This window comes from Sphingomonas sp. P3_C5 (genome assembly GCF_056402635.1).
Genome location: NZ_JBFUHA010000005.1, coordinates 227,423 through 283,143, shown reverse-complemented (window position 1 = coordinate 283,143; position 55,721 = coordinate 227,423). Strand labels below are relative to the sequence as shown.

At 64.5% G+C, this 55,721-nt stretch carries 53 protein-coding genes, 3 tRNA genes and 2 pseudogenes (2 of these 58 running past the window's edge); 38 read left to right on the top strand and 20 right to left on the bottom strand.

The features are described 5' to 3' along the window. Together AC1DVS_RS14790 and AC1DVS_RS14785 are read left to right on the top strand one after the other, a co-directional pair. Positions 1 to 68 carry the 3' end of a hypothetical protein gene (locus tag AC1DVS_RS14790; RefSeq protein ID WP_478024226.1) on the top strand. It extends 154 nt beyond the left edge of the window, so the window shows 68 of its 222 coding nt (coding positions 155-222); its start codon lies beyond the left edge, outside the window; the stop codon is at positions 66 to 68. Continuing rightward, positions 65 to 763, top strand: coding sequence for an ATP12 family chaperone protein (locus tag AC1DVS_RS14785; RefSeq protein WP_478024224.1), 699 nt, complete (start codon positions 65 to 67; stop codon positions 761 to 763). Before AC1DVS_RS14790 ends, AC1DVS_RS14785 begins: the two co-directional genes overlap by 4 nt. A gap of 147 nt (positions 764 to 910) precedes the next feature. On the opposite strand, the gene gmk is transcribed toward AC1DVS_RS14785, so the two are convergent. The 4 genes from gmk to AC1DVS_RS14765 form a co-directional block, all read right to left on the bottom strand. After that, the gene (gene gmk, locus AC1DVS_RS14780; protein ID WP_478024222.1) at positions 911 to 1,576 is read right to left on the bottom strand and encodes a guanylate kinase; all 666 of its coding nucleotides are present in this window, start codon (positions 1,574 to 1,576) and stop codon (positions 911 to 913) included. A gap of 51 nt (positions 1,577 to 1,627) precedes the next feature. Then, positions 1,628 to 1,849, bottom strand: a complete 222-nt coding sequence (locus tag AC1DVS_RS14775; protein WP_478024221.1) for a hypothetical protein — start codon at positions 1,847 to 1,849, stop codon at positions 1,628 to 1,630. Positions 1,850 to 2,055: 206 nt separating this feature from the next. Then, complete coding sequence (gene fumC, locus AC1DVS_RS14770) at positions 2,056 to 3,441, bottom strand: class II fumarate hydratase (RefSeq protein ID WP_478024219.1); 1,386 nt, start codon at positions 3,439 to 3,441, stop codon at positions 2,056 to 2,058. A gap of 151 nt (positions 3,442 to 3,592) precedes the next feature. After that, the gene (locus tag AC1DVS_RS14765; protein WP_478024218.1) at positions 3,593 to 4,075 is read right to left on the bottom strand and encodes an SspB family protein; all 483 of its coding nucleotides are present in this window, start codon (positions 4,073 to 4,075) and stop codon (positions 3,593 to 3,595) included. A gap of 70 nt (positions 4,076 to 4,145) precedes the next feature. On the opposite strand from AC1DVS_RS14765, the gene hisB reads away from it, so the two are divergent. From hisB to AC1DVS_RS14725, 8 genes are all read left to right on the top strand, one after another. Beyond that, a complete protein-coding gene (gene hisB / locus AC1DVS_RS14760) occupies positions 4,146 to 4,733 on the top strand; it encodes an imidazoleglycerol-phosphate dehydratase HisB (protein WP_478024216.1) in 588 nt (195 codons plus the stop codon). 28 nt (positions 4,734 to 4,761) lie between these two features. Beyond that, positions 4,762 to 5,367 carry an imidazole glycerol phosphate synthase subunit HisH gene (gene hisH, locus AC1DVS_RS14755; RefSeq protein ID WP_478024214.1) on the top strand — a complete coding sequence of 202 codons (606 nt, stop codon included), beginning with the start codon at positions 4,762 to 4,764 and terminating at the stop codon, positions 5,365 to 5,367. A 19-nt stretch (positions 5,368 to 5,386) separates the two neighbouring features. Beyond that, on the top strand, positions 5,387 to 6,121 hold the full coding sequence (gene hisA / locus AC1DVS_RS14750) for a 1-(5-phosphoribosyl)-5-[(5-phosphoribosylamino)methylideneamino]imidazole-4-carboxamide isomerase (protein ID WP_478024212.1): 735 nt from the start codon (positions 5,387 to 5,389) through the stop codon (positions 6,119 to 6,121). Positions 6,122 to 6,293: 172 nt separating this feature from the next. Continuing rightward, positions 6,294 to 7,061 carry an imidazole glycerol phosphate synthase subunit HisF gene (hisF, locus tag AC1DVS_RS14745; RefSeq protein ID WP_478024210.1) on the top strand — a complete coding sequence of 256 codons (768 nt, stop codon included), beginning with the start codon at positions 6,294 to 6,296 and terminating at the stop codon, positions 7,059 to 7,061. Positions 7,062 to 7,149: 88 nt separating this feature from the next. After that, a complete protein-coding gene (locus AC1DVS_RS14740; RefSeq protein WP_478024209.1) occupies positions 7,150 to 7,341 on the top strand; it encodes a hypothetical protein in 192 nt (63 codons plus the stop codon). A gap of 31 nt (positions 7,342 to 7,372) precedes the next feature. Further along, positions 7,373 to 7,687, top strand: a complete 315-nt coding sequence (locus AC1DVS_RS14735; protein ID WP_478024207.1) for a phosphoribosyl-ATP diphosphatase — start codon at positions 7,373 to 7,375, stop codon at positions 7,685 to 7,687. Positions 7,688 to 7,808: 121 nt separating this feature from the next. After that, positions 7,809 to 8,186 carry a histidine triad nucleotide-binding protein gene (locus AC1DVS_RS14730; RefSeq protein ID WP_343891040.1) on the top strand — a complete coding sequence of 126 codons (378 nt, stop codon included), beginning with the start codon at positions 7,809 to 7,811 and terminating at the stop codon, positions 8,184 to 8,186. A 107-nt stretch (positions 8,187 to 8,293) separates the two neighbouring features. Next, the gene (locus AC1DVS_RS14725) at positions 8,294 to 9,916 is read left to right on the top strand and encodes an amino acid permease (RefSeq protein ID WP_478024206.1); all 1,623 of its coding nucleotides are present in this window, start codon (positions 8,294 to 8,296) and stop codon (positions 9,914 to 9,916) included. Between the two features lie 70 nt (positions 9,917 to 9,986). On the opposite strand, the gene AC1DVS_RS14720 is transcribed toward AC1DVS_RS14725, so the two are convergent. Further along, entirely contained in the window at positions 9,987 to 10,985 is a 999-nt protein-coding gene (locus AC1DVS_RS14720; RefSeq protein WP_478024204.1) for an adenosine kinase, read from the bottom strand. A gap of 110 nt (positions 10,986 to 11,095) precedes the next feature. Between AC1DVS_RS14720 and AC1DVS_RS14715 the strand changes: the two genes are divergently transcribed. Continuing rightward, complete coding sequence (locus AC1DVS_RS14715; RefSeq protein WP_478024203.1) at positions 11,096 to 11,776, top strand: EI24 domain-containing protein; 681 nt, start codon at positions 11,096 to 11,098, stop codon at positions 11,774 to 11,776. Beyond that, a complete protein-coding gene (locus tag AC1DVS_RS14710; RefSeq protein WP_478024201.1) occupies positions 11,773 to 12,168 on the top strand; it encodes a hypothetical protein in 396 nt (131 codons plus the stop codon). Before AC1DVS_RS14715 ends, AC1DVS_RS14710 begins: the two co-directional genes overlap by 4 nt. Before the next feature lie 180 nt (positions 12,169 to 12,348). Here AC1DVS_RS14710 and queG read toward each other — a convergent pair whose 3' ends face one another. Then, positions 12,349 to 13,470: a tRNA epoxyqueuosine(34) reductase QueG gene (gene queG / locus AC1DVS_RS14705; RefSeq protein ID WP_478024199.1), complete on the bottom strand. Its 1,122-nt coding sequence runs from the start codon at positions 13,468 to 13,470 to the stop codon at positions 12,349 to 12,351. A gap of 41 nt (positions 13,471 to 13,511) precedes the next feature. Between queG and AC1DVS_RS14700 the strand changes: the two genes are divergently transcribed. From AC1DVS_RS14700 to msrB, 4 genes are all read left to right on the top strand, one after another. Then, the gene (locus tag AC1DVS_RS14700; protein ID WP_478024197.1) at positions 13,512 to 14,429 is read left to right on the top strand and encodes an ABC transporter ATP-binding protein; all 918 of its coding nucleotides are present in this window, start codon (positions 13,512 to 13,514) and stop codon (positions 14,427 to 14,429) included. Next, complete coding sequence (locus AC1DVS_RS14695; protein ID WP_478024195.1) at positions 14,426 to 15,670, top strand: ABC transporter permease; 1,245 nt, start codon at positions 14,426 to 14,428, stop codon at positions 15,668 to 15,670. Before AC1DVS_RS14700 ends, AC1DVS_RS14695 begins: the two co-directional genes overlap by 4 nt. A gap of 113 nt (positions 15,671 to 15,783) precedes the next feature. Beyond that, entirely contained in the window at positions 15,784 to 17,022 is a 1,239-nt protein-coding gene (locus AC1DVS_RS14690) for a cytochrome P450 (protein WP_478024193.1), read from the top strand. A 134-nt stretch (positions 17,023 to 17,156) separates the two neighbouring features. Next, on the top strand, positions 17,157 to 17,648 hold the full coding sequence (gene msrB / locus AC1DVS_RS14685) for a peptide-methionine (R)-S-oxide reductase MsrB (protein ID WP_478024192.1): 492 nt from the start codon (positions 17,157 to 17,159) through the stop codon (positions 17,646 to 17,648). Between the two features lie 125 nt (positions 17,649 to 17,773). On the opposite strand, the gene AC1DVS_RS14680 is transcribed toward msrB, so the two are convergent. The 3 genes and pseudogenes from AC1DVS_RS14680 to AC1DVS_RS14670 form a co-directional block, all read right to left on the bottom strand. Beyond that, positions 17,774 to 18,325, bottom strand: a complete 552-nt coding sequence (locus tag AC1DVS_RS14680) for a CHAP domain-containing protein (protein WP_478024190.1) — start codon at positions 18,323 to 18,325, stop codon at positions 17,774 to 17,776. A gap of 195 nt (positions 18,326 to 18,520) precedes the next feature. Further along, a pseudogene (locus AC1DVS_RS14675) lies at positions 18,521 to 19,930 on the bottom strand (MFS transporter). Positions 19,931 to 19,974: 44 nt separating this feature from the next. Further along, positions 19,975 to 20,805, bottom strand: a complete 831-nt coding sequence (locus AC1DVS_RS14670) for an SDR family NAD(P)-dependent oxidoreductase (RefSeq protein WP_478024457.1) — start codon at positions 20,803 to 20,805, stop codon at positions 19,975 to 19,977. 224 nt (positions 20,806 to 21,029) lie between these two features. Here AC1DVS_RS14670 and AC1DVS_RS14665 point away from each other — a divergent pair, with 224 nt between their 5' ends. Both AC1DVS_RS14665 and AC1DVS_RS14660 read left to right on the top strand, forming a co-directional pair. Then, positions 21,030 to 22,172 carry an acyl-CoA dehydrogenase family protein gene (locus tag AC1DVS_RS14665; RefSeq protein ID WP_478024188.1) on the top strand — a complete coding sequence of 381 codons (1,143 nt, stop codon included), beginning with the start codon at positions 21,030 to 21,032 and terminating at the stop codon, positions 22,170 to 22,172. A 124-nt stretch (positions 22,173 to 22,296) separates the two neighbouring features. Further along, positions 22,297 to 23,085 carry an SDR family oxidoreductase gene (locus tag AC1DVS_RS14660; RefSeq protein ID WP_478024186.1) on the top strand — a complete coding sequence of 263 codons (789 nt, stop codon included), beginning with the start codon at positions 22,297 to 22,299 and terminating at the stop codon, positions 23,083 to 23,085. 156 nt (positions 23,086 to 23,241) lie between these two features. On the opposite strand, the gene AC1DVS_RS14655 is transcribed toward AC1DVS_RS14660, so the two are convergent. Then, complete coding sequence (locus AC1DVS_RS14655; protein WP_478024185.1) at positions 23,242 to 25,503, bottom strand: NADP-dependent malic enzyme; 2,262 nt, start codon at positions 25,501 to 25,503, stop codon at positions 23,242 to 23,244. Between the two features lie 359 nt (positions 25,504 to 25,862). On the opposite strand from AC1DVS_RS14655, the gene AC1DVS_RS14650 reads away from it, so the two are divergent. Further along, a complete protein-coding gene (locus tag AC1DVS_RS14650) occupies positions 25,863 to 27,797 on the top strand; it encodes a TonB-dependent siderophore receptor (protein ID WP_478024183.1) in 1,935 nt (644 codons plus the stop codon). A gap of 60 nt (positions 27,798 to 27,857) precedes the next feature. Here AC1DVS_RS14650 and AC1DVS_RS14645 read toward each other — a convergent pair whose 3' ends face one another. Next, positions 27,858 to 28,550, bottom strand: coding sequence for a glycine zipper 2TM domain-containing protein (locus AC1DVS_RS14645; protein WP_478024181.1), 693 nt, complete (start codon positions 28,548 to 28,550; stop codon positions 27,858 to 27,860). A gap of 676 nt (positions 28,551 to 29,226) precedes the next feature. Here AC1DVS_RS14645 and AC1DVS_RS14640 point away from each other — a divergent pair. Beyond that, positions 29,227 to 29,382 carry a DUF3309 family protein gene (locus tag AC1DVS_RS14640; RefSeq protein WP_478024179.1) on the top strand — a complete coding sequence of 52 codons (156 nt, stop codon included), beginning with the start codon at positions 29,227 to 29,229 and terminating at the stop codon, positions 29,380 to 29,382. Positions 29,383 to 29,442: 60 nt separating this feature from the next. On the opposite strand, the gene AC1DVS_RS14635 is transcribed toward AC1DVS_RS14640, so the two are convergent. Then, positions 29,443 to 30,069 carry a glutathione S-transferase family protein gene (locus AC1DVS_RS14635; RefSeq protein WP_478024177.1) on the bottom strand — a complete coding sequence of 209 codons (627 nt, stop codon included), beginning with the start codon at positions 30,067 to 30,069 and terminating at the stop codon, positions 29,443 to 29,445. 142 nt (positions 30,070 to 30,211) lie between these two features. Between AC1DVS_RS14635 and AC1DVS_RS14630 the strand changes: the two genes are divergently transcribed. Beyond that, on the top strand, positions 30,212 to 31,087 hold the full coding sequence (locus AC1DVS_RS14630; protein WP_478024175.1) for a sigma-70 family RNA polymerase sigma factor: 876 nt from the start codon (positions 30,212 to 30,214) through the stop codon (positions 31,085 to 31,087). Here the strand turns inward: AC1DVS_RS14630 and AC1DVS_RS14625 are convergent. Both AC1DVS_RS14625 and AC1DVS_RS14620 read right to left on the bottom strand, forming a co-directional pair. Continuing rightward, positions 31,084 to 31,896, bottom strand: a complete 813-nt coding sequence (locus AC1DVS_RS14625; RefSeq protein ID WP_478024173.1) for a sugar phosphate isomerase/epimerase family protein — start codon at positions 31,894 to 31,896, stop codon at positions 31,084 to 31,086. The genes AC1DVS_RS14630 and AC1DVS_RS14625 overlap by 4 nt on opposite strands. 34 nt (positions 31,897 to 31,930) lie before the next feature. Next, complete coding sequence (locus AC1DVS_RS14620; protein ID WP_478024171.1) at positions 31,931 to 32,461, bottom strand: VOC family protein; 531 nt, start codon at positions 32,459 to 32,461, stop codon at positions 31,931 to 31,933. A 469-nt stretch (positions 32,462 to 32,930) separates the two neighbouring features. On the opposite strand from AC1DVS_RS14620, the gene AC1DVS_RS14615 reads away from it, so the two are divergent. Further along, positions 32,931 to 36,533 carry a PAS domain S-box protein gene (locus tag AC1DVS_RS14615; RefSeq protein ID WP_478024169.1) on the top strand — a complete coding sequence of 1,201 codons (3,603 nt, stop codon included), beginning with the start codon at positions 32,931 to 32,933 and terminating at the stop codon, positions 36,531 to 36,533. A gap of 71 nt (positions 36,534 to 36,604) precedes the next feature. On the opposite strand, the gene AC1DVS_RS14610 is transcribed toward AC1DVS_RS14615, so the two are convergent. Next, on the bottom strand, positions 36,605 to 37,012 hold the full coding sequence (locus AC1DVS_RS14610) for a glycine zipper 2TM domain-containing protein (RefSeq protein ID WP_478024167.1): 408 nt from the start codon (positions 37,010 to 37,012) through the stop codon (positions 36,605 to 36,607). Positions 37,013 to 37,200: 188 nt separating this feature from the next. On the opposite strand from AC1DVS_RS14610, the gene AC1DVS_RS14605 reads away from it, so the two are divergent. The 3 genes from AC1DVS_RS14605 (at position 37,201) to AC1DVS_RS14595 (ending at position 39,345) form a co-directional block, all read left to right on the top strand. Next, positions 37,201 to 38,286: an alpha/beta hydrolase family protein gene (locus AC1DVS_RS14605; RefSeq protein ID WP_478024166.1), complete on the top strand. Its 1,086-nt coding sequence runs from the start codon at positions 37,201 to 37,203 to the stop codon at positions 38,284 to 38,286. Positions 38,287 to 38,531: 245 nt separating this feature from the next. After that, positions 38,532 to 38,735, top strand: a complete 204-nt coding sequence (locus AC1DVS_RS14600; protein ID WP_478024164.1) for a hypothetical protein — start codon at positions 38,532 to 38,534, stop codon at positions 38,733 to 38,735. A gap of 61 nt (positions 38,736 to 38,796) precedes the next feature. Beyond that, entirely contained in the window at positions 38,797 to 39,345 is a 549-nt protein-coding gene (locus tag AC1DVS_RS14595; RefSeq protein ID WP_478024162.1) for a DUF5681 domain-containing protein, read from the top strand. 19 nt (positions 39,346 to 39,364) lie between these two features. Here the strand turns inward: AC1DVS_RS14595 and AC1DVS_RS14590 are convergent, their stop codons facing one another. Next, positions 39,365 to 40,717: a S41 family peptidase gene (locus AC1DVS_RS14590; protein ID WP_478024161.1), complete on the bottom strand. Its 1,353-nt coding sequence runs from the start codon at positions 40,715 to 40,717 to the stop codon at positions 39,365 to 39,367. A gap of 331 nt (positions 40,718 to 41,048) precedes the next feature. On the opposite strand from AC1DVS_RS14590, the pseudogene AC1DVS_RS14585 reads away from it, so the two are divergent. From AC1DVS_RS14585 to AC1DVS_RS14565, 5 genes and pseudogenes are all read left to right on the top strand, one after another. Continuing rightward, positions 41,049 to 41,285 (top strand): annotated as a pseudogene (locus AC1DVS_RS14585) (PCRF domain-containing protein); the annotation flags it as partial. Positions 41,286 to 41,300: 15 nt separating this feature from the next. After that, positions 41,301 to 41,732: a peptide chain release factor-like protein gene (locus AC1DVS_RS14580; RefSeq protein ID WP_478024455.1), complete on the top strand. Its 432-nt coding sequence runs from the start codon at positions 41,301 to 41,303 to the stop codon at positions 41,730 to 41,732. A gap of 491 nt (positions 41,733 to 42,223) precedes the next feature. Next, complete coding sequence (locus AC1DVS_RS14575; protein WP_478024159.1) at positions 42,224 to 42,730, top strand: helix-turn-helix domain-containing protein; 507 nt, start codon at positions 42,224 to 42,226, stop codon at positions 42,728 to 42,730. A gap of 388 nt (positions 42,731 to 43,118) precedes the next feature. Further along, positions 43,119 to 44,186 carry a hypothetical protein gene (locus AC1DVS_RS14570; protein ID WP_478024158.1) on the top strand — a complete coding sequence of 356 codons (1,068 nt, stop codon included), beginning with the start codon at positions 43,119 to 43,121 and terminating at the stop codon, positions 44,184 to 44,186. Between the two features lie 113 nt (positions 44,187 to 44,299). Further along, on the top strand, positions 44,300 to 44,908 hold the full coding sequence (locus tag AC1DVS_RS14565; RefSeq protein ID WP_478024157.1) for a methyltransferase domain-containing protein: 609 nt from the start codon (positions 44,300 to 44,302) through the stop codon (positions 44,906 to 44,908). On the opposite strand, the gene AC1DVS_RS14560 is transcribed toward AC1DVS_RS14565, so the two are convergent. Together AC1DVS_RS14560 and AC1DVS_RS14555 are read right to left on the bottom strand one after the other, a co-directional pair. Further along, positions 44,892 to 45,575 carry a deoxynucleoside kinase gene (locus AC1DVS_RS14560; protein WP_478024453.1) on the bottom strand — a complete coding sequence of 228 codons (684 nt, stop codon included), beginning with the start codon at positions 45,573 to 45,575 and terminating at the stop codon, positions 44,892 to 44,894. The genes AC1DVS_RS14565 and AC1DVS_RS14560 overlap by 17 nt on opposite strands. A 167-nt stretch (positions 45,576 to 45,742) precedes the next feature. Continuing rightward, the gene (locus tag AC1DVS_RS14555; RefSeq protein ID WP_478024155.1) at positions 45,743 to 46,006 is read right to left on the bottom strand and encodes a hypothetical protein; all 264 of its coding nucleotides are present in this window, start codon (positions 46,004 to 46,006) and stop codon (positions 45,743 to 45,745) included. A gap of 239 nt (positions 46,007 to 46,245) precedes the next feature. Between AC1DVS_RS14555 and AC1DVS_RS14550 the strand changes: the two genes are divergently transcribed. From AC1DVS_RS14550 to AC1DVS_RS14535, 4 genes are all read left to right on the top strand, one after another. Beyond that, on the top strand, positions 46,246 to 48,150 hold the full coding sequence (locus AC1DVS_RS14550; protein ID WP_478024154.1) for a PEP/pyruvate-binding domain-containing protein: 1,905 nt from the start codon (positions 46,246 to 46,248) through the stop codon (positions 48,148 to 48,150). 136 nt (positions 48,151 to 48,286) lie between these two features. Then, a complete protein-coding gene (locus AC1DVS_RS14545; RefSeq protein ID WP_478024152.1) occupies positions 48,287 to 48,949 on the top strand; it encodes a hypothetical protein in 663 nt (220 codons plus the stop codon). A gap of 53 nt (positions 48,950 to 49,002) precedes the next feature. Continuing rightward, positions 49,003 to 49,779 (top strand): hypothetical protein, encoded by a 777-nt coding sequence (locus tag AC1DVS_RS14540; protein ID WP_478024150.1) that lies wholly within the window; start codon positions 49,003 to 49,005, stop codon positions 49,777 to 49,779. Positions 49,780 to 50,303: 524 nt separating this feature from the next. Further along, the gene (locus tag AC1DVS_RS14535) at positions 50,304 to 50,603 is read left to right on the top strand and encodes a hypothetical protein (protein ID WP_478024149.1); all 300 of its coding nucleotides are present in this window, start codon (positions 50,304 to 50,306) and stop codon (positions 50,601 to 50,603) included. Between the two features lie 45 nt (positions 50,604 to 50,648). Here the strand turns inward: AC1DVS_RS14535 and AC1DVS_RS14530 are convergent, their stop codons facing one another. Continuing rightward, on the bottom strand, positions 50,649 to 51,821 hold the full coding sequence (locus tag AC1DVS_RS14530) for a serine hydrolase domain-containing protein (protein ID WP_478024147.1): 1,173 nt from the start codon (positions 51,819 to 51,821) through the stop codon (positions 50,649 to 50,651). A 220-nt stretch (positions 51,822 to 52,041) separates the two neighbouring features. Between AC1DVS_RS14530 and mutS the strand changes: the two genes are divergently transcribed. The 4 genes from mutS to AC1DVS_RS14510 all read left to right on the top strand — a co-directional run bounded on the left by mutS (position 52,042) and on the right by AC1DVS_RS14510 (position 55,292). Continuing rightward, entirely contained in the window at positions 52,042 to 54,621 is a 2,580-nt protein-coding gene (mutS, locus tag AC1DVS_RS14525; RefSeq protein WP_478024451.1) for a DNA mismatch repair protein MutS, read from the top strand. 427 nt (positions 54,622 to 55,048) lie between these two features. After that, positions 55,049 to 55,126, top strand: a tRNA-Leu gene (locus AC1DVS_RS14520). 1 nt (position 55,127) lies between these two features. Beyond that, positions 55,128 to 55,211 (top strand) — tRNA-Tyr (locus AC1DVS_RS14515). 3 nt (positions 55,212 to 55,214) lie between these two features. Beyond that, positions 55,215 to 55,292: transfer RNA gene (locus AC1DVS_RS14510), tRNA-Leu, on the top strand. A 383-nt stretch (positions 55,293 to 55,675) separates the two neighbouring features. On the opposite strand, the gene AC1DVS_RS14505 is transcribed toward AC1DVS_RS14510, so the two are convergent. After that, positions 55,676 to 55,721, bottom strand: partial view of a hypothetical protein gene (locus AC1DVS_RS14505; RefSeq protein WP_478024145.1) — the 3' portion only. The gene runs 521 nt beyond the window's last position; only the last 46 of its 567 coding nucleotides appear in the window; its start codon lies off the right edge, out of view; the stop codon is at positions 55,676 to 55,678.

Sequence of the window (55,721 nt, the reverse complement as noted above, 5' to 3'; positions counted from 1 at the left end):
CGCTGGCGATGATGGCGATCGTACCACGCTCGCTCGCCGAGCGGTGGCGGACGCCGCCCGGCAAGTGAAACGCTTCTGGAAAAGCGTCGCGATCGATGACGATCGCGGCATAAGGCTCGACGACAGGCCAGTGCGGACGCCGGGACGGCTACCGCTGCTTCTCCCCGATTCCAGCCTTGCCGAAGCTGTGGCCGACGAGTGGCGTGCGGTGCCCGAAGGCGCGGAGATCGATCCGCGGGCAATGCCGATGACTGGCCTCGCCAACGCCGCGATTGACCGCATCGCGCCTGACCCCGCCAGTTTCGCCGCCGGCCTTGCCGTGTTCGGTGAGAGCGACCTGCTCTGCTACCGTGCCGATACCCCGCCTGATCTGGTGGCGCGGCAGGCGGCAACCTGGGATCCCCTGCTCGACTGGGCACGGACGCGCTATGATGTGCATATCGAAGTGACGACGGGAATCCTCCACCGCTCTCAGCCGCCGCTCAGCCTGGCCCGGCTCGGCGACGCAGTCCTGGCAAGGAACGCGTGGGAGCTGGCCGGCCTGTCGCCGATCGTCACCATCGGCGGGTCGCTGATCGCCGCACTGGCGCTGGCTGAAGGTGCGGCGACGGCTGAGGAAATATGGCGCGCGGTCGAGCTCGACGAGGACTGGCAGGTCGAGCAATGGGGCCGGGACGATTTGTCGCTTGGAGCGCTCGAAGCACGGCGGCGCGATTTCGATGCAGGCGTGCGGTTTCTGGGACTGATAAGCCCCTCCCCTTGAGGGGAGGGGTAAGGGGTGGGGCAGCGTCGAACGGGGCTCGATGCCCCGCTCGACGCTTCGAGCTTGGCGAGACGAGTCTTTTTGAGCGTGCAGACGCACGCCCCCACCCCCTACCCCTCCCCTGAAGGGGAGGGGCTTTAAGAGGTCTCACTCCCCCGTGGGAGACGTCCGAATCAGTTTGCGGATGAACCCGATGATCCCGGTCTGGCGCGAGCGCTTCAGCCGTTCCGCCGCGAGAATCGTCTTCACGCAGTCGAAGCATTTCGCGACATCGTCATTGACCAGGACATAATCATAGCCGTCCCAGTGGCTGACCTCGTTGGCGGCGCGGTCCATCCGGGCGTCGATCACTTCGGGCGAATCGGTCGCACGGCGTTCAAGCCGGGTGCGCAGCTCGGTCATCGAGGGCGGCAGGATGAAGACGCGGACGATGTCGCCGCCGGCGAGCTGGTGGAGCTGCTGCGCGCCCTGCCAATCGATATCGAACAATATGTCGCGGCCCTGTTCGAGCACGTTCCACACCTGCGCCTTGGGCGTGCCGTAGCGATGGCCGAAGACATGCGCCCATTCGAGGAACTCATGGTTCGCGACCATCGCGCGGAAGCGTTCGAGATCGACGAAATGATAATCGACGCCGTCGACTTCGCCGGGGCGGATCGGGCGAGTAGTGTAGGAAACCGAGACGACCAGCTCAGGCTGATCCTCGCGCAGCATGCGCGCGATCGTCGACTTGCCCGCGCCGGATGGCGAGGAGAGCACGAACAAGACGCCACGGCGCTTGAAGCCATGCGGATCGGAATCGGGGGCGTCCATGCGCGCTAGTGGCGCGGGCGCCCGCCCCGCGTCAACCCGCCTTGAGTGAGATCAATCGTCCGAAGCGCGTTCGCCGAGCACTGCGTCCGTCACTTTGCCGAGGCCCCGCAGCACCAGCCAGCCCACGGCAAAGGTGATCGCGATCGGCACAACGATGCGCGCCGCCGTGACCACGCCAGCGCCGATCAGGGCGCCGTCGGCGGTGCTGTCGTCGCCGTCCCTGCCGTCGATCATGCTGCCGATCGCTGCGCCGAGGATTGTGCTGGCCTTCATGGATGTCCTCCGGTTTTCGTGAGGCAGAGCGTTTGAGGGGGCTTGGGGTTCCAAGTTCCTCCCCGGAACGGGGAGGGGGACCGCCCCGCTTCTTCAGCGGGGTGGTGGAGGGGCTTGGAGCGCGGCACGGTCGCCTCGCTCCAAGCCCCTCCACCATTCGCCGAAAGTGGCGAATGGTCCCCCTCCCCGTTCCGGGGAGGAATGAGTCACACCATTGCCTCCGGGCGCACCAGGCGGTCGAACGTTTCGGCATCGACCAGGCCAAGCGCCAGCCCCGCCTCCTTGAGCGTCAACCCCCCGGCATGCGCATGCTTGGCGATCTTTGCCGCATTGTCATAGCCGATCTCGGGGGCGAGCGCGGTGACCAGCATCAGCGAGCGGTCGACCAGTTCGGCGATGCGCGCGCGGTTGGGTTCGATCCCCTCGACGCAGCGCTCCGCGAAGCTCGCCATCCCCACGCTCAGCAACTCGATCGAGCGGAGCAGCGCCGCGCCGATCATCGGTTTGAACACGTTGAGCTCGAGATGGCCCTGCAGCCCACCGATCGTGATCGCCTGATGGTTGCCGATCACCTGGGCCGCGACCATCGTCAGCATCTCGCACTGAGTCGGGTTGACCTTGCCAGGCATGATCGAGCTGCCGGGCTCGTTCGCGGGCAGATCGATCTCGCCGAGCCCCGAGCGCGGGCCCGAGCCGAGCAGGCGGATGTCGTTGGCGATCTTGGTCAGCGCCACCGCCAATGTGTTCAGCGTTCCCGAGAGGTGAACGATCGGATCGTTCGACGCGAGCGCCTCGAACTTGTTGTCAGCCGTCCGGAACGGCAGGCCAGTGATGGCGGCGATCTCGCGGGCAATTGCTTCGCCGAAGCCTCCAGGCGCGTTGAGTCCGGTGCCGACCGCGGTGCCGCCCTGCGCCAGTGCCATCATGCCGTGATTCACCGCCGGGTCGATCCGGTGGCGGCAGCGATAGAGCTGATGCGCGTAGCCGGAAAATTCCTGGCCGAGCGTCAGCGGTGTCGCATCCTGCAAATGGGTGCGGCCGATCTTGACGATATCGGCCCAGTCCTTCGCTTTGGCGTCCAGCGCAGCGTGCAACCTGTCGAGCGCCGGAAAGAGCCGGTCATGCGCGGCACGGGCGGCGGCGACATGGAGCGCGGTGGGGAAGCTGTCGTTCGACGACTGGCTCATATTGACGTGATCGTTCGGGTGGACCGGCGCCTTGCCGCCGCGCTTTCCCGCCAGCATCTCGTTGGCGCGGCCGGCGATCACCTCGTTGACGTTCATGTTGCTCTGGGTGCCCGAGCCGGTCTGCCAGATGACCAGCGGGAACTGGTCGTCGAGCTTGCCGCTCACCACTTCAGCCGCAGCGGCCTCGATCGCATCGGCGATTTCGGGCGCGAGGCCATGCGCGCGATTCACTCGCGCAGCCGCCTGCTTCACGATCGCCAGCGCGTGGATGATGCCGATCGGCATGCGCTCTTCGGGCCCGAACGGAAAATTCTCGATCGATCGCTGAGTCTGCGCGCCCCAATAGGCGCTGGCGGGGACTGAGATGGGGCCGAGCGAATCGGTTTCGGTGCGGGTTTCGGTCATCTCAACCTTCCGTCAAAGTCCCTCTCCCAGCGGGAGAGGGAGGGGCCCGCTGCGAAGCAGTGGGAGGGTGAGGGTGACGTATCGTCGCCCAGTCGCCCTCACCCTTCCGGCGCTTTCAGCGCCTCCCTCCCTCTCCCGCTGGGAGAGGGATTTATTTCTTCCGCTTGAAATCCACTGAGACGACGTTCGATCCATCCTCGGCCGGGGTTACCGTCGGGCCGTCATTTTCGGCTTCATCGTGGGGATCGGGGCCTTCAGGGCCTTCCTGGGCCTGGAAGCGCAGTTCGAAATTGACGGAGGGATCGTGGAATCCCGTCACTGCGGCATAGGGGATCACCAGCTTCGACGGCACCTGGTTGAAGCTGAGGCCGATCGAGAAGCCGGTATCGTCGACCAGCAGATCCCAATAGCGGTTCTGCATGACGATCGTCATCTCGTCGGGGAAACGCTCAATCAGCCGCTGCGGGATGTTCACCCCGGGCGCCTGCGTCTTGAAAGTGATGTAGAAATGATGGTCGCCAGGCAGGCCGCCATTCTCGGCCACCGAGCCGAGCACCCGGCCGACGACTGCGCGCAGTGCCTCCTGCACGATCTCGTCATAGGGAATCAGGCTATCGGGCAGTCCATCGCTCATGCGCATGACCTAGCGGGCTTTGAAGCACCGTCAAGATTGCATGCGCGCTCTTCGGCGCTATGTGGAGCCCATGCGCACCGGAACCATCTCCCGCTCCACCAAGGAGACGTCGATCGACGTGACCGTCAATCTCGACGGCACCGGCCTTTACACAGTCGAAACCGGCATCGGTTTCCTCGATCATATGCTCGAGCAGCTTTCACGCCATTCGCTGATCGATCTTAACGTGAAGGCGGTCGGCGACCTGCATATCGACCAGCATCACACGGTCGAGGATGTCGGCATTGCGATCGGCGAGGCGTTCGCGCAGGCGCTCGCGGACAAGAAGGGCATTCGCCGTTATGGCGATGCCCTGTCGCCGATGGACGAGACGCTGACCCGGGTTGCGCTCGATATTTCGGGGCGGCCCTATCTCGTGTGGAAATGCGAGTTCAGCCAGAAGCGGCTGGGCGAGATGGACACGGAGTTGTTCGAGCACTGGTTCCACAGTTTTTCGGGCTCGGCCGGCATCACGCTTCACGTCGAGACGCTGTACGGCAAGAACAACCATCATATCATCGAGAGCGCGTTCAAGGGGCTTGCCCGAGCGCTGCGCATCGCGGTCGAGATCGATCCGCGCAAGGCGGATGCCATCCCCTCCACCAAGGGGATGCTGTGATGGCGGGCGGATTCGCCGCGCTCCTGGCATGAGTATCGCGCTGATCGATTATGGCGCGGGCAATCTCCACTCGGTCGCCAATGCGCTGAAGGCAGCGGGCGCCGAGGGCGTCGCGATCACCGCCGATGCCGATATGGTGGCGCGTGCCGACCGGATCGTGCTGCCCGGCGTCGGGGCGTTCGGTGCCTGCGCCTCTGCATTGCGCGCGGTGCCGGGCATGGTCGATGCGCTTGACCGGCGCGTGCGTGGCGATGGCGTGCCGTTTCTCGGCATCTGTGTCGGCATGCAATTGATGGCGGATGCGGGCGAGGAGAAGGGCACCCATCCGGGCCTCGGCTGGATCAGCGGCACTGTCCGGCATCTCACATCTGGCGACCCGAGCGTGAAAGTGCCCCATATGGGCTGGAACGATGTCGTGCCGAAGCGCGCGCATCCGCTGATCGAGCCGGGCGAGGCCTATTTCCTGCACAGCTACGGCTTTGACGGAGAGGATGTGATCGCCGCGACCGACCATGGCGGCGCGGTCACCGCCGCGATCGGCCGGGACAATATGCTTGGGGTGCAGTTCCACCCCGAAAAGAGCCAGCGTTACGGGCTGGAGTTATTGCGGAGGTTCCTGTCGTGGCAGCCATGAAATCCATCCGGGTGACGTCATGACGCTCATCGTCTTCCCAGCGATCGACCTCAAGGCCGGCCAGGTCGTGCGCCTCGCCGAGGGCGATATGGACCGCGCCACCGTCTATGGCGACGATCCCGCCGCCCAGGCGATGATCTTTGCGGAGCAGGGCGCAAACTATCTCCATGTCGTCGATCTCGACGGGGCCTTTGCCGGTGCCTCGGTCAATGGCGAAGCGGTCGCGGCGATCGTCGAGCGTTTCCCGGGGCACGTGCAGCTGGGTGGCGGCATCCGTACGCGCGAATCGATCGAGCGCTGGTTCGATCTCGGCGTGTCGCGTGTGGTGATCGGCACGGCGGCGCTGGAGAATCCCGAGCTGGTCCGGGAGGCCGCGCGCGATTTTCCCGGCGGTATCGTGGTTGCGGTCGATGCGAAGGACGGCATGGTGGCGACGCGCGGCTGGGCCGATATCTCCACCGTTGAGGTGATCGACCTCGCGCGCCGCTTCGAGGATGCGGGCGTCGCCGCGCTGCTGTTCACCGATGTCGGGCGGGACGGGATGCTGAAGGGCTGCAATGTCGAGGCGACGGTCGATCTCGCGCGCGCGGTCGATATTCCGGTGATCGCCAGCGGTGGCGTGAAGGGGATTGCCGAGATCCATGTGCTTGCGCTCCATGCGCGGGATGGGGTCGAAGGGGTGATTACGGGGCGGGCGCTTTATGATGGGCGGCTCGACCTGGCTGCCGCGCTGAACGTGGCGGCGGCGGCGTGAGGAACGAGCTTTATTCAACCCCTCCCCTTCAGGGGAGGGGCAAGGGGTGGGGCAGCGCTGAGCGGGGCTCGATGCCCCGGTCGGCGCTTTGGGCCGGACGCAACGAATCTTTTGGCGTGCAGACGCACGCCCCCACCCCCMACCCCTCCCCTGAAGGGGAGGGGCTTTTCCGATGACCGTCCGCGCCCGCGTGATCCCCTGTCTCGACGTCGCCAACGGCCGTGTCGTGAAGGGCGTGAACTTCGTCGATCTGCGCGATGCCGGCGACCCGGTCGAACAGGCGCGCGCTTATGACGCGGCCGGCGCTGACGAGCTCTGCTTCCTCGACATCACCGCAAGCCATGAGGCGCGCGGCACGATCCTCGATGTCGTCCGGCGCACCGCTGAAGTCTGTTTCATGCCGCTGACGGTCGGCGGCGGCGTGCGCAGCGCCGAGGATGCGCGCGCGCTGCTACTCGCGGGCGCTGACAAGGTGGCAGTCAATTCGGCCGCCGTATCACGGCCCGAAGTGATCGCCGACATCGCCGATCGCTTCGGCAGCCAGTGCTGCGTCGCCTCAATCGATGCGCGGCGGGTCGGCCAGGGCTGGGAGGTCTTTACCCATGGCGGCCGGCGCGAAACCGGCATCGACGCAGTCGAGCATGCGCTGCGGCTCGTCGGACTTGGCGCGGGCGAGTTGCTCGTCACGTCGATGGACCGCGATGGCACCCGCGATGGCTATGATCTCGAGCTGATCCGCACCATCGCCGACCAGGTCGCGGTGCCGGTGGTTGCGTCGGGCGGCGTCGGCGGGCTCAATGACCTGGTCGCGGGCGTGCTCGAAGGCCATGCGAGCGCTGTGCTCGCGGCCTCGATCTTCCATTTCGGCGAGGCGAGCATCGCTGATGCGCATGCGGCGTTGGCTGCGGCGGGCGTGCCAGTGCGCAAACCGCTCGCATAAGCTTGTGTCCCCGCGAAGGCGGGGACCCAGTCTGGGCTCCCGCCTTCGCGGGAGCACAAATTTAACGCTGCTTGCGTATCCCAACCCCATGCGTTTTCTCCTGCCCTTCTTCCTTTTTGCCGCCCCGGCATTCGCCGTCACACCGGCGCATACCGGCGTGCCGAAGGTCCGCACCGGGCCTGAGCTTTCGGACATTGCGCTGTTCGTAATGGCGGCGATCGGCGTCTGGCTGGTGCGCCGGGCGATGCGGGCGCGGTTTGCCAAACGCCCCAAGGATTGACGTGAACGCCCGTCTGGGCCAGCCGATAATCATGGCCGAAGACTTTCTCGACACGCTCGAAGCCGTGATCCGTGCCCGCAAGGGCGCTGATCCGACCACCTCCTATGTCGCCAAGCTCTTCACCCGGGGCCGCGCCAAGATCGCGCAGAAGCTTGGGGAGGAAGCGACCGAAACGGTGATCGCCGCAATGGGCGACGACAAGGCCGCCCTGACCGGCGAAGCGGCTGACCTGATCTTCCACCTGCTCGTGCTGCTGGCCGATGCTGATGTGCCGCTTGATGACGTGCGCGCGGAGTTGAAGCGCCGCGAGGGCGTTTCGGGGATAGAGGAAAAAGCTTCCCGATAAGCTTTCGTCATGCCGGACTTGTTCCGGCATCCACTGTTCCGCATACGCATCACCTGCCCAATTTGCGGGCCGGTGGGCCCCGGAACAAGTCCGGGGTGACGGCTTGCCCGAAGGAGCCGCCATGCCGATCGACGCCACCCTGCCCTATGACGACCAGAACATCTTCGCGAAGATCCTGCGCGGCGAGATCCCTTCGAAGAAGGTGTTCGAGGACGATTATGCCCTCGCCTTCCACGACATCAACCCGCAGGCGCCGACTCATATCCTGGTGATTCCCAAGGGGCCGTATGTCTCGTGGGACGATTTCAGCGCGAAGGGATCGGATGCCGAAATCGCCGGCTTCGTCCGTGCGGTGGGCGAGGTCGCGCGCGCTGCGGGGCTGGTCGCGCCGGGATACCGGCTGCTCGCCAATACCGGCCTGGATTCGCACCAGGAGGTGCCGCACCTCCATGTCCATATCTTCGCCGGGCGCAAGCTCGGGCCAATGCTCGCACGCTGAGAGTCGTCACGCATCGATAAGGGATTGCGCAGGCCTGATTTACCATTAGGCTCCTGCGCTTCACAAACCGGCCGCAGAGCCGGTCTTCACAATCCGGGGAATTGTTGATGATATTCGGGCGTGTAAAATCACTCGACGCCATCCTGGCGACGGCCGAGAAAAAAGGCCTGCACCGATCGCTCGGTGCCTTCCAGCTCACCCTGCTCGGCATCGGCGCCGTCATCGGCACGGGTATTTTCGTGCTTACGTCCGAAGCGGCGCAAAAGGCCGGACCCGGCATGCTGCTCAGCTTCGTCGTCGCCGGCTTTGTCTGCGCGGTCGCAGCGCTCTGCTATTCCGAGCTGGCCTCGATGGTTCCGGTTTCCGGGTCTGCATACACCTATACCTATGCCGTCACCGGCGAGCTGCTCGCCTGGATGGTCGGCTGGGCACTGATCCTCGAATATGCGGTCGGCGCCAGCGCGGTTGCCGTCGGCTGGTCCAACCATCTGGCCGGATTGCTCGACAGTATCGGGTTCCATATTCCCCATCTCCTGCGAAACGCCGATGCGCTGATGGCGCATGCGCTGGTCGCGTTCGGCGCCCCTCTCAACCCCGATCTGACGAAGGCGATGGAGGTTGGCGGCTATATCAACGTGCCAGCCGTTATCGTGATCGGCTTCGTGACATGGCTGCTGGTCATCGGCACGACCGAAAGCGCGCGCGTCAACGCCGTGCTGGTGCTGATCAAGATCGCCGCGCTCACTGCGTTCATTGCGCTGACCATCCCGGTTCTGAAGACAGACAATTTCCATCCGTTCATGCCCTATGGATTTGGCAACCCGCTCAGTTCGTCGGGTGTGGGCGTGCTGGGCGCCGCAGCGTCCATCTTCTTTGCCTATGTCGGCTTCGACGCGGTTTCGACCGCTGCCGAGGAGACCAAGAACCCGCAGCGCAACGTGCCGATCGGCCTGATCGCCAGCCTCGGCATCTGCACCCTCTTCTACCTGCTCGTCGCTTCGGGCGCGATCGGCGCAATCGGCGCAACCCCGGTGACGAGTTCGAGCGGCGGCATTCTTTCGCCGGGCTCGGCCGAACTCGCCGGACGTTGCGCAGCGATCGTTGCATCCGGCGCGATGGAGCCGCTCGTATGTTCCAAGGAAGCCCTGGTCCATGTGCTGCAGGTCATCAACTGGCCGATGATGGGCCGGCTCGTCGGTCTCGCCGCCGTGCTGGCGCTGCCGTCGGTCGTCCTGATGATGATGTTCGGCCAGACCCGGGTGTTCTTCGTCATGGCCCGTGACGGCCTGCTGCCGGCGAAGCTCGCCTCGATCCATCCGAAGTTCCGCACGCCGCATGTCGTCACGGTCGTGACCGGCATCGCGGCAGCGTTCGCGGCGGCGATCCTGCCGGTCGGCAAGCTCGCCGATTATTCGAATGCGGGGACGTTGTTCGCCTTCATGATGGTGGCGATTTCAGTGATGGTGCTGCGCAAGACCGATCCGGGCCGCAAGCGCCCGTTCCGCACGCCTATTGTGTACATCATTGCGCCGCTCGCGATCATCGGCTGCATCGGGCTGTATCTTTCACTGCCGCTGACCGCGAAGCTGGTCCTGCCGGGCTGGGGCGCGATCGGCCTGGTGATCTACTTCCTGTACAGCCGCTCGCGCAGCCATGTCGGCCTTGGTATCACCGAGGTCAATGAAGGCGATCTCGACACGATCGCGCCGCTGCCGCCCGGCTCGGTCTAATCTGTCACACACAAAAAAGGGGCCGCGGATATGATCCGCGGTCCCTTTTTTCTTGTCCGTGGAACTGGGTTCAGCCCAGCTTCTCTGCCACCAGCGCCTTCATGTCGCACATCGGCCGTGCGCCATAATGCGAGATGATCTCCGCCGCGCAGATCGCGCCGAGGCGGAGCGACTCTTCGAGGCTCTTGCCCTGTGCCTGGCCGGTCAGGAAGCCGGCCGCGAACAGATCGCCAGCGCCGGTGGTGTCGACGACTTTCTCGATCGGCTCAGCACCGCACGACACCCGCTTGCCATTGGCGATGGCGATCGCGCCCTTCTCGCTGCGCGTCACCACCAGCACCGGCACCTGCGCCGCTGCCGCCGCAACCGCCGCTTCGAAATCCTCGACTTCCATCAGGGCCAGGATCTCGTTCTCGTTGGCGAACATGATGTCGACCAGGCCCTTGGCCATCAGGTCGCGGAAATCATTGCCGTGGCGCGAGATGCAGAACACGTCGCTGAGCGTGAACGCGACCTTGCGCCCCGCCTTGCGCGCAACCTCGATCGCGGCGCGCATCGCCTGGCGCGGCTCCTCGGGATCCCACAGATAGCCCTCGAGATAGAGGATCGCCCCACTGGCGATCAGCTCATTGTCGAGCGCCGATGCCGGCAGGAACTGCGAAGCGCCGAGAAAGGTGTTCATCGTCCGCTGCCCGTCGGGCGTGACGAAGATCAGGCAGCGCGCCGTGGTCGGCTCGCCGGCGCGTGGCGCCGTGGTGAAGGTGACGCCGGCCGCGCGGATATCATGCGCGAACACCTCGCCGAGCTGGTCGTCGGCGACCTGGCCGATGAAACCGCTGCGGCCGCCCAGCGCCGCGATCGCCGCGACGGTGTTCGCCGCCGAGCCGCCGCTCGCCTCGATCCCCGGGCCCATCTTGGCATAGAGCGCGTCGGCCTCGGCCGGCGAGAACATCAGCTGCATCGATCCCTTGGTCATGCCGGTTTCGGTGATGAACGAGTCTTCGGCCTGGGAAAGCACGTCGACGATCGCATTGCCGATCGCGACCACGTCATAGGCTGGGCTGGTCAAACTGGTATCTCCGGGAAATTGGGTCGGCGCCGGCCGTAAAGGCGCCGGCCCAAGAGCGCAACCGGGCGGCAGCGCTTGGCCTATCGGGATGAGGCCGCTAGACCCGCGCAATGCTTCGCGCCTTTCTCCTCTCGATCGGCCAGCTCGGCGATCCACCGATCGTCGCGGTCTTCCTGAAATCGCTGGCGATTACGGTGGTGCTGCTCGCCGGGTTTGGCGCCGGATTGTGGTTCAGCGCCGGCTGGCTCGCGGCAAGCCTGGGCTTCGGCGACGGCGGCGGTATCCTGGCCGAGACAGCTGCGGTGCTGACCGCGCTCGGTCTCGCCTGGCTGCTGTTTCGCGTCGTCGCGATCGGGGTGATGGGGGTGTTCGCCGATCAGGTCGTCGTCGCAGTCGAGCGGAAGCATTATCCCGAGGCCCTTGCAGAAGCGCAGGACGTGCCGCTTGGCCGGTCTATCGCGATGGGCCTGGGTTCGGCGGGGCGCGCGGTGCTGGTCAACCTCGCGGTCTCGCCACTCTATCTGGTGTTGTTCTTTACCGGCGTCGGGCTGCCTGTGCTGTTCTTCATCGTCAATGGCTGGCTGCTTGGACATGATCTCGGCGAGATGGTCGCCGCTCGGCATATCCCACGCAGCGCGATGAAGGGCTGGCGCGGATCGACCGCGCTGCAGCGCTTCACGCTCGGCCTGGCGGGTACGGCGCTGTTCCTGGTGCCGATCCTCAACATCTTCGCGCCCGTGCTCGGCGCGGCGATGGCGACGCATCTTTTCCACGGGAGACGACGGATATGAAGCGGTCGGGTATGAAGCGACTGGGCCTGACGATCCTGACGATCCTGCCGGTCCTGTTGCTGGCCGGCTGCGGCGAAGGCGGCACCGTCGCACCGCGGCCGGCACGCGAAATTCCGCTGCCGGTCGTGCCCGGCGGCGTAGCCGGGCTGGACAAGGTGATGGGACAGCCCGGCGGCGCGCTGATCGGCCTGTTCGGCCAGCCGGTCGCCGATGTCCGCGAGGGCAGCGCACGGAAACTGCAATTCGGCAACGCCATCTGCGTGCTCGATGCCTATCTCTACCCCAAGGGGCGCGGCGAGCCCCTCGTCACCTATGTCGACGCACGGCAGACCGACGGCAAACCGATCGATCGGGCGAGCTGTGTGGGGGCGTTGAGTGTGGGACGCAGATAGCTTCTTCCCTCCCGCTTCTAACTCCCCTCCCGCTTGCGAGTTTCAGGTCGGTCAGGCTCCCAGCCTGACCTGAACGATGCGGGGCATCGTTCACCTGAAACTGGGTCGGGGGAGGGCCTGTCTCGGACATGCACGGCGGCGCCGGACACGCCCTCCCCTCCCGCAAGCGGAAGGGGGAAATTAGATCTCCCACTCGGCGCGTACCGTCTCGTCATTTTCGGTAAGCATCCGCACTGAACGCTCCCGCTCCCACCGCTCCATATCCAGCCGCCCCAGCGCCCAAACCGCAGCCCCCCGGACCACCGGCGCCGGATCATCCAGCAAGCCCACAACCGTCTCGATCAACCCCGCAGCCCTACTATTCCCCGCAGCGATCAAACAATTGCGTACCATGCGGTCACGCCCGATCCGCTTGATCGGCGATCCCGAAAACACCGCGCGAAACCCCTCGTCTTCGAGCGCGAGCAGATCAGAGAGATCGGGCACCGCCAGCTCGGCTCGCGCTGCAAACGCTCGGTTCGCGTGCGCAGCGGCGGCGAACTTGTTCCACGGGCAAACCGCCAGGCAGTCGTCGCATCCGTAAATCCGGTTACCGATCCCCTCGCGAAACTCGTGTGGGATCGGCCCGGCATGCTCGATCGTCAGATAGGAAATGCACCGCCGGGCGTCGAGCCGATAGGGTGTGGGGAAGGCATCGGTCGGGCAGGCGCGCTGGCAGGCGTCGCATGAGCCGCACCGGTCCCGCCCGGGCGCATCCGGCGCCAGATCGAGCGTGGTGTAGATCGCCCCCAGGAACAGCCAGCTGCCATGGTCCCGGCTAACGAGATTGGTGTGCTTGCCTTGCCACCCAAGCCCGGCCGCCTCGGCGAGCGGCTTCTCCATCACCGGGGCCGTGTCAACGAACACCTTCAGGTCCACGTCCTGCGCCTCGGCGACCAGCCAGCGCGCGAGCGCCTTCAGCGCCTTCTTCACGACATCGTGATAATCCGACCCTTGCGCATAAACCGAGATCCGCCCCTTCTCCCCCTCGCCCGCCAGCACCAGCGGGTCATGCGCGGGGGCATAGCTCATCCCCAGCGCGATCACGCTCTTCACGTCGGGCCATAAGCCGGCAGGGCTTTCGCGGTGGTGTGCACGCGCCTCCATCCAGATCATCTCGCCGTGCAGGCCCTCGCCCAGCCATTGCCGCAACCGTTCCGACGTTCGCGGCGCGGCATCGGCACGCGCCACACCCACCGCGGCGAAACCCAATTCAACCGCTTTTGACTTCAGTCTTTCGCTCAGCGACTTGTCTTTGTTCACCCTTGCCCGCTACCACGCCTGTAACATTCGAGGAAATTACGTTGCGTGACGAGCTGGCGATCAGCGCCACCGGGCTAATCAAGAAATTCGGCGACCGCCGCGTGGTCGATGGCGTCGATCTCGCCGTACCCAAAGGCATGATCTACGGCGTGCTCGGGCCCAACGGCGCCGGCAAGACCACGACGCTGCGCATGCTGCTCGGCATCATCGAGCCGGACGGCGGCAGCCGCACGCTCCTCGGGCTTGATCGCCCGCGCGAAGCGAGCGACCAGGTCGGCTATCTCCCGGAGGAGCGCGGCCTCTATCCGGCGATGAAGGCGAAGGAGGCGATCGCCTTTATGGGCGCGCTCCGCGGGCTCGATCTCAAGACCGGCCGCAAGCGCGCCGTCGCGCTGATGGAAGCGAACGGGCTCGGCCATGCGGTCGACAGCAAGATCCGCAAGCTTTCGAAAGGCATGGCGCAGCTCGTTCAGCTGCTCGGTTCCGTGGTACACGAGCCTGAATTACTGGTGCTCGACGAGCCCTTTTCCGGACTCGACCCCGTCAACCAGGAACGGCTCGAGGCGCTGATCGTGGCGCAGCGCGATCGCGGCGCGACCATCCTCTTCTCTACCCATGTCATGGCGCATGCCGAGCGGCTCTGTGACCGGCTGGCGATCATCTCCGGCGGCAAGCGCCGCTTCGAAGGCACGGTGGCGGAGGCACGCGGCATGCTGCCGATGCGCGCCCATTATGTGCCGCACCATGACGGCGCCGGCGTACGCGAGCTCCTGCCCGCCGATGCCGAGCATATCGGCGACGCCTGGCGCTTCACCATTGCCGATACCGGTGCCGAGGATGTGATCCGGAATCTGATCGACGCCGGCTTCGGTATTTCGGGCCTGTCGATCGAACGCCCTGGCCTGCACGACGCCTTTGTCAGGATTGTCGGCAAGGAAGCGCTGGAGGCAGGCCAATGAGCTCGCCCCCAACCAGCAACTTCCGCCGCATGATCCGCCAGACGCTGACGATCGCCCGCCGCGATTTCGTCGCCACGGTCTTCACCCCGACCTTCCTGATCTTCCTGTTCACGCCGGTCATCATGCTGTCGTTCGGCGCGATCGGCGGCTTTGGCGCTTCGTCTATGGCAAGCGGAACGGGCGAAAAGCTCAGCATCGTCGCCATCGTCGCACCGGCCCAGCAAGCCGCGATGCGCGCGACTGACGCCCGCCTGCGCAGACTCTATAATCCGAGCGACGAGCCGCCGCGGCTCGTCATGGAAGCGCCCGGCGACAACCCCGCCGGTCAGGCGAACATCGCATTCAGCGCCCAGGGTTCGGATGCGTCAGCGGCGCTGTATGGCAACCTTACCGAGCCGACCATTCTCTATGGCGGTCATGGCCGCGCCGATGCCTCCTATCTCGCCGAACTCGCCGAGGGCACATTGCGCACCGCCAGCAGCGGGACCGCACCCCTCAGCAAAGCGACCTACACCTCGCTCGTCCGTGCAAAACCCTCTTCCTCGGGGCGGCGCGAATCGGCCTATTTCACCGTCTTCGGCATCTTCTTCCTCACTCTGCTGCTGGCCGGCCAGGCAGTCGGCACCATGGCCGAGGAGCGCAATAACAAGGTGGTCGAGGTGCTCGCCGCCGCGGTGCCGCTCGAAGCGGTGTTCTTCGGCAAGCTGATCGGCATGTTCGGCTCGGCAATCCTGTTCATCGCCTTCTGGGGTACGCTGGTAAGCCAAGTCCATGCCATCCTGCCGGCGAACATCGCCAGCGCGCTTGGCGACATAGGCCCCGCAGTCGGCGAACCGGCCTTTGTCCTGCTGTTCTTCGCCTATTTCACCATGTCCTATCTGCTGCTCGGCGGCGTATTCCTCGGCGTCGGCGCACAGGCGACAACGCCGCGTGAACTGCAAATGCTGTCGCTGCCGATCACCGTGTTGCAAATGGCGATCTTCGGCGTCAGCACGGTCGCGGCGGCAAAGCCCGATAGCTGGATCGCGCGGGCGGCGGAGATCTTCCCGTTCAGCTCGCCCTACGCAATGGCAGCGCACGCCGCCAACGCGCCGGAGCTATGGCCGCACGCGGCGGCGCTCGCCTGGCAATTGCTGTGGGTCGCGATCGTCATCCTGATCGGCGCCCGCGCCTTTCGCCGCGGCGTGCTGCAATCGGGCAGCGGCAAGATCAACTGGAAGGGATTGTTCGGGCGGAAGTGATACCTGCTTTTCCGTCCGCCGCCGCCCTGATCCCACATCTCGCCGATTCCGTTGCAATACGATATTGACATGAATGTCAGTTAGGTCTTTCCTGGGCCAAAGGAGAGCAGATAATGGCGACACTGGCGAAGGAAGCGGACATGCGGATCGACCCGCTCGATGTCAGCCGCCCCGAGCTTTACCGCGACGATCTCTGGCAGGCGCCCTTCCGTGAGCTCCGCGCAACATCGCCAGTTCATTATGTCGAGGATTCGGGCTTTGGCCCCTATTGGTCGGTCTCCAGCTACAAGCCGATCGTCCAGGCCGAGTCGCTCCCCGATCTCTACTCGTCCCAGGCGGGCGGCATCACGCTCGCCGATTTCATCGAGAATTCGCCCACCGACGTGCGCATGCCGATGTTCATCGCGATGGACCGGCCCAAGCATACCGGCCAGCGCCGCACCGTCGCCCCGGCCTTCACGCCGAGCGAGATGGTGCGCCTTTCGGACAATATCCGCACCCACACCGCCGAGATCCTCGATTCGCTCGAATGGAACAAGGAGTTCGACTGGGTCGACACCGTTTCCATTGAACTGACCACCCAGATGCTCGCCATCCTGTTCGATTTCCCCTGGGAGGATCGCCGCAAGCTGACCTTCTGGTCCGACTGGGCCGGCGATATCGAGCTGGTGAAGACCGAGGAGCTGCGGCTCGAGCGGCTCAAGCACATGTATGAGTGCGGCGGCTATTTCCAGAATCTGTGGAACCAGAAGCTCGGCAAGCCGCCCACGCCCGATCTCATCTCGATGATGATGCATTCGGATGCGATGGCCGAGATGGACCAGATGGAGTTTCTCGGGAACCTCATCCTGCTGATCGTCGGCGGTAACGACACGACCCGCAACTCGATGAGCGCCGCCGCTTACGGCCTGGACCTGTTCGCCGACCAGCGTGCGAAACTCGAAGCCGACCCTTCGCTAATCTCGAACACAGTGCAGGAAATCATCCGCTGGCAGACCCCGCTCGCCCATATGCGCCGCACCGCGACCCAGGATAGCGAACTCGAAGGCCAGAAGATCAGGGCCGGCGACAAACTCGCGCTCTGGTATATCTCGGCCAACCGCGACGAGAGCGTGTTTGAGGACGCGGACAGCATCATCGTCGACCGTCCCAATGCGCGGCGCCATCTCGCCTTCGGCCATGGCATCCATCGCTGCGTCGGTGCGCGCCTGGCCGAGCTCCAGATCGCGACGCTGCTCGAGGAAATGGCGAAGCGCCGGATGCGGGTTAACGTGGTCGGCGAGCCGGAGCGCGTCGCTGCCTGCTTCGTCCATGGCTATCGCAAGCTGCCGGTCGAGATCAGCAAATATTGAGCTTTCTCCCTCTCCCCTTGTGAGAGACGGATAGAAAGTCAGTTCGAGACCGATCTGGTCGTCCTGCGCACCGATGCATCTCGCCTGATCCCTGGCGCGTACCTATATTCGCACCAGATCAGCCGGAGGACTCCATGATTCAAGACCGACGTATGTTCCTTACCATGGCGGGCACCGGCGCCGCCGCCTTCGCCCTGTTCGGCTGCCGCAGCGCGACTGCTGCGCGCGAGCATTTCGAAGTGACGCTGACAGACGCGCAGTGGAAGGCAAAGCTGTCGCCCGCCGCCTATCAGGTGCTCCGTCACGAGAATACCGAACGGCCCTTCAGCAGCCCGCTCAATGACGAGCACCGCGCCGGCATCTTCTCCTGCGCCGGCTGCGCGCTGCCGCTCTTTTCATCGAAGACCAAGTTCGACAGCGGCACCGGCTGGCCGAGCTTCTGGGCGCCGCTCCCCACCGCAGTGCGCAGCCGCGATGATGGTTCGCTCGGCATGTCGCGCATAGAGGTCCATTGCCGCCGCTGCGGCGGACATCTCGGCCACGTCTTCGACGACGGCCCGAAGCCCACCGGCAAGCGCTATTGCATGAATGGCCTGGCGCTGACGTTCACGGCTGGGAAGGTTTAGTCTTTACCCCTCTCCCAGCGGGAGAGGGAGGGGCCCATGCGTAGCATGGGAGGGTGAGGGCGAACCTCTATCACCCTCATCCGGCGCTACGCGCCACCAGTTTTTGCGAGCGCCGGGAGAAGGAATTAAAACTGGATATCGCCGTCCATATCGACCGAGGCCATGGTCAGCGTCGGCAGCGGCGCTTGCGTATCCTCGGTGTCGACCGTTTCGTCGCTCGGCGCCTGATCCGAATAGATGAAACCCTTGGTCGGATAGGAGGTGGTGCCGAGACCGCCCTGCGGGCCGTACCAGACCTTCACCAAGCTCCAGTCACCGGCTTCGGACACATCGACCGCACGCACATTATGCTCGATCCCGCCGCGGCGCGACCAATTGGCGTGAGTGAGGAGAACTTCGCGGTCGCTGATCACTTCGCTGACCATCGCGACATGGCCCAGCTTCATCCGGCCGTTCGATGCAAAGGCGAGCACTGCGCCGGCCTTCGGGGCATGGCCACGGGCATAATGGCCGGCGGCCTGGGTCCACCAGGTGTTCGCGTTGCCATGAATGTTGATACCGGAAATTTCGCGAGCATAGGGAGCGCACTGCCAGAATTGCGCCATCGCCGGGGTCGCTGCCATCAGGCCGCACGAAACCACCAGCGCAAAACGCGCTGCAAACGCTCGGAAATTCATGTGACCCCCTCAGGTCCCGCTAACTGTTGAGCCTGTCAAAGCAGGTCCCGCCACGGGTGGGAACCCCAGTGCAGCGGCGAATGGAACCTTTTCCGACGAACCGTGTTGACGAGGCGATGACTGCCCCCGACGGCGGCCCCTATTGCCCTGCCTATCGCGCCAGCAGCCCCGAATTCCGCCGAATCATCCCGTCAATCAGGGTTTTCCCGGCGCTGCTTCGACAGTCTCCGCCCCGGCGAGCTTCGCCAGCCTTGCCTCATGCTCGGCCCGCCCGAACGGGAAACGCATGAACATCAGCGCAGCGGCGATCGCGATCGCAAGATAGACCAGACTGTAGATGATCGTCAGCCGGTCGATCGTCGCCACCGGCACAAGCCCCGGTACCGCCTTTTTGGGAAAGCCCGCGATGGCGAGGATGGTACCCGCCGACAAGATACCGATCCCCGACGTGCATTTCTGGACGAAGAAGGATCCTGCAAAAAACACGCCCTCGGAACGGCGCCCGGTCTTCACTTCCGAATCCTCGACGACATCGGCCATCATCGATGCGCCGAGGATGAACGCCGAGATGTTGCTCGCCGTCCCCACCATGAAGAAGAAAAACAGAAGCGGCACCAGCACGGGATCGCCGACCTGGGGAAACAGGCCGAGCAGACGCAGCCAATAGGGCGCCGTGTTCAGCGCCATCCCGCCAATCGCGAACCACGCGGCCGCGAAATGCTAGTTGCCCCTTTTGCCGACCCGCGGCGCGATGACGAACGCCATGATCACGCCGCCGAACAAGGCGACCGTCAGCCAGACCAGGATCATGCCCTTGAATCCCCACACATAGGTGTAGAGGTAATTGGACATCGCATAGCCGATACCCTGATTGGTATAGGCACAGACGCTGGCGATCATCAGAATGACAAAGGCGCGGTTCTGGACCGTTGCCCAAAGCTGCTGGAAATTCTGACGCAATGTCTGACGCTCGATCGCCGGCTGTGGCAGGCGCCCGATCTCGCCATGCGTGCCAAGCGCCGAGACCAGAATGGCGATCATCATCAACACCGCGCCGAGCAACGCGAAGCCGGCATAGCCGGCCGGGTTCAGCAGGCCGTTGGGGAAGGCGCGCGTCGGGGCAAGAAAGTACAGATAGGCCGACAGCAGCATGGCCAGCCCGCCGGCCCAGCCAAACAGATAGCGATACGCCATGATCCGCGTTCGCTCGTCAAAATCGGAGGTGAGCTCGGGCGTGAGCGCGACCGAGGGCACCTCATAGCAGGAGACAGCGCTGCGCACGATCACCGAGCAGGCGAACAGCCAGACCAGCACCATCGCGTTCGACAGCAAGGGCGGGTTCCACAAGGCGATCCAGCCGACCGCGATCGGCAGCGCGGAGGCATACATCCAGGGATGCCGCCGCCCCCACCGGCCGCGCGTGCGATCCGAGAAGAAGCCGACGGCCGGGTCGATAAAGGCATCGGCGACCAGCGCGAGCATGATCACCAGCCCGACCGTCTGCGGATCGAGCCCCATCACCTGATTATAGAACAGCAGCAGGAAGGTGCCGAACCCGGCATCCTTCACGCCGTAGGCAACCGCACCGAAGCCATAGCTCGCCATCGTGCCGTTGGAGAGCCGACGCGCCGCCGGCGTCGCGAAGTGATTCATGAAGTAAAGGCTTGCAGCGCCGAGAACATGGAGGGCGCCTCAGCATCCCAGCTGTGGCGCGGGCCGATCGTTATGCCGCCATCGACAGTGATGTGCGTGCCGGTAACGAACGAGGCATCGTCGCTCGCGAGATAGGCGACGGCGGCGGCGATGTCTTCGGGCCGGCCGGCGCGCTGAATCGGCTGGGCATGCGATGCGATGCCCGCGATCATGCCGTTCGCCTGCGCGCGCTTCTCCGCATCGATATCGAATGAGGCCGTGAAGATATTGGTGGTGATGAAGCCCGGGCATACCGCGTTGACCCGAATATTGTGCCGGGACAGTTCGGCGGCGGCGAGCGCGGTGAGATGCAGCACACCTGCCTTGGCGACTGAATAAGCGGTCGGCGCCGCCCCGGTCTGCAACGCGGCGACCGAGGCGGTGTTGACGATCGCCCCACCGCCCCGGGCGGTCATCAACGGTGCGGCAAAGCGGATCCCCATCGCCACCGAGCGCAATAACAATGCCTGGGTCCGGTCCCAGTCCTCAGCCGAGATCTCGTCGATCCGGTCGCGCGATCCGCCGGCACCGGCATTGTTGAACACCACATCGAGCCCACCCGCCGCATCGGCCGCGGCCATCAGTGCGGCAATGTCCTCGGTCACCGTCACGTCAGTGCGCAGGAAATGGATTCGCCCGTTCGAGGTTTCCGCAATTTCGCGCCCGCCGGCCTCATCGACATCGCCGATCCACACCTCGGCGCCTTCGTCGACCAGCCGCAGCGCAGTCGCGCGACCGATGCCAGAAGCGCCGCCGGTCACTACGGCGCGCTTGCCCGAAAAGCGCATCACATTCTCTCCTGCTTCTTGTTTTGGGTAGCATAGTATGGGGTTTGAACCGGTCAATCCGGCGTTTTTGGAATTTCGGGTTTGTGAACGCTTGCGGCGCGGCCCGCCCAACACTACCAACCGTCACCCCGGACTTGTTCCGGTGTCCATCTCTCCACAGGCGCCAGCGCTGGGGGAGAGATGGATGCCGGAACACGTCCGGCATGACGCTAGTGGAGAGAATGGTGGCACTGGATCCGGAAACCTTCGATGCGTTGATCGACACAGTCCGCCGCTTCGTCGCGGAACGCCTCCGCCCGCTCGAAAATGCCGTCGAGGAAGCCGACGCGATCCCCGCCGAGATCGTCCAGGAGATGCGCGAGATGGGCCTGTTCGGCCTCTCGATCGCCGAGGAATATGGCGGCCTCGGCCTCACGATGAGCGAGGAGGTGCGCGTCGCGATCGAGTTTGGACGCACCACCCCCGCCTTCCGCTCGACCTTCGGCACCAATGTCGGGATCGGCAGCCAGGCGCTGGTGATGGCCGGCTCGGCCGAACAGAAAGCGGCGTGGCTGCCGAAGATCGCGAGCGGCGAGATCATCACCAGCTTCGCGCTGACCGAGCCCGATGTCGGCAGCGATTCGGGTGCCGTTAAAACGAAGGCGGTGCGCGACGGCCAGGTCTATCGCCTCACCGGCACCAAGCGTTTCATCACCAATGCCGACAAGGCCGATCTTTTCACCGTGATGGCCCGCACCGGCGAGCCAGGCGCGCGCGGCGTATCGGCCTTTCTGGTGCCGCGCGACTTGTCCGGCCTTTCGATCGGTGAGCCCGAGAAGAAGATGGGGCAGAAGGGCGCGAAGGTCGCCGATGTGATCTTCGACGATGTCCCCGTCCCTGCCGCCAATCGCCTCGGCGAGGAGGGCGAAGGCTTCAAGATCGCAATGCGCGTGCTCGATCGCGGCCGGCTTCATATCGCCGCGGTCTGCATCGGCGTGGCCGAGCGGTTGATTGCCGACAGCGTCGCCTATGCGAGCGAGCGCAAGCAGTTCGGGAAAGCCATATCCGAGCACCAGCTCATCCAGGGCATGATCGCCGACGCCAAGACCGAGGCACTCGCCGCCCGCGCGCTGGTGCTCGAGACTGCCGCCGCCAAGGATGCCGGCAAGGACGTGGTGATGGAGTCCGCGGCCGCCAAATATTTCGCCAGCGAGATGGTTGGCCGAGTCGCCGACCGCGCGGTGCAGATCTTCGGAGGCGCGGGGTATATCGCCGATTACGGGATCGAGCGCCTGTACCGCGATGTCCGGCTGTTCCGGATTTACGAGGGCACGAGCCAGATCCAGCAGATCATCATTGCGAGAGAGACGATCAAACGGGGCGGGTAAGCCCCTCCGTCACCCCGGACTTGTTCCGGGGTCCACCGTTGACCTTTTCCATCGGCTTGCCTGCTCGCGGCACGGTGGATGCCGGAACAAGTCCGGCATGACGTAAAAATGGAGTAATGCTCAAATGGACACCACAAACCTCTTCCGCCTCGATGGCCGCACCGCCCTCGTCACTGGCGGCTCGCGCGGCATCGGCCGGATGATCGCCGCCGGCTTCATCGCCCAGGGCGCGACCGTCTATATCTCCTCGCGCAAGGCGGAGGCCTGTTTCGAAACCGCAAAGGAGCTCGGCGAGAAATGCATCCCGCTGCCGCAGGACGTATCGACCGTCGCCGGCTGTAAGGCACTCGCCGCGCAGCTTGCCGAACATACCGACGCGCTCGACATCCTGGTCAACAATGCCGGCGCCGCCTGGGGTGAGCCGTTCGATGTCTTCCCCGAAAAAGGCTGGGACAAGGTGATGGACCTTAACGTGAAATCACCCTTCTTCCTGACCCAGGCGCTCCACCCTGCGCTGAAAGCGGCCGCGAGCCGCGACCGCCCGGCCAAGGTGATCAACATCACCTCGATCGACGGCCAGCGGCTCAATCCGTGGGAGACGTACAGCTATCACGCGTCGAAATCGGCGCTGATCTACCTCACCAAGCGCATGGCGGCGCGCCTTATCGAGGATTCGATCAACGTAACCTCGATCGCGCCGGGCGCCTTTGCCAGCGAGATGAACAAGGCGGCCCGCGATCATGGCGAGGCGATCGCAAAGGGCATTCCGGCGCGCCGCATCGGCGTCGATGAGGATATGGCGGGCGCCGCCATCTACCTCGCCAGCCGCGCGGGCGATTATGTGGTTGGGGATACGATCACCGTCGATGGCGGACTGGTGAACGCCGCGCTGGGGACCTCGATCGACGCATAACTTTAGTTCCTCCCCGGAACGGGGAGGGGGACCATTCGCCACTTCTGGCGAATGGTGGAGGGGCTTGGAGCGAGGCAACCGTGCCGCGCTCCAAGCCCCTCCACCACCCGCTGAAGAAGCGGGCGGTCCCCCTCCCCGTTCCGGGGAGGAACAAGTCTACCGCGCAATACCGCCCGCAGCGAGCACCGCCAGGGTCACCAGTTCGCTCGCCGTCGACGTCATCGGCGCGATCTGCACGGATTTCTCCATCCCGATCAGCATCGGCCCGATCACTGAATCCCCGCCCAGCTCGCGCAGCAATTTCGCCGAGATATTGGCGCTCTGCAGCCCCGGCATGATCAGCACATTGGCGGGGCCGGACAGCCGCGCGAACGGATAATTCGCCAGCTGTTTCGGGTTGAGCGCGACATCGGGCGACATCTCGCCCTCATATTCGAAGCCAACCTTGCGCGAATCGAGCACCTGCACCGCAGCACGCAGATTCTCGAGCCAGCGCCCCTCGGGGTTGCCGAAGTTCGAATAGCTGAGGAACGCGACCCGCGGCTCATGCCCCATCCGCCTGGCGACCATCGCGGTCTGCTCGGCGATATCGGCAAGCTCCTCGGGGCTCGGCCGCTCATTGACCGTCGTGTCGGCCATGAACACGGTGTGGCTCTGGCCAACCATCAGGTGGATACCAAAGGCGGTCCGGCCCGCCTCGGGATCGATCACCTTGCGCACCTCGCGCATGGTGTGCGCATAGGTCCGGGTGATGCCGGTGATCATCGCATCGGCCTCGCCGAGCTGGAGCAGCACCGCGCCAAAGATGTTGCGATCCTGGTTGATCATCCGCTCGCAATCGCGGCGCAGATAACCACGCCGCTGCAGTCGCCCATAGAGGAAGTCGACCATCTTCGGCACCAGAGGCGAGTTGCGACTGTTGTGCAGCTCATAGCTTTCGGGGTCGCTCACCCCGAGCAGCTTCAGCCGCTCATAAACATCCTCGCGCCCGACCAGCACCGGCGTGCCATAGCCGCCATCCTTGAACGCGATCGCGGCCCGGAGCACGACCTCCTCCTCGCCTTCAGCGAACAGCACCCGCTTGGGATGCGCCCGCGCGCCCTCATAAGCGAGGCTGAGGACCGAGGTGGTCGGGTTCATCCGCGCACGAAGCGTCTGGCGATAAGCCTCCATGTCGAGGATCGGCTTGGTCGCGACGCCTGAATCCATCGCCGCCCTGGCGACGGCGGCGGGGACGATCTCCATCAGACGCGGATCGAACGGCGCCGGGATGATATAGTCAGGCCCGAAAGTGTGGCGCACACCGTAAGCGACCGCGACTTCCTCGGGCACCTGCTGGCGCGCAAGGGCGGCGAGCGCCTCGGCGGCGGCGACCTTCATCTCGTCGTTGATCGTCGTCGCCCGCACATCGAGCGCGCCGCGGAAGATGAAGGGGAAGCCGAGGACGTTGTTGACCTGGTTCGGATAATCGGACCGGCCGGTGGCGATGATCACATCGGGCCGCGCGCGCTTGGCGTCGGGCGGGGTGATCTCGGGATCCGGGTTGGCCATGGCGAAGACGATCGGCTTCGGCGCCATCTTCATCAGCAGCTCGGCCGGCAGCGCACCGGCGGCGGACAGCCCCAGGAAAACATCGGCGCCGTCCAGCGCTTCCGCAAGGCTGCGGCGGTCGGTCTTCACCGCATGCGCCGACTTCCACTGGTTCATATCGTCGGTGCGGCCCTGGTAGATCACGCCGGTCCGGTCACACATCAGCAGCTGGTCGTGGGGCAGGCCCATCGCCTTGATCAGTTCGGCGCACGCGATCGCGGCGGCGCCCGCGCCGTTCACGACCACGGTGGTGTCCTTGATGTCGCGCCCGGTCAGGTACAGCGCGTTGATCAGGCCGGCGGCAGCGATGATCGCGGTGCCATGCTGGTCATCATGGAACACCGGGATGTTCATCCGCGCGCGGAGAGTCTGCTCGATGATGAAGCATTCGGGGGACTTGATGTCCTCGAGATTGATGCCGCCAAAGCTCGGCTCCATCAGCTCGATCGCGTCGATCAGCCGGTCGACATCCTCGGTCTTCAGCTCGATATCGATCGCGTCGACATCGGCGAAGCGCTTGAACAGCACTGCCTTGCCTTCCATCACCGGCTTGGAGGCGAGCGCGCCGAGATTGCCCATGCCGAGAATCGCGGTGCCGTTCGAGATCACCGCGACGAGATTGCCCTTGGCGGTATAATCATAGGCAGTCGCCGGATCCTCATAGATCGCACGCACCGGCACCGCGACGCCGGGCGAATAAGCGAGCGCGAGGTCGCGCTGGGTCGCCATCGGCTTGGAGGCGATGATCTCGATCTTGCCCGGCCGGCCTTCCGAATGGAACAGCAGCGCTTCGCGCTCGGAAAACTGGACGTTCGATTCGTCGGCCATGCATCTCTCGCTTTCGTCGTCGCCTTCACGCGGGCGCGAATCCTATAGGATCACCGCCTTTAGTGGCAACGTGACCCCTCGTCACCCGGAACTGTTCCGGGAAGCACCCCGCCCCGCATGTCGGTTGCCGAGGCTCTTGCGACATGGAGGGGACCGCGACAAGGGTATGATGCGCAAAAATCATACTAATGGAGTGACAGGTAGCCGATAGCGCTGCCGACCTGGGCTATCTCCTCACCTTCATCCGCCCGGCGGCATGCTGTTCGTCGATGATTGGCGACTGTTGGTACCAAAGCCGTTGGCAATAGCGCGCGCCCTGTCCTAGTGTGCTAATACAACATCACGCGGGCGGAGGAACAATGGGCCGGGCATTATCGACGATCATCCCGGCACTTTGCTGCTGCGCCGCGCTGTCCGCCCCCTTCCCTGCCCTCGCTCAGGACCGGGCGAACGACAACGCCGTCACCCAGGCCGAGGATGGCTTCGGCTTCAGCGTCGGACGCGAGACCATCGGTATCTACACCGCCAACAGCGCGCGCGGCTTCTCGCCGACCGCGGCCGGCAATGTCCGCATCGATGGGCTTTATTTCGATCCGCAATATGCGCTCACCAGCATCGTGTCCGAATCCTCGACCATCAAGGTCGGCCTGTCTGCGCAGGGCTATCCCTTCGCGGCGCCAAGCGGGATCGTCGATTATGCGCTGCGCCGCCCCGAAAGCCGCGCAGCCGCTTCGATCGTCCTCAATGCCGACAGCTATGGCAGTTTCGGCGTCGAAGTGGACGGCTCGCTGCCGCTGAGCAAAACCCTGTCGCTCGGTTATGGCGTCACCGGCAATCGCACCGCTTTCCCCGACGGCACCGATAACTGGAACCATGCACAAGGCCTGATCCTGCGCTGGCGCCCGGCACCAGGCGTCGAGATCGTCCCCTTCTGGACGCTCTCCAACGATTATAATGACGAGGCCGGGCCCTTCTACATCCCGGGCGGCAAATTCCTTCCGCCGCAGCCGCGCATCCACCATTTCGACGGCCCGAGCTGGGCGGACTTCCGCTACAGCGCGACCAATCACGGCCTGCTCGCCTCGGTCGCGCCGGCGAAAGACTGGCTGATCCGGCTCGGCGCGTTCCGTTCAGTCTTCGATCAGAAAGCCAGCTTCACCAACCTGCTGGTCAATCTCCAGCCCGATGGCACCGCCAATCGACTGATCATCTCCGATCCGCGCGCGAAGAATGTCTCGCTCAGCGGCGAGCTGCGCGTCACGCACAGCATCGCTGAAGGACCCCGTCTCCACGTCATCCACCTCAGCCTGCGCGAGCGTGACGCGCGCCGCCAGTTCGGCGGCTCGGACTCAGTCGATCTCGGCCCGACCGCGATTGGCCAACCCGTCACCGCGCCCGCGCCCGTCTTCGTCTTCAGCGACCAGTCGCACGACCATGTCCGGCAGACGACCTATGGCATCGCCTATGACGGGCGCTGGAAGAATGTCGGCGAGTTGAGCTTCGGCGTCTCCCGCGCCGACTATGCCAAGACCACCGCGCTCGCCGGCGTCGCCGCCGTCACCGCGCGGTCCCGGCCCTGGCTCTATAACGGCACCGCAGCCGCCACGGTTACCAAGGCGATCAGCCTTTATGCCGGCTATTCCCGCGGGCTCGAGGAAAGCGGGCTAGCCCCGCCCAATGCGGCCAATCGCAACCAGCCGCTGCCGACCATCCTCACGCAGCAAAAGGACGCCGGCATCCGCTGGCTCGTCACCGGCAACATCAAGGCGGTGGCTGGCGTGTTCGATCTGCGCCGACCCTATTTCAGCCTGGATGCCGCGAATATCTTCACCCAGACCGGCACGACCCGCAGCCAGGGCGCTGAATTCTCCGTCACGGGCAATCTGACCCAGCGGCTCGGCATGGTCGCGGGCGGCTATGTGCTTCGCCCCCGCGTCGAACGGGATGCCAGCGCAGTCGGGACGATCGGCCCGCGCCCGGTCGGCCTGCCCGGGCATCTGTTCAACTTCAACCTCAACTGGCGCACGCCGCTGCTCCAGGGCCTGTCGCTCGACGCCGCCGTTTTCCACCGCGGCACCGTCGCTGCGACCACTGACAATCTGGTCATCATCCCGTCCCGGGCGCAACTCCATCTCGGCGGGCGCTACAGCTTCAAGCTGAGCGGCCACCCGGCGACGTTGCGCCTTCAGGCCGCGAATATCTTCGATGATCGCGGCGTCGGCATCGCCGGCCCCGGCATCTATTCCGCCAATTCGGGACGCTATTTCACCGGCTATCTGGCGATCGACGTGTAACGCGATTCCGCCCCCGGAGCGTCGCTCCGAGGGCGGAAAGGAGATCAACGGCAAAGGAGATCAGCGGCAGCGGACGTCGCTGCCGTTCTGGTCGATCGCCTTGCCGGCCAGCGCACCGAGCACGCCGCCAATCAGCGTGCCGGCGACCCGATTATGGCCGCCATCGATGACATTGCCGACCACGCCGCCGCCGATGGCGCCGATCACCAGACCGGTCGTGCCGTCATTGCGCTTGCAATAATAGCGCCCGTCGGAGCCCCGATAGACCTCGTCCTGAGCGGAGAGGCGGCGCTCCTGATATTGCGGGCCATCGCGATAATAGCGCCGCGCGTCATAGGTCGTTTCGAAGCGGCGATCGTCGTCCCGGGTTGCAATCGCGCCATCGCGATAACCCGAGCGGCCGTCGTTCCGCGCCCAGCGGATCTGCCGGCTGAGATCGTCGAGCCGCTGGTTGAGCATGGCGCGGCGCTCCGACGTCATCCGCCGGTACGATGCGTCCCGGCGGATGCTGTTGAGCTGATATTGCACGCGCCGCGCCTCGCGGCGATCGAGCGAACCATCGGCAAGCCCGCGATTGATGCGCTGCTGCAGAAAATCGACTCGCTGGCGTGGCGCGTCCGGCGCGCCGCGCCAGAAATCGTCATGGTTCCAGCTGCTACCAGAATTGGCCTGCCAATCCGAACGCTGCGCCGACACGGGCGCGCAACTCAGCAGCGCGACAACGGCCGCGCCGCACAAAATTTTGATCTTCATGGAGTCTCTCCTGTATTCCAATATCGTCTTAGCGATTGTCACTGAACGCGCCGCGCAGCATTTGGTGCCGTCCCGGACCAAATGAATGGGCGGCCGGGCTAGTGCCCACGCCTTATGGTGACGGTGGCTGTAGCCGACGCGCTTACGCACATCTGTACAATGTTCTGTACAGATAGGAAATGTCAGTGACCCCTCATGACATTCCCAACAGCCGCGGAGACGCTGATCGCTGTCTCCGCCCACCTGGCCTCACGCTTGGCTGTGACACCCCCCGATAGGTGTGACAAAATTCTCCAACAGCGGCGCCCGGTTTTCCGTGCATTCCCCTCGTAAGAGCCCCTTCCAGCGTCCGACATCCGCGCCGAATTATGTCACACGTCCAACATTTTCGCCGCGAGCGCGCCCTCGTGATTCAACCCGTGCCTGAAGTCGCCCATAGCGACATAGCGGACCGTCAGAAGCGGCCACTTCGCTCTTTCACATGACTGGATTCTTGTCCGCTCGCGATCGTCGACAGGCGCGCATCGCCCGCGAGAAAACGGGCCGCACCCACCTGCGCGCTCTGCCCCACGCCGACGCGGAGCCAGGGCAAGCACGGCAGGGCAATATTCGGAAGACCGGAACCTCAAAGCACGGAGCTTGTTGAGCATCCGTATCATTTGAGAGGAGACTTCAGATGCTTGGCACGATCCTGATCATCATCCTGATTCTTGCCCTTGTCGGCGCATTGCCGACCTGGGGACACAGCCGCAACTGGGGCTATGGGCCGTCCGGCGGGCTTGGCCTTATCGTGGTGATCATCATCATTCTGGTCTTGCTCGGCCGGATCTAGCCGCTGATCAGCCCCTTCCCTGATGGGAAGGGGCTGAAGAAGCTCCACCTCGACGCCAGTTCAGGCGGCAACCGCCACCGGCGCCTTGCCGAGTGCTTTCTGCCACGCCGGCAGCCGAGCGATGCCGTCATAGAAGCGCTGCACATGCGCGAACTGGTCGAAGTCGACCGGGATACGGTCGCGATAGGGCTCAGCCGCGGCTACCGCGAAATCGACATAGCTCAGCCGATCACCGAGCATGAACGGCTTATCCGCCAGATGCGCGTCGAGCACCGGAAGATAGCGGCGCGCTTGCACCAGGCCGTTATCGACCAGGGCCTGATTGGGCTCGCCCCAGCCGAATTGCGGCCGCACCACGGTTTCGAAGAAGATCGTGCCGAGCGCTTCGTTATACTGCACGGCTTCCCAATAGAGCCAGCGCAGCGCGTCCGCCCGTGGTCTCAGGCCGGTCGGGAACATTACCGTGTCGTGCGCGAGGTAGACGCCGATTGCGTTCGATTCCCACAGTGTGAAATCGCCATCGACCAGAGTCGGCGCGAACCGGTTCGGGTTGATTGCGGCGTAGTAACCGTCCGACTGCACCTGCTCGACTGTCATGGCGACGATTTCGACCGGCAGATTGAGGTGATGGACCAGCGCCAGTACCTTGCGCGAGGTGGGCGAACCGGGAAGGACATGGAGTTTCATGAGAACAGCCTCCTGAACGAGGCGGCCCGATGCCGCCCCTTCGCCATTCAGGACGGCGCTGGCTGGCAAAAGGATTCGCGAGGGCACGAATCTTTTCCCACCCCGCCGCCGTCTATATCCATGACAGGGGCCGGAAGGACGAATGAGCAGCATGGATGAGGATCGGCGAAAGGCGCTCGAGGCGCAGCTGGTGGCATTGCGGCCGGCGGTTCACCGCTATGCAGCCCGGATGGTCGGCTCGGCGCTTGATGGCGAGGATGTGGTGCAGGAGGCGATCGCGCGGGCCGTCGCCGCGCTCGATCATGCGCCGCCCGACGAGAATGCCGATGGCTGGCTGTTCCGGATCGCGCACAACGCCGCCATCGACTTCCTGCGCGCCCGCGCCCGGAGGACAGCCCGCATGGTGGAAGAAGAGGACCTCGTCTCCGGCGACGATGTGGCCGCAAGCCGCGTGGCAGCACGCGCGGCCCTTTCGGTATTCATGCAGCTGCCGCCGTCGCAGCGCGGCACCGTGATCCTGAAGGATGTGCTCGGCTATTCCAACGAGGAGGCGGCGGGCATCCTGGACATGACGCTCGCCGCGACCAAGGCGGCGCTACATCGCGGACGAAACCGGCTGCGTCTGTTCGCTGAGGAGCCAGCCGGCGCCCCGCCACTCGACACCGCCGATCTCGATCGCCTGCGCCTTTATGTCGATCGCTTCAACGCGCGCGATTTCGACGCCATCCGCGGCATGGTGGCGGATGACGTCCGCTTCGATCTGGTCGCGCGCGCTCAGGGCGGCCGCGCGTCGTTCGAAACCTATTTCAGCCGCTATGGCGAGATGACCGCCTGGCACCTCTCGGCAGGCCTTGTCGATGGCCGCCTCGCCGCGATCGTCACTGATCCGGCCGACCCCGCCGGCCCGCCGACTCATGTGATCGCAATCGACTGGGCGGGCGACCGCATCGCCCGCCTGCGCGACTTCTACCATGCGCGCTATGTGCTCGAGGGCGCGGCTTTGGTTTTGCTGCGTTAGGCGATCTGTTGGGGGACCCGGTCCAGGAACGCTCGGGTCGCCTCGAACACTGCCCGGGATCGTACTACCGGATCCGGGAAAGTCTCGCGCAGCCGTTTGGACCGTATCTCGATGCTCAGCGGCGCCTCGGCCGGCAGGGCTGCAAGCAGCTCGATCTGAGGCAGGCAGCCGGCGCCGCACATCAGGCGCTTGTCGATCGCCTCTTCAATAATGCCCGCAACATCGTCAGGCCCCGCGCCCGGGCCGCGGATCCATGCGTCGCAGAACTGCGCATAAGGAAGCAGCTCGCGCGGAATATCGGCAACCTCGCGCGCTGTGCCGCCGGTCCGTTCGAGATGGAGCGGGTCGATCAGGATCGCCCCGGCCGGGCTGGCCGCCGCGCCGACGATCGCCATCGCCTGCTCGAGGGACCTGACTTCAGTGAAAAATCCGAATTCGAGCGCGACGCGCAGCCCCAGCGCCTCGCCATGCGCGCACAAAGCCGCGAACTTGGCCGTCGCCGATCCGGCATCGGTATCCGAGCTGACCACCAGCACGTTTTTGGCGCCGACTTTGGCGCCGATGTCCATGATGCGCAGGTGATCGGGGTTGGCCTCGCCCGGCTGGAGCCAGATGACCTCGACGTCCAGGACGGAAATGCCACCGTCTTCCACGATCCGCCGTACCTCTCTCGTGGTGCGGGCCGACCAGTTTGGCGGCTCGACCCAGAGACCGACCGCCGGCCAACCGCCCTGGACCGCAGCGTTCGCAACCCGCGTCGCGGAGAATTCCGGCAAGACTCCGGAGGCAAGGGAAATCAGCCTACTCATGATCAGGCTCCATTGACAGCGGGCGGAGGCGCGCTCACGCCCATGGCACGATCAGCGGCGAGCCGGTCCAGTCGTCGCGTTCGCGGACTGTCTGCGCGTACATCCCCCGGATGATCGCATTCTCCGGGTACATCTCGATCATGTGGCCAAAAGAGGCGCGGGCATCGAGATAGCAGATCCTCGCCCCGAAAACGGTCGTGAACTCGCTCGCCACCGGAAAGCCCATCGCGACCAGCCGCTGCTGGTCCCGATCATAGTCCGGGCTGAAGGTCGCGACGTGATGAAGCCCTTCCTGCCCGTCCGGGAACATGTCGTGAAACGCGCTTGGCGTCGTCGAAACCAGTTCGATCAGCTCGATATTGAGATTGCCGGACTGGACGAAAACGCCGCGCAGCCGGATCGGTGCGGCGGGCTTGCCGCGATAGATATGGTTGTCGAGCTGCGCCTCACCGCCGCCGACAAAGGGGCCAAGGCCATAGGCCTGGTGCATCTGCGCGCACGCCAGTTCGAGATTGCGGACGACATAGCAATTCTGGACGATCTCGAGCGCGGGGACCGGCGGCACGCTCAGACGCCTGCGAGCAAAGCGGTGCGAACCGGCATCAGCGTCGGTGAAAATGCCGCTGCGAACGAGGCGCCCCCGAATGAATGCATCCCGTCCTCCACATCGCCGCACCATCGTGATCAGCTACGGGTGTGCGTAGGAAAAGATGCGAAGACCGGTCACCTGTCATTTCCGAGAGCCCGCCCACCTTGATGTGGGGACACTATACTTAACTCAAGCGATGGTGGGTCGGAAAAAGTAAACGCTTGGTAACCCTTCGTCCCTAGGCTGCTCAATCTAACGTGCGCTGGTATGCGCCGGAGTATTGATGGGTCAGTTCGAACCAACATCGACCGTTGACGACCCTATAGCTGGCGGGCAGTCGGCAGCGCGGTCCAAGAATGCCCGGCGCGCTTCCCCTCGGTCCGATAATCTTTCCCGCGACGGCGTTTCGGCCCTTTTGTCCGGGGCTCGCGAAGCGTGGGACGGGATGGCGGAGCTGGCCGCCATCGCCCTCGGCGTGCCCGCCACCTTCATCTGCCTCGAGACCGGCGATCAATGCCGAGTCGTGGCGAGTCACGGGCTTTCCGACGCTGACACCGCGTTTGCCGAGATTATATGCGCGGATTGCCTGCGATCCTCCGCGCGTGTGACCCGCCGGACAAAGGTGGCGAAGCGCAAGGCAGATGGCGCCGCTGACCCGTTCTGGATCGCGACCCCGCTCGCCACCGACACTGACGGAAGGATTCGGGGTGCGCTCGGGTGTCGTGGCGACGCCCGCACGCTGAGCGCTCTGTCTCCGGAGCAGGAACGCACCTTCGACATTCTGCGGGAACGGATACCATCCCGGCTCAAGCTCCAGGAAGCGTTGCTGGAAAGCCTGGAGCACCATCGCTCCGCCATGGAGCTCGATCCCCTGGTTCGCTGGACCGCGGACGCGCAGGGCAATCTGCTCGACCTCAACGACAGGTGGCGGGATTTGACCGGCGGCCCGCCCCAGGAGGCGCTCGGCGACGGCTGGCGCGGCTATCTCCATCCGCAGGACAGCACCTCCGCGCTCAAGGCCTTTGCCACGGCACTGCGCCAGGGGATGCCGATAGATGTGAGTTTTCGCCTGCGCTCCGCGACGGGGGCGTGGCGTTGGGTCAGGGCCCGCGCCCGCGCGCGCCATGGCCCTGCCGGCGAGTTGTTCCGCTGGTATGGCACGACCGAGGATATTCACGACCGGGTCACCACCGAGCAAGCGCTGCGGGAGAACAGCGCGCAGCTGCGCACAGTGGTCAACCAGGCGATGGTCGGCATCCTCCACCGCGATCTCGAGGGGCGCCTGCTGACCGTGAATGACCGCTATTGCGAACTGCTCGGGCGCACCCCCGCGCAGATCGACGGTTTGCCCATGGAGGCGTTCACCCACCCGGATGACATTGGGCGGAATTCGGCCCTGTACGCTGAGCATGTCGCCCATGGCACGCCCTTTCAGGTCGAGAAACGCTATCTGCGGCCGGATGGTTCGTCGCTGTGGTGCGCGGTCCATGTCTCGTTCGTGTGCGACGAACAGGGGGTTCCGCGCTCGAGGATCACGGTCGCCCAGGACATCACCGCGCGCCGCCAGGCCGAGACCGAGCTGCGCGAAAGCATGGATCTCCTGCAGACCGTTATCGACAGCGTTTCGGATCTAATCTTCGTGAAGGATCGGAGCGGGAACTTCGTCCTTGTGAACAAGGCAATGCGCGAAGGCTGCGACTTTGAAAGCGATATCTCGCCCGAGCTCAGCCGTGCCTATGCAGAGGCCGACGCGCAGGTCATGCGCAACGGCGCGCCGCTGGCGCTCGAAGATCTCGTTGTGTTCGAAGGCCAGCTGCGCCCGTTCGAGACGATCAAGGTGCCCTGGCGAAAAGGGGACGAAATCGCGGGTGTGGTCGGCGTCTCCCGCGATATCGCCGAGCGGCTCAAAAGCGAGGCAGCGCTTCGCGAGAGCGAAGAGCACTACCGCTATTCCGTCGAATTGAGCCCCCAGATCCCATGGACGGCCATGCCCGACGGCAGCATTCAGGAAGTGGGACCGAACTGGGCCGACCTCACCGGAACGGATATCGAGCAGGCACTGGGCTTTGGCTGGATCGAGGCGGTTCACCCGGACGATGCCGACCAGGCGCGCGATCGTTGGCAGCAGGCCCTGCAAAGCGGCGAGCCGATCGACATCGAGTATCGCCTGCGGCGGGGCGACGATAACTACCGATGGGTGCGGGCGCGTGCATCGCCCCGGCTCGACGATGCGGGCAAGGTGGTGCGCTGGTACGGCACGCTGGAGGATATCGACGATCATCGTCGCAGCCAGGATGCGCTGCGCCAGAGCGAGGAGCGTTTTAGGCTCGCGGCACAGGCGGCACGGCTTGGTATCTGGGACTTCGATCTGGAACGGGGCACGCGCGAATGGTCCGGCGAGCTCCGCGCGATTCTCGGCCTGCCGCCCGATGTCGAGGCGTCGGCGGAAACGGCGATGGCGCTGGTTCATCCCGATGACCGGCAGCGGGTGCGCGTGATTGCCGACGCTGCAGCGATGCCCGGCGGCGACCAGCGTTTCGAAATGATCTTCCGGATCCTGCGCGCCGATGATGGCGAGCTGCGATGGGTCTGCGCCAATGGGTGGCGCACGACCGGCCCTTCCGGCCAGCCCGGCCGGATCCTTGTCGCGGTCCGCGACATCACCGATGCGCGCACCGCGGATGATCGCATTCACTGGGCGGCGCGCCACGATGCGCTCACCCGCCTCCCCAATCGCGCTGCGTTCCAGGATGCGCTGGATGAGGCAATGCGGCACGCGATCCCGCCCGCCGGCACGATCGGCCTGATGCTGGTGGATGTCGATCATCTCAAGCAGACCAACGACTGTTTTGGTCATGACGCGGGTGACGCGTTGCTGCGCACAATCTCGGGTCGCCTGCAAACCATTGCGGGGCAGCATGGCTTTACCGCGCGGCTCGGGGGCGACGAATTCGCGCTTCTGTTCTCCGGCCCCGCGGCCGAGCGGGAAATGGCCCGGGCAAGCGCGCAGCTTGGCCCGGTGCTTGGGGAAGCCTTTGTCCACGAGGCGCGCATTCTCGATTGCCGCGCCACCTCCGGTGGGAGCCTGTTCCCGGAGGACGGGTCGAATGGCTCCGAGCTGCTCAAGGCGGCCGACATGGCGCTGTATTCGGCGAAGGCGAATGCGCGCGGCGGCCTGGTGATGTTCAGGCCCGAAATGCGCGCTGACCTCAAGCGCCGCACATCAATGCTCAGCATGGCGCGCGCCGCGATCGATGACGAGCAGGTCACGCCGTTCTTCCAGCCCAAGGTGGAATTGAGCACCGGCCGGCTTGTCGGCTTCGAGGCGCTGTTGCGGTGGCAGCATCCACACCGGGGCCTTCAGCTGCCGGGGGAGATATCGGCGGCGTTCGACAATCTCGACCTGGCACTCGCGCTCAGCGACCGCATGTTCGATCAGACCATCGCGCTGATGCGCCAATGGCTGGACGACGGCGTGGAATTCGGCACCATCGCGATCAACGCGGCTTCGGCCGAATTCAGGCATGACGATCTCGCCGAACGGATCCTCGAACGACTGGACGGGGCAAACGTGCCCGCCACGTTGCTCGAACTCGAGGTGACGGAGACCGTCTTTCTGGGCGGCGGTGCCGATCATGTCGATCGCGCCCTGCGCCTGTTGAGCGCCGCCGGAGTAAGAATTGCGCTCGACGATTTCGGGACGGGCTATGCCTCGCTCAGCCACTTGAAGCATTATCCGGTCAACACGATCAAGATCGACCGCAGCTTCGTCTGCGATCTCGAAAACGCGACCGGCGACGCGGCGATCGTCAATGCGGTCATCAATCTCGGCGGCAGCCTCGGCATGGATATCGTGGCTGAAGGCATCGAGACCGAGGCCCAGGCCCGCTATCTGCTCGACCATGGCTGCGGGCTCGGCCAGGGCTATTTGTTCGGTCGGGCGACTGAGCCGGCCACCATCCCCTCGCTCGTGTCGACATGGCAGCCTCACCGCCACGTCGCTCCGCCGCGCCGGAGCGCGTCGATACACGCGATCCGCACGGCCTGAGGGTTACTCGACGGCGACTTTTGGAACGCGAGCGCGGTGACACCAGCCACCGCGCCCGCCTCACATCAGAGTCAGCGGCAGCGAACGTCGCTGTTCTTGTCAATCGCATTGCCGGCGAGGGCGCCGCCGCCGGCGCCAAGCAGGGTGCCGAGCACCTTCGAACCGCCGGGCGCGATCAGGTTGCCGAACAAGCCGCCAACCGCAGCGCCGACCACGAGGCCGGTGGTTCCGTCGGAACGGCGGCAGTAATAGCGCCCATCCCGACCGCGATAGACCCGATCCTCCGAGGCCAGACGACGCTCCTGATAGCGACGATCGTCGTGCCGGTAATAACGATCGGCATAATAGCCATTATATCGCGGGTCGGGGTGGTCGTAATCATATTGGCTGTAGCTGGCGTACCGCGAATCGTCGCCATAAGTCTCACAGCCGCTGACTAGGGTCGTCACGGCAAGCAAGCCGATCATCAAGCTACGCATCACACTCTCCTGATTTTCCGCTCCCGGCGCCAATGCTTGGGCACGGCATATGGTTGCGTAGCGGCGGGCGATCTGATGGGCGGAGCGATCCGGCCCGGTGGCGAGAGCAGCTTCATTTCCGCATTGCGCGGCGAGGCAGCCTCGTTACCTGTATGCCGCAAAGTTTCAGGCTTCGGGGAGGCGTCGAGATGGGCCGCATCTTTTCCGCACTGATCCGCGCGCTCGCGCTTTTTGCTGCATGCGCCGCGATGAGTGGGACGGCGGCCGCCGCCGGAATGAACACGCAGAGCTTCGAATTCGTCTCCGCGGGAAAGCGGCTGTCGGGCTTTGTCGATATGCCGGCGGACGGCCCCGCCCGCGCCGTGATCCTGATCGTCCCCGGTTACGGCAAGACGGATGTTGCGGGCCGCACCTCCTGGTACGATTTGCGCAGCCTGTTCACGAGCCTTGGCATTGCGACGGTGATTTGGGACAAGCCGGGCTGCGGCAAGAGCGAGGGCGTTTTCGACGCCGATCAATCGGTGGAGAGCAGCGCCGTGGAAGTCGCGGATGCGGCCCGGGAGATCAGAAAGCGCGCCTTGCCGGGGGCGGCGAAGATCGGCCTTTGGGGCATCAGCCGCGCCGGCTGGATCGCACCGCTGGCGATCCAGCGCGACCCCGGCATTGCATTCTGGATCTCGGTCAGCGGCACGGATGCCGAGGAGAATTTCCCCTATCTGCTGGAATCCAACCTTCGCATCGAGGGCCGGACGGAAGCGCAGATCAAACAGCTCGTCGGCGAGTGGCGGCGCGGCTTCGAGATCACCAGCCATGGCGGCAGCTTCGAAGACTATATGGCAGCCACGCAGGCGCTTCGCCGCGATCCCTTCATGATCTATTTCACCGGCGGCGCCGAGGAGACCAGGGCAGCGTTCCTCGCCGAGCAGGCGAAATTCACGAGTGGCGCGTTCAAGGTCGACAAAAGAACCGGCCTGATGATCTACGTGCCCGGTTTCGACAGGGTGCTCGGCCGGTTGAATATTCCGGTGCTCGCCCTGTTCGGCGAGAAGGACCGGAACGTCGACTGGCGGAGCACGATGGCGCTCTATGCGCGGACCATCGGCAGGAATCCCAGGGCGAGCCTCACCGTCCGGACCTTTCCTGACGGCAACCATAATCTCCAGCAAAGCCCCACGGGCGGGCTGCGCGAAATGATCGAGATGACCGAGCGTCGTCCGGCCGACGGCTATCACCAGGCGATGATTGGTTGGCTGCGCAGCAAGGTGCTGAACTAGGACAATCGACATTCAGCACGTCGGTTTGAGAGCGGGAGAAGGATGTTCACGCGAAGGCGCAAAGGCGCGAAGAGCGGGCGCTGATAAGGAAGATCGTCCTTACGTCCGCTTCGACCCCCCGGCAGGTGGAGAAATGAACGCCAGCTCCAGGTGAACCCTTCGCGCCTTCGCGCCTTCGCGTGAACCCTTTACTGCGACATTGAACGTCGATTCGCCCCAGGCAATGTGCCGGCGGCGCGCGGAGGGTGGACGCCCATCCTCCCCTGTTATCTCCTGTTACGCGCCGGAATTTTTTTCCTCCGCTGTTATTTCCAACTCTCCATATCAATTTCTCTATTGAAATCATAGACTTATTGATGATTTTCCTGTTCCGCCATAACAGGGGAGGAACAGGGGAAGAAACAGCGGAAGGCGCCGCTGCGAAACAGGCAAAAACAGCGGTGGGTTGATTCAACCGCAACGCGAAATCGGCTTTTAGGTGAGGCACGGAAACCATGAAGGAGACGTGCCATGAACATGGAGCAATTTGAATCAACCGGCGCGGCGCGGGGCTGCGCCGAGGACGCACTGGACACGGATACGCCCGAAACCAGGGCGGGCGGCCCGGGCTATCCGCCGGAGGGCAGGCGCTTCGCCAAGGGCGTATCCGGCAACCCCAATGGCCGGCCGAAGCGCGTCACCGGCGCGAAGGGCGATCGCCTGCCGGGCGCGGACGAGCCGACGCGGCGCGTGATCCTGGCGGAGGCCTATCGCATGGTGACGGTGAAGGATGGCGACACGGACGTGACGCTGCCGGCGCACGAAGCGGTGTTCCGTGCCATGACCGCGCAGGCGCTGAAGGGCAACCAAATGGCGCAACGGCGCTGGACAGCGATGGTGCGGGAGGCCGAGGCCGAGCAGAAGCGCGACCAGATCGCGATCTACAATGTGATGGAGGCGGAGAGCCTGAAATATGAATTGTCGTACCGGCATGGGCGCCGCGTGCCGGTCATCAGCTATGAGGATGATATTGTGGCGGATCCGTACACCGGGGTGGCGGTGGTTCGGGGGGAGGAGTGAGGGACGGCTGATTGCGCCCCTATACCATCCAGAACGGCTTCCACTCCATCTTCTGGCTCGGCCGCTCGGAATAGTTAGTGTGCTGGTCGCTAAGGTCGTCGAGCGGTTGATCGTTGACGTGGGAGAAAGCTGCTTCCATCGCCCGATCCCTGCCCGCCGTCCAATCGGCGAACCGGAGCGGGACCAATATGTCGGGCATGGTCCAGACCCGCTTGTCATAGGGGTGGGAGTCGAACCATGGCAGGGTCGACACATATGCCTGGAACCCGTCGCCCTGAAACGGCCTGGCATCGCCCTCGTGATTGGGGGCGCCGCCGGTGGGTTCGCCCACGAACACAGCCCAGGTCTCCCGCTCGATCCTCGATGTCAGGTTCTGGGCAGCTGAAAAGGTGTGAGGTCCGATCAGCACATAGAGCCCGCCGGGGCGGTTGAAGCGGGACCGTTCGAGATGTTTCCTCAGGCCCTCGCCCAGGCGGTTGTCGCCGCCGTCGTTGCGGCGCAGATCGAGTACGACCCGTTCGATCGCGGGGGCCTCCATAGCCGCAAAGGCATCTCGCACGAAGGCCAGGATCGAGTCCTTGCTGGCGAACAGGCGGTCGAACGCGATGACCAAAGTGCGGCCTTCCGCGTGGGCGAAGTTGGGCGCCAGACCCGGCCGCCAGGTTTCGACCGGGAACGGCTTTCGAGGAAGCGGAACCAGCCCCTCGCGCCCGTCCGCGCGCGGGATCAGGGCGGCCTTGACGAGCGAGCCGCCTAGCTCAGCCTCGATCGTGACCGGCGCCGAGACGCGGGCGGGCGGGGCCAATCGCGCGCCGCGCAGGACCGCAGGTCTCAGGATTAAATCCGCGTCATGATGGGCGCGGGTGGCGTTGTTGCCGGGCCACATGGCCGCGAAGGATCTCAGGACCTTCTCAATGGCGACCCCATCCACATGCGTGATCCGTGCACCAAGCAGAGGCGCGCCTTCTCCCTTGGCCGCGGTGACGTAGAGTCCGTCGAAGAAGGGGTTGGTGGCAATCGGAAGGGTGAGGTCGAAGCCGGGCGCCTTGATCATTCCCGCTGGTCCCACACGCCCATCCACGTACATCGTCGTGTGGCCGTCATGGAACCAGGCCAACCGCGCCATGAGGCCCATGAGATAGGCCTCGGGGCTCATGGCGTCGGCCTCAGCGGCGAGGCGATCCCACCCTGCTCGCCACACCGGGTCTGTAGCGGCCATCCAGCCGCGCGGGTGGGTCGCCTCAGCGTAGCTGCGCAGTCGCGCGGCTTCCGAGCGGCGGGGTTTGGAAACGGCTGCCGCCGCCGGAACTGCCAGGCTTCCCGACAACAGGATGGAGAACTCCCGCCGCGTAGGGCCATATGATCGACTCATGTTCCGATATCCCTTGCGCGGCCGGCAGCCCCCGCTCGCCTTCCAGCTGTATTGGTGATATATCAATGCAATACAGTCAAGAGGTAAGTTCTCACTTCTCTCGCCTCACGCTGAGCACATCGGCGCGATGCGTATGTCTGCTTCAGAGTGACGGAGAGCCTAGAAGCGGCTGCTTTCGAGAGTGCACCGCGAAAGGGCGGCGCGGCGGCATCTGGACCGGAACCGATTCCGCTGGCATAGGCGCGGCATGTTGAAGCTTCTCCTCCTGCGCGAAGGCTGACGTGGCGGCACCGGCCGCCCACGATCCATCACGCACATCACGAGAAGTTCAATGATCATCGAAATCCGCGCCGGCGAAGGCGGCGACGATAGCTGCCTGTTCGTCCAGGATCTGGCCAGCGCCTATGTGCGCCTGCTCGATCGCCATGGCTGACTGCACCAGCTCGTCCGCGTCGAGGGCGCGGCGACGCTCGAGCTCGCGCCCATTGTCGGCTTTCGCCACGAGATCGGCGGCCACCGCGTCCAGCGCGTGCCGCCGACCGAACGGCAGGGCCGGGTCCATACCAGCACCATCACGGTATCGGTGCTCGACGGCCTGGTGGCCGAACCCGCGGTGCTGCGCCGCGAGGATGTCAGCGCGCGCTGGTTCTCCGGCACGGGCGCCGGCGGGCAGCATCGCAACAAGCACCAGAATTCGGTCGAGCTCGTCCATCTCCCCACCGGCCTGAAGCGCGCCGCCCAGACGCGATCGCGCGACACCAGCATGCGCGCCGCCTGGGATGCGCTCGCCGCCGCAGTCTCCGAACAGGCTGCGGGTCAGGCCGCGCGTGACGAGAACGGCATCCGCAGCCGCCAGATCGGGCTTGGCATGCGCGCCGACAAAAGGCGGACCTGGCGGTTCCGCGACGACCGGGTGATCGACGATCTCACCGGTCTCTCGGCGAGCTGTGCGAAGGTGATGCGGGGCCATGTGGACCTGCTCTGGCCGGAAGGGGAGCGGGTGGAGCGAGCGTAAATCCGGCGCCCCAGCCCCAGCCCCAGCCCCAGCCCCTGAAAGAAGGTCGAATGCATCCCTCAGGCAGCAAGCGCTTCGTTTTGCGGGCTTCTTTAGGCAAAGAATTAGAGCGCCAAAAAAACACCGCCACGTAAATTAAGTGCTGCGGGACAAGCGATGGTGGTCGCTCGGCTTTCAGGCGCACCATATGCGAAGCGCGCCTCGCACCGCCCTATTGCTCCAGCATCGTTACCTACTCCCTTAGTAGGCCGTTTGCCGTCCCGCAGCGTTGCAGACTCTGGGCCGATCGAATACTGATGTCAAGCACCAGAAAAATCGCCATGCGTGCGATTTTGTCCGGCCAATATCACAAAAATGACCGGGCATCTGGGTGAATGTATATACTCCTGATACGTCTTTTTGCATACGTATTAATTGATGCGTCTAGATTGACTGGTATATATTATAGGACTATATGGCCTATGGAAATTGGCGCTTGGATGCATATAGCAATGTCGGACATGATGGACAAGTGGGGCGGTGCGGTCGCGGGTCGGGGCTTTGCCCAGATCCCGAACTATTTGCTCCTGCTCAATCAATTTCTCCATGAGGAAAAGCGCCTGAGTCCGGCCGAGTTGATCGTGCTTTTCCAGCTAGCGGGAGCGTGGTGGCGCAAGGACGAGATGCCCTATCCTGCGCTTAAGACGTTGGCGGTTCGCGCCGGCATTTCTGATCGACAGGCCCAACGCGCCGTTTCACGACTGGAGGAGGTGGGCTTGCTCCAGCGCGTGAAACGAAAAGAGCGAGGCATGATCGCCTCCAACGCCTATGATCTATCTCCTCTCGTTCGTTTTCTGAATGAAGTTGCCAAGGCGTTCCCTAACGAATTTGTTCGGAAAATTAAAAAGGATGATCTAGAAAAGTTAGATGCTGTTTTGACTGGAGGCACCACAACATTACCAGAAGATCCTAGAGTATTTAAAGTGAAGCCCAAGCCAAGGCGCGCAGTCGTTATTTGATAGTAGTATCTTCGATAGTTCGCTACGAATTTAAAATAAAGTACATGGCGTTTCGGAGCTTGGGTGATGACCCATCTGACAATGGAACATTCGAACCACTGAGCTCAGAACCAACGAAATATATGCACTGTCATCGACCTTCGCTCGACAAAATTATGCCGCACGAGCTGTCCCATCTTCGAATTGAGTTCGGCCGCTCGACGATCTGGGTTCAGCTGTGCGCCACCATGCCGCCGCCCCTCAGACCTATAACGTCAGCGCGGGGAAGATCGCCCAGTTCGGTAGCAGATGCGGGAAGCGCCATCTCATCGTCGTTGAGACTCCCTTTCGCGCATGTCCAACCACCTGCTAAGTGGCCTAGGAAGCAGAGACGTTCGAAAGCGATAAGATGAGACCCAACTGGCTAACCATCTCCATCGTGCCGGCTATTTGTGCTGCTTTGGTCGGGGCCAGCGTGGCCGAAGTACTGGTTTGGTATTCCATGCCTCGGCCAACTCTCGCGACAAATGCCGGGGTGCCAGCGCCGCGCGGCAGCGGCGCTCTCATTGGCCAATCCACGGTGACCCGGCCGGCTGACGCGCCGAAGAAACCGCCTGAGGCAGGTGACGCGGCGAGTCAGCCATCGCCGAAACGCGATGACGCGGACAAGGATGCCGGCCCATGGTGGTCAGTCCTGCTAGGACGCTTGGCTTGGCCATTTGCTTTCCTCTTTACCTTGACCTTCGTCGCCTACAACGCACGCCTGGCGAGAATTTTCGGCTTCGGAACGCGGCTCATTAGAAAGATCAGCGCGGGCGGGGTCGAGATCGAGATCAACTCGGAGACAGTGGAGTTGGCGCAACGGCAGCTCCACGGGACGTTTCAGGACCTGATCACCGGTGCCGCGCAAGAATATGAGCGCATTGCCGAGATACAGGACATACCGACGCTCGTGAAAAACGCGATCGTCTCCAACGTGGGCTCCGGCATCAAGGGGTTTCGCGGAACGATTCACGTTAATGATGTGATCTTTCCCGACTACCTCTACCAGCTTGTTGACTATTATCCGAACGGTGGAGGTGCCCACAGGCGCTTCTCACAGCGTTATGGTATAATCGGCCGCAGTTGGCGCTCCAAGATTTCGCACGGAACGGGAGACGCTTTCGCTGGGGCTGGCTCTGTAGGGGTTCTCATTGAAAACTGGGGAATGACTGAAGAGGAAGCGCATGGTCAGCAGGTGAACACGCGCCCTTCTTGCCTAAGCGTCGTAGTGAGACATCAGTCGATCCCGATGGGAATTCTATTCATCGATTCCACCGACAAGAACGCCTTCGGCGATGACCCGGCAGCGCTGGCCAAGGCTAAAGCAATCGAGGGGTCACAATCGGTCCTGCAGCTTGGTGAAGCTCTTTCAAAGACGTTGGCTCCATTGCGAACTGCCGCACCGAGCCTTAAAATCAAGGGACCAGCAGGATGAACAGAGCGGCAGTACAGCAGGTAGCGGAGCGCGTAGCATCCTATCAGGATGTCGCCTTCGAATACTATGATGGCGCTCGCCATCCAACTTGCCGGGACCTGCGGGAGCTAAGCATGAGGTTCCTCGTGCCGCGTCTGCGGATGAGGATGCCGGTAACTGGCAGTCTCGTGGAGATCGGACCGGGACTTTCAGCCTTGGCGCCGGAGGCGTCGGCTACGGGTGCGCTGTCCAGGGTAATTTTGGTCGACAACTCCACAGGCATGCTGTCCTATTCGCGCCGGTGGACTTCCGGCGGCGCGCGCTCAATCATTGCCTCCGCCGATGCGACAGGGTTGGCATCGCGGACGGCATCTTTGATCGTTTGTTCACTCGGCGACCCGTACAACAGCCCCCTGTTCTGGCGGGAGGTGATGCGCATTCTTGAACCCGGCGGCGCCTGCCTCTTCACGACTCCTTCGTTCGAATGGGCGTCACGATTCCGGCAGGACGGCGAGCGTGATCTCGCCGAATTCGTTCGAGCCGACGGAGCCCGGCTGTCGATGCCTTCTTACGTCAGTGACGGGGCCGACCAGGTCCGGATGATCGAGGCAGCCGGGCTTGTCGTGGAGGAACGGCAGGGTCTCGGAATCGAGGCGCTGGATACCGAGCCGGCGCCCAAGCTCCTTTGTGTCGAGCCGGGCACGCCGATTGTCGCTGCCTACGTCGTTAGAGCGCCGCGCTGAGCTCCGCTATGCGCGCTCGAAGCCTCTCGCCCACCGTTCGAACGGAGTCACCTGGATCGTCGACGAAATCGAGGGCTTCAGTATCGATGTCGATGACCGGCAGGCGTGTGCGAAGCCTCTGGACACGGTCTTCGATTCGAAGGGAGAGTGCGCGTAGAAAGGCTTCTCCGATTTCCGCTTCAGGCGCTCGTCCGCGCAGGCGGATGCGATTGAGTTGAATGCCGACAGGGCAATGGACGTGGAGCAGAAGGCTGGGCCCGCCGAACCGATCAGTCAGACGATCGTGCAGCATCTCAACAGCCTGCGCGTCTGCTTCCGACGAGGACAGATCAGCATAAGCGAGGTCTTGGAAGAGGGCAAAGTCGAATAGGACCGGCCGGTCATGTGGCGCGCCGCGGAGCCCCGATCGTATGGCATCGCCGTGAGCCAGCAGGAAGCTCACGTTTTTCTCAAGCTCATATTCTGTGGGCTCACGGTAGTATTTAGACCAGAATGGAATCTCTTCGTAAGTTTCGCGGACGAGCCGCAGACCCCACGCTTTGGCGATAGTCGCTGCGACTGTTGACTTCCCTGCGCCTATCCCTCCGCATACTTCGATCCGGCCTTGCCGACGGCGGTTTCGCAGGAGCGCGGTTAGCCATCGCCGCGAGCGCTCAGACCGGGGCACTAGCGTTTCGGCAGCCACCGGTCCGATTTCAGCACTGCTCGTTGCGATGAAGCGAGTCCGGTGGCTCTCCACGAGGATCCTCTTATAAGCCTGCTCAGGCGCCTGATCGGGAGGACGACATTACAGTGATATTGGTCGCCAGCAAAGTGGGTCTGCGACTCTCCACCTCACCCACCCCACTTCCCATCCCCCGGCAAAACCCGAACCACCCCCTTCCCCATCCGCCCGTCGAACACGACCTCACTCTGATGGTCCATCTTCTGCTTGAGTTCGGCGCGCTCGACGATCTGCTTCCAGCGGCGCATCGCGATGCCGCTGCCCTTCAGGGCGATCGCCGCCGGCGCGTGGAAGAGCGCCCGGTTGGCGGGCGGTTCGATCTCGTCATGGCCGTCACGCACCGTCACCAGCCGGTACGCCTCTTCCAGGATCACAGGCCGGCTTGGCCGGACAGCAGGGTGTCAGATTCCCCCGCACACCAGTCGCGGCCCGCTTCGCCAGCCGGCCGGCCGGGTTGCCTGCCTGCCCGCCACAAAGGACCGCCCGCCCCTCCGCTTCGACTTTCCCCTCTTCAGCGCCGCCGCACGGGGCTCTCATTACGCGCAGCTACTGGCCGCACGGTCAGGAGATGTTCATGACCGGATGCGTCATATGGTTGAGGGGAGACGGCGCGATGTCCAGGATATTGGCGGTCATGATTGCGGGGGCTGCGGTGACATCGTCCTGCGCCGCCGCGAGCCCCCCGGCTGAAACCGCCCATGGCACAGATCGCATCGCGAGCGACGCGGCCTTCAACGCCCTTGCCCGCACCGAGGGCGGCGGGCGCTTCATGGCATTGCCGCGCGTGATGTTCGCCATCGATCGCAGCGCCAATCCGCCCCGCGTCCATTGGATCGACACGAAACGCTATGAATATCATTATGTATATCTGCAGGCGCGTTACCTGACGCTCGCGGACGTGGATGCTTTCAACGACGCGAATTATTCCAAACCCAATCGCCGCTTCGTGCTTGGCGCGGTCGTGCGCTACCCGCGCCTGGGCCGCTACGGTGTCGAGCTCTGGGAGGGGGATGTCGTCAGCCCTGAGCTCCTCGCCATGATGATGCAGCGGCTCCAGGCCGGGTTCCAGGCGCCGCTGACCTTCAAGCCAAACTCGGAACAACAGCGCGCGGCCGCTGAAAAGGCCGGGCTGGCGACGATCAGCGTCGAGCAGGCCTATGGCAGCCGGGAGCAGCTTGTCCTCAATAGCGGGCGTGCGACGGGGCGCCTCGTGCTGGTCGATGAGGACGGCGAGGATGCGCTGCTGCCGGGCGACATCGCCTTGCTCAGGACGATCCCGGTGCGTCTTCCGCCGGTCGCGGGCATCGTTTCGGCGACTTTCACGACGCCGATCAATCATGTCAGCCTGCTCGCCAAGACATGGCGCATCCCCAATGCCTATCATGTCGATGCGGACAAGCTTTGGGCGGGTTTGAACGGACGCCAGGTGGTGCTTGATGCAACCGGCACGAACGTCATCGTCCGCCTTGCCACCCCCGCCGAGATCCGCGCTGCCCAGAAAGCGCGAGCGAGCATAGCGGTGCGCGCGCCACGCGCCGATCTCGCCTATGTCGGGTTGCCGGCGCTGGCTGAGCAGGATGCGACATGGGTGCGCCGCACCGGCACGAAAGCCGCCAACCTGGCTGAGGTGGCGGCGTTCGCGCGCAGCATCAAGAACCCCGGTTTTGTCGTGCCGCCCGGGTTCAGCGTGCCCTTTTCCTCTTATGACCGTTTCGTCGCCGCGAACGGCATCGGCGCCGATATCGAGGCGCTGCTGACGGATCCGCGGAGGGCCGACGCTGTATGGCGCAAGGCCGCGCTGGCATCGCTTCGCGCGCGCTTTGCGGCGGGCCGCGTGCCGGAAGCTGATATGGCGGCAATCGCCCGGCGTCGCGCCGCCTTGCTCGGTGACAAGGGTGTCTTCGTCCGCTCGTCCACCAATGCCGAGGATCTGCCAGGATTCAACGGCGCGGGCCTGTACGACACGGTGCCCAACGTTAAGGGCACCGAGGCGCTGGCCGGGGCGCTGAAGACGGTCTGGGGCTCGATATGGAATGACCGGGCCTTTGCCGCGCGCGAGCGGGCCGGTATCGATCACCGTGCGGTTCGCGCGGCCGTGCTCGTCCAGATCGGGATCGATGCGGATGCCGCCGGGGTGATGACGACAGTCGATCCCTTCGACGAGCGGGCGATCGAAAAACGCGTGTTCATCGCGGCCAAGCGCGGCGTCGGCATCCGCGTCGTCGAGGGCAAGAAGATCGCCGAGCAGCTGATCTACCGTCCCGAGCTCGATTCGGTCCAGATCCTCACCCGATCCCAGGATGATGTGATGCTTCACTTCTCGCCGGACGGCGGTGTCGAGGAAGTGAAGGTCGATCCGAACCGTGCGGTTCTGTCCGACGATCTCGTCCGCCGCCTCGGCACTATCGGCCTCAACATCCAGGAGCGGTTCGGCAACCGCCCGCAGGATGTGGAATGGCTCATCGTCGGCGGTCAGATCATGATCGTCCAGTCACGCGACTATGTGCGGGGGAATTAGAATGCGTGGTTCGCGAGCGGTTTCGATGGTGGCTGGCCTCGCCCTTGTCGCGACGTCCTCCGGTTCGAGCGCGTTCATGATCAGAAGGCCGGAAACTGTAGGCCCGCCGCCGATAGCGCTTGGCGGGCCCTGCGCTGTGACGATCACCGAGCCCGGAGGAAGGACGGGCGGCGCCGAAATCCCGATCGCCGCGCTCCGCCTCGGGTCGCCGGTCACCCGGGCGGCGACCTCCTTCACCACCGGTGGAAGCGGCACGGCCAACATGACGGAAATGATGCGCCGCAAGCAGGCCGGTCTTCCCTATGCGCCGGCGGTGTTCGATAGTTCCTCATCCGCGCTGCCGGTCGTCTACGCCGCCCAACCTTCGGAAACTTTTGGCGGGTATCTCTATCAGAGGCTGCTGTTGAAGCCTGGATCGGGCGTCTATGATTCCGGGCCGCTTGTTTTTGCCCAACCGGTTTCCGACACCCGCGGGCAGATTGTTTCGCTGAGCCTCGGCATGAACAAAGCGCCCGCCGCCCCGCCAAAGCTGCGCGTGGTGAGCGGCCTGCTGTTTTCTTCTGGGGCATGCCTGCGGCAAACGCTGGACGTGTACGCGCCGGCGATGACAGCCAGGCAAGTGCGCGGCTTGTTCTCGACGTCCGGCTGTAACTGGAACCAGCTTTCCGCCTGTCAGCGGTCGCAATGGCCCCATGGCCGTGTGCTGTTTGTCCTGCGGACCGAGAAAGCGACAAGCAGTATCTATCGCTGGGTCGATTACGACCTGCTGGCTAAGGCGCGCTTTGCGAAGCCGTCGTGATGGCGAGACGGTGAGGGGTATTTGAGATGGCAGTTTCGCGAGCGATTTCGATGGTGGCCGGCCTCGCCCTTGTCGCGACGTCCTCCAGTTCAAGCGCACTCTTCTTCATTCCACCGGAGACCGTAGGCCCGCCGCGGATCTTGCTCGCCAGCAGCGGCCCATGCCGTTCGACGATCTCCGAGCCTGGAGGACGGACGAGCGGCCCCGACATCCCGATCGCTGCGCTGCGCCTTGGGTCGCCGGTCAGCCGCGGGAAGACCTCCTTCACCACCGGCGGAGGCGGCACGTCCAACAGCGACGAAATGATGCGCCGCAAGCAGGCCGGTCTTCCCTATGTACCGGCAATTTTTGACAGCTCCTCATCCGCGCTGCCGATCGTCTACGCTGCCCGATCTTCTGAAACTACTGGCGGATATCTCTATCAAAGGCTGCCGTTGAAGCCTGTATCGGGCGCCTATGATTCCGGAGCACTTGTTTTTGCCCAACCGGTTTCCGACACCCGCGGGCAGATTGTTTCGCTGGGCCTCGCCATGAAGAAAGCACCCGCCGCCACGCCAAAGCTGCGTGTGGTCGGCGGGCTGCGGGCTTCCTCCGAAGCATGCCAGCGGCAAACGCTTGATGTGTACGCGCCGGCGATGACGGCCGGGCAAGTGCGCAGCCTGTTCTCGACGTCCGGCTGCAACTGGTACCAGCTTTTCGCCTGTCAGCGGTCGCAATGGCCCCATGGCCGTGTGCTGTTTGTCCTGCGGACCGGGAAAGGGGCGAGCAACTTCTACCGCTGGGTCGATTACGACCTGCTGGCCAAGGGGTATTTCGCGAAGCCGTCGTGATGGCGAGGCAGTGAGAGGTATTTGAGATGCGCGTTTCGCGATGGATTCCGGCGACCGTCAGCCTGGCTTTGATCCTGTTGCCTGCGGGTTCGGTCGCCCGAATGTACAGGCCGCCTGAGAGTGTGGGGCCTCTATCATACTGGTCTGCGCCGCCCTGTTCGACGCGGTTTACCGAATTTGGCGGATCAACCACAGGGACTCAAATACCCATTCCGGCGCTCCGGCTGGGACAGCCCATCCGCCGGGCGACGACTTCATTTACAACCGGTGGCAGTGTAACCGCCAACGCCTTCGAAATGGAGCGCAGGAGGAAAGCGGGACTCCCTTACGAGCCTGCAATGTTCAACACATCATCGTTGGACCTTCCTCTTGTTTACGCGGGGGAGGCGGCAGCGGCAGCGAACGCATATTTCTATGAGCGGTTGCCGATAAAGACTGTGTCAAAGGGATATGATCCCAATGCCCTGGTCTTTGCACAGCCCGTATCGCCGACAGCGGGACGCATCGCCTCCTTGCAACTCACCATGGCGACAGCGCCTTCCACTCTCCCCAGGGTACGTGCCCTTTTCGGCCAGCCGTCGCCCGGCGGCTGCCGGGATCAGGCAGTCGATATTTACGCGCCGGCGATGACCGCCCGACAGGTTCGGGACTTGTTTTCGCCTTCGCAGTGCAACTGGTGGCGGCTTGCGGCCTGCACAGAATCGCAACTGCCCCGCGGCAGAGTGCTGTTTGTCGCGTTAGGCGATGGGCCTGCCCGCTACACCTATCGCTGGGTCGACTATGATCTCCTGGCCAAAACCGGCTTCGGCAAAAGCGGGCGGTGATAACGGCCCGTCATCATGAGAACCCGGCGCTGCGCGGGCTGAGCTTCAGCCGGTCAGGACGGTGCGCAGGACAGGCTCGAAACCCGGCACCGCGCCGTTATCAGTGTTGGTGAGCAGCACCACGTCGAGCTTGCGGTCTGGAAAGTGCATCAGGATCGAGTTGAATCCCGAATATCCGCCGCTGTGCCAGATCACCGGATGGCCGAACATGCGGCTGATCTCCAGGCCGTAGCCGTAATCGGACTGCTCGACGAAAGCCGGCGGCTTGCCGGGATTCTGACCTGGTGGAACAAAGCGCGCCGATCCCGAGGGGATGCCGCCCGCAACTGTCACCGCTGTCGTCATCTTTTTCAGGCTGTCGGCCGCCAGGACGCGCCCGCCGAACAGAGCGGCGTTCCAGCGCAGCAGATCGCCCGTCGTCGATCGCACCCCGCCTTCGGCAACCGGAAGCCCCGAATACCAGGCGTTGTGAAATGCGCCCGGCTTGTTCCCGACCAGGCCATATCCCGAGGCGCGGTGGCGAACGAGATCCTGGTGATGGTCGAGCGCAGTCGATGTCATCCCCAGCGGGCGGAACAGCGCGGCTTCGACAAAATCGCCGTAAGAGCTTCCCGTCAGCTTCTCGATCAACGCGCCGAGCAGAACATAGTTGGAATTGGAATAATTCCACCGGGTGCCGGGGGCGAAATCATAGAGCGGGGTCATGCGGGCGATGACCTGCGCGCGGGCGGGATCGTAGCGCCATGCGTCTCCGGCATCGGCGGGCAGACCGCCCATCACATAATCGTGGATCCCCGAGATATGGCTGAGCAATTGATGGACCGTCGGGCGCGCGCCGCCGGCATGGGCGGGGAATCCGGGGAAAATCGTGTCGATCGGTGCATCGAGCGCGAGCTTTCCCTGTTCGGCGAGCAGCAGCACCGCCGCGGCGGTGAACTGCTTGGTGCATGAGGCGATGCGGAAGACGGTTGCAGGCGTGACCGGGCTGCCGGTCTCCAGGTTGGCGCTGCCCCTGGCGATCAGGAGCGGTGCGCGGCCCTCCCCGCCCACACCCAGGCTGACTCCGGCGGTTGCAGAATCAGTTACCAGCTTGGCGGCGATAGCGGTGAGCGCCGCGTCGAGAGATCGTGCGGGCGGCGAGGCGGAAGCGCCCCGGGCCAGGAGGATCGCAGCCGCGCCCGAGCCCGCGATGGCCTGGCGTCGCGTCAGGTCCGGCATGGTCTGAAATCCTCTCGGCCCTTCTTTGGAGCGATAAAAACCGGGACCGGGCCTGCGAGTCAAGCGGGGCCACCAGCGTTGGAGCGCGAAGACCAGGGACTGATCGGCGCCTCGTCCCCAACGCTCGGCCGCATCTCGTGACGCAGCGCATCTACACCCCATGACGGCTCGCAAATTTCCCGCTACCTCGCGAACCATGCACGCCCCCGCTCCCACGCCGATGATGGCGCAATATCTCGCGCTCAAGGCCGATGCCGAGGATTGCCTGCTCTTCTACCGGATGGGCGATTTCTTCGAGATGTTCTTCGAGGATGCGAAGATCGCCGCGGCCTGCCTCGATATCGCGCTTACCGCGCGCGGCGAGCATGGCGGCGAGCCGATCCCGATGTGTGGCGTGCCCGTCCATGCCGCGGAAGGGTATCTCGCCCGGCTGATCAAGGCCGGCCACCGCGTCGCGATCGCCGAGCAGACCGAAAGCCCCGCCGCTGCCCGGGCGCGGATGGGCTCTAAGGCGCTCGTCTCGCGCGCGATCATCCGCGTCGTCACCGCCGGCACGCTCACTGAAGAAGCGCTGCTCGATGCCCGCACCGCCAACTGGTGCGTGGCGGTCGGCGAGGTCGCCGGCAGCGTGGCGATCGCCGCTGCCGATGTCTCGACGGGGCGCTTCGAGCTGATCGAGACCGATGCGGCCGGGCTCCTCACCCAGCTGGCCCGCCTCGCGCCGGCCGAGACGATCGCCTCCGAAGCGACCGCGTTCGAACAGGCCGCGACCACGCTTCGCCCCAAATCCGAGTTCGACAGTGCCGGCGGCGAGGCGCGGCTGAAGCGGCTGTTCGGCGTCGCGACGCTGGACGGCTTCGGCCAGTTCAGCCGCGCAGGGCTCGCTGCGGCGGGCGGGCTGGTCGCCTATCTCGATCACACTGCCAAGGGATCGCTACCCTTTCTGCGCCCGCCGCGCCTGCTCCAGGCGGCGCAGCATATGGCGATCGACGCCGCCACGCGCGACAGTCTCGAGCTCACCTGCGCCACCAATGGCCAGCGCAAGGGCAGCCTGCTCGACGCGGTCGACCGCACCGTCACCGGCGCCGGGGCGCGGTTGCTTGCCGCCGATATCGGCGCGCCGCTGGTCGATCGGGCGGCGGTGGAGGCGCGGCTCGATCTCGTGCAATTGCTCACGGATGATAGCGGTTTGCGCGAGGCCTTGCGCGCGACGCTGCGTAGCCTGCCCGACGTGGGCCGCGCGCTCGGGCGCCTTGCCGCGGGGCGCGGCAGCCCGCGCGATCTCGGACAGCTTCGCGACGGGCTCGACGGGGCATGGAAACTTGGCGAGCGGCTCGACAAGGTCGATCAGCCGCCCGCGTTGCTCGCAGAGCTGGCGCCGCAGCTGCGCGGCCATGGCGGGCTGATCGATCTGCTCGCCCGCGCGCTCGTCCCCATGCCGCCGATCGATGCATCGGACGGCGGCTATATCGCCGAGGGCTATGACGCGGCGCTCGACGATCTGCGCGATGCCGGTGCTGGCGGCAGGCGCGCGATCGCAGCGCTCGAGGCCGAGTTCCGCACGCAGACCGGCGTATCGGCGCTCAAGATCAGGCATAACGGCGTGCTCGGCTATCATATCGAGGTGCCCGCGCGCTTTGCCGATGCGCTGATGAAGGCGGAGAGTGGCTTCACCCACCGCCAGACGCTGGCCGGCGTCGTCCGCTTCAATGCGCCCGCACTGCATGAGGTCGCGCTGAAGGTGACGCAGGCAGGCGCCCACGCGCTTTCCGCGGAGGCGGCGCATCTCGAGGACCTGAGCGCTGCCGCGCTCGACCGGCGCGAACAGATCGCTGCGACCGCCGATGCGCTGGCCCGGCTGGATGTGGCGGCGGGGCTTGCCGAGCGCGCGGCCGAGGGCGGATGGACCCGGCCGGCGCTGGTCGAGCATAGCTGTTTCGAGATCGAAGGCGGGCGGCATCCGGTCGTCGAGAATGCGCTTGCCGCGCGAGGCGAGCGGTTCGTTGCGAATGACTGCAGGCTGTCCGAGGATTCGCGGCTCTGGCTGGTGACGGGGCCGAACATGGGCGGCAAATCCACTTTCCTGCGCCAGAATGCGCTGATCGCTGTGCTGGCCCAGGCCGGCTCCTATGTGCCCGCGACCGCCGCGAAGCTCGGGCTGGTCGACCGGCTGTTCAGCCGGGTCGGCGCCTCGGACAATCTCGCGCGCGGGCGATCGACCTTCATGGTCGAGATGGTGGAGACCGCGGCGATCCTGGCGCAGGCGACGCCGCGCAGCTTCGTCATCCTCGACGAGGTCGGGCGCGGCACCTCGACCTATGACGGTCTCGCCATCGCCTGGGCAGTGGTCGAGGCGATCCATGAGGACAATCGCTGCCGCTGCCTGTTCGCGACGCATTATCACGAGCTGACCCGGCTGGCGGAGCGCTGTGAGGCGCTCACCCTTCACCATGTCCGTGCCCGCGAATGGAAGGGGGAGCTGGTGCTGCTTCACGAGGTCAGTGAGGGGCCGGCCGATCGAAGCTATGGCCTGGCGGTGGCGCGGCTGGCGGGCCTGCCGCCGATCACCATCGCCCGCGCCAAGGCGGTGCTCGCCAAGCTCGAGGCGGGCCGCGCCAAGACTGGCGGGCTCGCGGCCGGGCTCGACGATCTCCCCCTGTTCGCAGCCATGGCCGCCGAGGTTGAGGAAGAGGTCGATGCACTCCGGGCCGAAGTGGAGAAGATCGACGTCGACTCCCTCACCCCGCGCGACGCGCTTGAGATACTGTATCGGCTCAAGGCGCTGGCGCGGGAATCATGAGCGGCGCGGACGCCACCTTACCCTGAACGATCGCAACGGGATGGGCATGGCCACGGGCAACGATTTTGCACGTCGCGCAAAGTAACCGCCAAATCCCTCCCGCTTGCGAGAGCAGTTTGGGGTTGACTATGCTCAGGTCATCGCTAGAAGCCCGCCCCATGAACGCACTGCTCGCCCTGATCTCGTCATCCAGTATCAGTTTACGATACTGACGGAACGACGATCTGCGTCACCCGTCTACGGAGGGTGGCGCGCTATGGAGTGCAACCGGTTTCGAAAACCGGGCTATCCGCAAGGTTAGGGGTTCGATTCCTCCACCCTCCGCCAATATCGGGAGTGTGATCCAGCGAAGGTCGCTGGCTCCGCCTGCTAAGCGAGAGGTGCCGCGAGGCATTTGGTTCGATCCCAGCGCACTCCGCCAGTTACCGGACCTCTAGCCCAACTGGTAGGAGGCGGGTGCCTTAGAAGCATCACAGTCTCGGTTCGAATCCGAGGGGGTCCACCACGGGAAGGGAAAGGCGTTCGGATACGCCGGCTGGATTGTAACTCCGGTCCTTCGGGGAGTGGTTCGAGTCCACACCTTCCCACCAATCGCCGGGGTAGCCCAACAGGCAGGAGGCGACACCCTCAAAAGGTGGACAGTGCGGGTTCGACTCCCGCCCCCGGCACCATTTCCACTCGGCGGCGGCGTACCAGTCTCAAGGCGCTAGGTCCGTGAGCGCTCGGCCGCTCTCGAAATCCGCCGGAACTGAGGCGTGATCGTGCACGATCAGCCAACTCCCGCCGATGTCCCGGAAACACGCGTCCAGCGCACGTCGCGGAAGGCCGCGTGATGGCGCGCTTCAAGCTGTTCCTTATCGGGTCGCCCCAAGCGCTTCTCGTCGATTTGCCGGTCTAGGGTGTGATGTAATTGAACGATCTCGCAGGCCGTGCCGGTTCATCACTGGCCGATGCCGATGCCGACAATGACGGCGTTTGCAGCGGCTTGATGACCCCGCCCAGTCGCGCCCAGTTGATGCGAAGTTGAGAACTAGCGAGTGATGATCTCGATTCGCTAGTGTGCCTGACTAGTAATGATGATTCTCGTGACCATTCCTTCG

Bases quoted from the DNA above. Each gene is read 5' to 3' on its own strand.
- gmk (WP_478024222.1), bottom strand. From the start codon at position 1,576: ATGGACGCCCCCGATTCCGATCCGCATGGCTTCAAGCGCCGTGGCGTC.
- AC1DVS_RS14775 (WP_478024221.1), bottom strand. From the start codon at position 1,849: ATGAAGGCCAGCACAATCCTCGGCGCAGCGATCGGCAGCATGATCGAC.
- fumC (WP_478024219.1), bottom strand. From the start codon at position 3,441: ATGACCGAAACCCGCACCGAAACCGATTCGCTCGGCCCCATCTCAGTC.
- AC1DVS_RS14765 (WP_478024218.1), bottom strand. From the start codon at position 4,075: ATGAGCGATGGACTGCCCGATAGCCTGATTCCCTATGACGAGATCGTG.
- hisB (WP_478024216.1), top strand. From the start codon at position 4,146: ATGCGCACCGGAACCATCTCCCGCTCCACCAAGGAGACGTCGATCGAC.
- hisH (WP_478024214.1), top strand. From the start codon at position 4,762: ATGAGTATCGCGCTGATCGATTATGGCGCGGGCAATCTCCACTCGGTC.
- hisA (WP_478024212.1), top strand. From the start codon at position 5,387: ATGACGCTCATCGTCTTCCCAGCGATCGACCTCAAGGCCGGCCAGGTC.
- hisF (WP_478024210.1), top strand. From the start codon at position 6,294: ATGACCGTCCGCGCCCGCGTGATCCCCTGTCTCGACGTCGCCAACGGC.
- AC1DVS_RS14740 (WP_478024209.1), top strand. From the start codon at position 7,150: ATGCGTTTTCTCCTGCCCTTCTTCCTTTTTGCCGCCCCGGCATTCGCC.
- AC1DVS_RS14735 (WP_478024207.1), top strand. From the start codon at position 7,373: ATGGCCGAAGACTTTCTCGACACGCTCGAAGCCGTGATCCGTGCCCGC.
- AC1DVS_RS14730 (WP_343891040.1), top strand. From the start codon at position 7,809: ATGCCGATCGACGCCACCCTGCCCTATGACGACCAGAACATCTTCGCG.
- AC1DVS_RS14725 (WP_478024206.1), top strand. From the start codon at position 8,294: ATGATATTCGGGCGTGTAAAATCACTCGACGCCATCCTGGCGACGGCC.
- AC1DVS_RS14715 (WP_478024203.1), top strand. From the start codon at position 11,096: ATGCTTCGCGCCTTTCTCCTCTCGATCGGCCAGCTCGGCGATCCACCG.
- AC1DVS_RS14710 (WP_478024201.1), top strand. From the start codon at position 11,773: ATGAAGCGGTCGGGTATGAAGCGACTGGGCCTGACGATCCTGACGATC.
- AC1DVS_RS14695 (WP_478024195.1), top strand. From the start codon at position 14,426: ATGAGCTCGCCCCCAACCAGCAACTTCCGCCGCATGATCCGCCAGACG.
- AC1DVS_RS14690 (WP_478024193.1), top strand. From the start codon at position 15,784: ATGGCGACACTGGCGAAGGAAGCGGACATGCGGATCGACCCGCTCGAT.
- msrB (WP_478024192.1), top strand. From the start codon at position 17,157: ATGATTCAAGACCGACGTATGTTCCTTACCATGGCGGGCACCGGCGCC.
- AC1DVS_RS14680 (WP_478024190.1), bottom strand. From the start codon at position 18,325: ATGAATTTCCGAGCGTTTGCAGCGCGTTTTGCGCTGGTGGTTTCGTGC.
- AC1DVS_RS14670 (WP_478024457.1), bottom strand. From the start codon at position 20,805: ATGCGCTTTTCGGGCAAGCGCGCCGTAGTGACCGGCGGCGCTTCTGGC.
- AC1DVS_RS14660 (WP_478024186.1), top strand. From the start codon at position 22,297: ATGGACACCACAAACCTCTTCCGCCTCGATGGCCGCACCGCCCTCGTC.
- AC1DVS_RS14655 (WP_478024185.1), bottom strand. From the start codon at position 25,503: ATGGCCGACGAATCGAACGTCCAGTTTTCCGAGCGCGAAGCGCTGCTG.
- AC1DVS_RS14650 (WP_478024183.1), top strand. From the start codon at position 25,863: ATGGGCCGGGCATTATCGACGATCATCCCGGCACTTTGCTGCTGCGCC.
- AC1DVS_RS14645 (WP_478024181.1), bottom strand. From the start codon at position 28,550: ATGAAGATCAAAATTTTGTGCGGCGCGGCCGTTGTCGCGCTGCTGAGT.
- AC1DVS_RS14640 (WP_478024179.1), top strand. From the start codon at position 29,227: ATGCTTGGCACGATCCTGATCATCATCCTGATTCTTGCCCTTGTCGGC.
- AC1DVS_RS14635 (WP_478024177.1), bottom strand. From the start codon at position 30,069: ATGAAACTCCATGTCCTTCCCGGTTCGCCCACCTCGCGCAAGGTACTG.
- AC1DVS_RS14630 (WP_478024175.1), top strand. From the start codon at position 30,212: ATGAGCAGCATGGATGAGGATCGGCGAAAGGCGCTCGAGGCGCAGCTG.
- AC1DVS_RS14625 (WP_478024173.1), bottom strand. From the start codon at position 31,896: ATGAGTAGGCTGATTTCCCTTGCCTCCGGAGTCTTGCCGGAATTCTCC.
- AC1DVS_RS14615 (WP_478024169.1), top strand. From the start codon at position 32,931: ATGGCGGAGCTGGCCGCCATCGCCCTCGGCGTGCCCGCCACCTTCATC.
- AC1DVS_RS14610 (WP_478024167.1), bottom strand. From the start codon at position 37,012: ATGCGTAGCTTGATGATCGGCTTGCTTGCCGTGACGACCCTAGTCAGC.
- AC1DVS_RS14605 (WP_478024166.1), top strand. From the start codon at position 37,201: ATGGGCCGCATCTTTTCCGCACTGATCCGCGCGCTCGCGCTTTTTGCT.
- AC1DVS_RS14595 (WP_478024162.1), top strand. From the start codon at position 38,797: ATGAACATGGAGCAATTTGAATCAACCGGCGCGGCGCGGGGCTGCGCC.
- AC1DVS_RS14590 (WP_478024161.1), bottom strand. From the start codon at position 40,717: ATGAGTCGATCATATGGCCCTACGCGGCGGGAGTTCTCCATCCTGTTG.
- AC1DVS_RS14575 (WP_478024159.1), top strand. From the start codon at position 42,224: ATGTCGGACATGATGGACAAGTGGGGCGGTGCGGTCGCGGGTCGGGGC.
- AC1DVS_RS14570 (WP_478024158.1), top strand. From the start codon at position 43,119: ATGAGACCCAACTGGCTAACCATCTCCATCGTGCCGGCTATTTGTGCT.
- AC1DVS_RS14565 (WP_478024157.1), top strand. From the start codon at position 44,300: ATGAGGTTCCTCGTGCCGCGTCTGCGGATGAGGATGCCGGTAACTGGC.
- AC1DVS_RS14550 (WP_478024154.1), top strand. From the start codon at position 46,246: ATGTCCAGGATATTGGCGGTCATGATTGCGGGGGCTGCGGTGACATCG.
- AC1DVS_RS14535 (WP_478024149.1), top strand. From the start codon at position 50,304: ATGGCGACAGCGCCTTCCACTCTCCCCAGGGTACGTGCCCTTTTCGGC.
- AC1DVS_RS14530 (WP_478024147.1), bottom strand. From the start codon at position 51,821: ATGCCGGACCTGACGCGACGCCAGGCCATCGCGGGCTCGGGCGCGGCT.
- mutS (WP_478024451.1), top strand. From the start codon at position 52,042: ATGATGGCGCAATATCTCGCGCTCAAGGCCGATGCCGAGGATTGCCTG.